The 51,244-nt window shown below is 58.1% G+C and carries 53 protein-coding genes and 2 pseudogenes; 26 read left to right on the plus strand and 29 right to left on the minus strand.

From position 1 onward, the window contains the following. Nucleotides 1–223: 223 nt before the first annotated feature. The 8 genes from MF270_RS24225 to MF270_RS24260 all read left to right on the plus strand — a co-directional run bounded on the left by MF270_RS24225 (nucleotide 224) and on the right by MF270_RS24260 (nucleotide 6,747). Complete coding sequence (locus MF270_RS24225; RefSeq protein ID WP_238368314.1) at nucleotides 224–1,471, plus strand: tyrosine-type recombinase/integrase; 1,248 nt, start codon at nucleotides 224–226, stop codon at nucleotides 1,469–1,471. Further along, on the plus strand, nucleotides 1,468–2,412 hold the full coding sequence (locus MF270_RS24230) for a tyrosine-type recombinase/integrase (RefSeq protein WP_238368315.1): 945 nt from the start codon (nucleotides 1,468–1,470) through the stop codon (nucleotides 2,410–2,412). The genes MF270_RS24225 and MF270_RS24230 overlap by 4 nt, the downstream gene beginning before the upstream one ends. Beyond that, the gene (locus MF270_RS24235) at nucleotides 2,409–3,407 is read left to right on the plus strand and encodes a tyrosine-type recombinase/integrase (RefSeq protein WP_238368316.1); all 999 of its coding nucleotides are present in this window, start codon (nucleotides 2,409–2,411) and stop codon (nucleotides 3,405–3,407) included. Before MF270_RS24230 ends, MF270_RS24235 begins: the two co-directional genes overlap by 4 nt. Before the next feature lie 65 nt (nucleotides 3,408–3,472). Further along, nucleotides 3,473–3,802: a zincin-like metallopeptidase domain-containing protein gene (locus MF270_RS28265; protein WP_336246058.1), complete on the plus strand. Its 330-nt coding sequence runs from the start codon at nucleotides 3,473–3,475 to the stop codon at nucleotides 3,800–3,802. A 577-nt stretch (nucleotides 3,803–4,379) separates the two neighbouring features. Then, nucleotides 4,380–4,547: a hypothetical protein gene (locus tag MF270_RS24245; RefSeq protein ID WP_238368317.1), complete on the plus strand. Its 168-nt coding sequence runs from the start codon at nucleotides 4,380–4,382 to the stop codon at nucleotides 4,545–4,547. A 45-nt stretch (nucleotides 4,548–4,592) separates the two neighbouring features. Beyond that, entirely contained in the window at nucleotides 4,593–4,898 is a 306-nt protein-coding gene (locus MF270_RS24250) for a helix-turn-helix transcriptional regulator (RefSeq protein ID WP_238368318.1), read from the plus strand. Continuing rightward, nucleotides 4,895–5,785 (plus strand): reverse transcriptase family protein, encoded by an 891-nt coding sequence (locus MF270_RS24255; protein ID WP_238368319.1) that lies wholly within the window; start codon nucleotides 4,895–4,897, stop codon nucleotides 5,783–5,785. Before MF270_RS24250 ends, MF270_RS24255 begins: the two co-directional genes overlap by 4 nt. Before the next feature lie 20 nt (nucleotides 5,786–5,805). Further along, entirely contained in the window at nucleotides 5,806–6,747 is a 942-nt protein-coding gene (locus tag MF270_RS24260; protein WP_238368320.1) for a toll/interleukin-1 receptor domain-containing protein, read from the plus strand. A gap of 49 nt (nucleotides 6,748–6,796) precedes the next feature. Here the strand turns inward: MF270_RS24260 and MF270_RS24265 are convergent, their stop codons facing one another. The 18 genes from MF270_RS24265 to MF270_RS24350 all read right to left on the minus strand — a co-directional run bounded on the left by MF270_RS24265 (nucleotide 6,797) and on the right by MF270_RS24350 (nucleotide 24,239). Further along, a complete protein-coding gene (locus MF270_RS24265; RefSeq protein ID WP_238368321.1) occupies nucleotides 6,797–7,270 on the minus strand; it encodes a hypothetical protein in 474 nt (157 codons plus the stop codon). A gap of 130 nt (nucleotides 7,271–7,400) precedes the next feature. Continuing rightward, nucleotides 7,401–9,938 (minus strand): DEAD/DEAH box helicase family protein, encoded by a 2,538-nt coding sequence (locus MF270_RS24270; RefSeq protein ID WP_238368322.1) that lies wholly within the window; start codon nucleotides 9,936–9,938, stop codon nucleotides 7,401–7,403. Next, a complete protein-coding gene (locus MF270_RS24275; RefSeq protein ID WP_238368323.1) occupies nucleotides 9,938–11,572 on the minus strand; it encodes an Eco57I restriction-modification methylase domain-containing protein in 1,635 nt (544 codons plus the stop codon). Before MF270_RS24275 ends, MF270_RS24270 begins: the two co-directional genes overlap by 1 nt. Then, nucleotides 11,569–12,219: an N-6 DNA methylase gene (locus tag MF270_RS24280; RefSeq protein ID WP_238368324.1), complete on the minus strand. Its 651-nt coding sequence runs from the start codon at nucleotides 12,217–12,219 to the stop codon at nucleotides 11,569–11,571. The genes MF270_RS24275 and MF270_RS24280 overlap by 4 nt, the downstream gene beginning before the upstream one ends. Nucleotides 12,220–12,309: 90 nt before the next feature. Next, the gene (gene brnA, locus MF270_RS24285; RefSeq protein WP_066009074.1) at nucleotides 12,310–12,525 is read right to left on the minus strand and encodes a type II toxin-antitoxin system BrnA family antitoxin; all 216 of its coding nucleotides are present in this window, start codon (nucleotides 12,523–12,525) and stop codon (nucleotides 12,310–12,312) included. After that, nucleotides 12,512–12,775 (minus strand): BrnT family toxin, encoded by a 264-nt coding sequence (locus MF270_RS24290; RefSeq protein WP_037931641.1) that lies wholly within the window; start codon nucleotides 12,773–12,775, stop codon nucleotides 12,512–12,514. The genes brnA and MF270_RS24290 overlap by 14 nt, the downstream gene beginning before the upstream one ends. An 80-nt stretch (nucleotides 12,776–12,855) precedes the next feature. Beyond that, nucleotides 12,856–13,107 (minus strand): WGR domain-containing protein, encoded by a 252-nt coding sequence (locus tag MF270_RS24295; protein WP_066009070.1) that lies wholly within the window; start codon nucleotides 13,105–13,107, stop codon nucleotides 12,856–12,858. 5 nt (nucleotides 13,108–13,112) lie between these two features. After that, complete coding sequence (locus MF270_RS24300; RefSeq protein WP_238368325.1) at nucleotides 13,113–13,742, minus strand: tyrosine-type recombinase/integrase; 630 nt, start codon at nucleotides 13,740–13,742, stop codon at nucleotides 13,113–13,115. A gap of 545 nt (nucleotides 13,743–14,287) precedes the next feature. Beyond that, on the minus strand, nucleotides 14,288–15,580 hold the full coding sequence (chrA, locus tag MF270_RS24305) for a chromate efflux transporter (protein ID WP_238368326.1): 1,293 nt from the start codon (nucleotides 15,578–15,580) through the stop codon (nucleotides 14,288–14,290). Nucleotides 15,581–15,583: 3 nt separating this feature from the next. Beyond that, the gene (locus tag MF270_RS24310; protein ID WP_043872397.1) at nucleotides 15,584–16,402 is read right to left on the minus strand and encodes a chromate resistance protein ChrB domain-containing protein; all 819 of its coding nucleotides are present in this window, start codon (nucleotides 16,400–16,402) and stop codon (nucleotides 15,584–15,586) included. Between the two features lie 252 nt (nucleotides 16,403–16,654). After that, a complete protein-coding gene (locus MF270_RS24315; RefSeq protein ID WP_238368327.1) occupies nucleotides 16,655–18,316 on the minus strand; it encodes an AIPR family protein in 1,662 nt (553 codons plus the stop codon). A gap of 172 nt (nucleotides 18,317–18,488) precedes the next feature. Continuing rightward, nucleotides 18,489–19,013 (minus strand): phosphoribosyltransferase, encoded by a 525-nt coding sequence (locus MF270_RS24320; protein WP_238368328.1) that lies wholly within the window; start codon nucleotides 19,011–19,013, stop codon nucleotides 18,489–18,491. Further along, nucleotides 18,997–19,683 (minus strand): DNA-processing protein DprA, encoded by a 687-nt coding sequence (locus MF270_RS24325; protein ID WP_238368329.1) that lies wholly within the window; start codon nucleotides 19,681–19,683, stop codon nucleotides 18,997–18,999. Before MF270_RS24325 ends, MF270_RS24320 begins: the two co-directional genes overlap by 17 nt. 106 nt (nucleotides 19,684–19,789) lie before the next feature. Continuing rightward, nucleotides 19,790–20,089, minus strand: a complete 300-nt coding sequence (locus MF270_RS24330) for a hypothetical protein (protein WP_238368330.1) — start codon at nucleotides 20,087–20,089, stop codon at nucleotides 19,790–19,792. Next, a complete protein-coding gene (gene parA / locus MF270_RS24335) occupies nucleotides 20,034–20,705 on the minus strand; it encodes a ParA family partition ATPase (protein ID WP_238368331.1) in 672 nt (223 codons plus the stop codon). The genes MF270_RS24330 and parA overlap by 56 nt, the downstream gene beginning before the upstream one ends. A 59-nt stretch (nucleotides 20,706–20,764) precedes the next feature. Then, the gene (locus MF270_RS24340; RefSeq protein WP_238368332.1) at nucleotides 20,765–21,793 is read right to left on the minus strand and encodes a replication initiator protein A; all 1,029 of its coding nucleotides are present in this window, start codon (nucleotides 21,791–21,793) and stop codon (nucleotides 20,765–20,767) included. A 317-nt stretch (nucleotides 21,794–22,110) separates the two neighbouring features. Beyond that, complete coding sequence (locus tag MF270_RS24345) at nucleotides 22,111–23,955, minus strand: type IV secretory system conjugative DNA transfer family protein (RefSeq protein WP_238368333.1); 1,845 nt, start codon at nucleotides 23,953–23,955, stop codon at nucleotides 22,111–22,113. Next, nucleotides 23,952–24,239 carry a hypothetical protein gene (locus tag MF270_RS24350; protein ID WP_238368334.1) on the minus strand — a complete coding sequence of 96 codons (288 nt, stop codon included), beginning with the start codon at nucleotides 24,237–24,239 and terminating at the stop codon, nucleotides 23,952–23,954. The genes MF270_RS24345 and MF270_RS24350 overlap by 4 nt, the downstream gene beginning before the upstream one ends. Before the next feature lie 234 nt (nucleotides 24,240–24,473). On the opposite strand from MF270_RS24350, the gene mobQ reads away from it, so the two are divergent. The 3 genes from mobQ to MF270_RS24365 all read left to right on the plus strand — a co-directional run bounded on the left by mobQ (nucleotide 24,474) and on the right by MF270_RS24365 (nucleotide 27,273). Then, nucleotides 24,474–25,757, plus strand: coding sequence for a MobQ family relaxase (mobQ, locus tag MF270_RS24355; protein ID WP_336246056.1), 1,284 nt, complete (start codon nucleotides 24,474–24,476; stop codon nucleotides 25,755–25,757). Next, nucleotides 25,754–26,176, plus strand: coding sequence for a hypothetical protein (locus MF270_RS24360; RefSeq protein WP_238368335.1), 423 nt, complete (start codon nucleotides 25,754–25,756; stop codon nucleotides 26,174–26,176). Before mobQ ends, MF270_RS24360 begins: the two co-directional genes overlap by 4 nt. A gap of 482 nt (nucleotides 26,177–26,658) precedes the next feature. Further along, entirely contained in the window at nucleotides 26,659–27,273 is a 615-nt protein-coding gene (locus tag MF270_RS24365) for a hypothetical protein (RefSeq protein ID WP_238368336.1), read from the plus strand. Here MF270_RS24365 and MF270_RS24370 read toward each other — a convergent pair. After that, nucleotides 27,270–28,247 carry a restriction endonuclease gene (locus MF270_RS24370; RefSeq protein WP_238368337.1) on the minus strand — a complete coding sequence of 326 codons (978 nt, stop codon included), beginning with the start codon at nucleotides 28,245–28,247 and terminating at the stop codon, nucleotides 27,270–27,272. The two genes, MF270_RS24365 and MF270_RS24370, sit on opposite strands and share 4 nt — an antisense overlap. Nucleotides 28,248–28,734: 487 nt before the next feature. On the opposite strand from MF270_RS24370, the gene MF270_RS24375 reads away from it, so the two are divergent. The 4 genes from MF270_RS24375 (at nucleotide 28,735) to MF270_RS24390 (ending at nucleotide 32,740) form a co-directional block, all read left to right on the plus strand. Beyond that, nucleotides 28,735–29,421 carry an ArdC family protein gene (locus MF270_RS24375; protein WP_238368338.1) on the plus strand — a complete coding sequence of 229 codons (687 nt, stop codon included), beginning with the start codon at nucleotides 28,735–28,737 and terminating at the stop codon, nucleotides 29,419–29,421. A gap of 135 nt (nucleotides 29,422–29,556) precedes the next feature. Next, a complete protein-coding gene (locus MF270_RS24380) occupies nucleotides 29,557–30,804 on the plus strand; it encodes a tyrosine-type recombinase/integrase (RefSeq protein WP_238368314.1) in 1,248 nt (415 codons plus the stop codon). Continuing rightward, nucleotides 30,801–31,745, plus strand: coding sequence for a tyrosine-type recombinase/integrase (locus MF270_RS24385; RefSeq protein WP_238368315.1), 945 nt, complete (start codon nucleotides 30,801–30,803; stop codon nucleotides 31,743–31,745). The genes MF270_RS24380 and MF270_RS24385 overlap by 4 nt, the downstream gene beginning before the upstream one ends. Then, nucleotides 31,742–32,740 (plus strand): tyrosine-type recombinase/integrase, encoded by a 999-nt coding sequence (locus MF270_RS24390; RefSeq protein WP_238368316.1) that lies wholly within the window; start codon nucleotides 31,742–31,744, stop codon nucleotides 32,738–32,740. Before MF270_RS24385 ends, MF270_RS24390 begins: the two co-directional genes overlap by 4 nt. 82 nt (nucleotides 32,741–32,822) lie before the next feature. Here MF270_RS24390 and MF270_RS24395 read toward each other — a convergent pair. Next, nucleotides 32,823–33,464: pseudogene (locus tag MF270_RS24395) on the minus strand (ArdC family protein); the annotation flags it as partial. Between the two features lie 39 nt (nucleotides 33,465–33,503). After that, nucleotides 33,504–33,989 (minus strand): hypothetical protein, encoded by a 486-nt coding sequence (locus tag MF270_RS24400; protein WP_197919452.1) that lies wholly within the window; start codon nucleotides 33,987–33,989, stop codon nucleotides 33,504–33,506. A gap of 445 nt (nucleotides 33,990–34,434) precedes the next feature. On the opposite strand from MF270_RS24400, the gene MF270_RS24405 reads away from it, so the two are divergent. Further along, a complete protein-coding gene (locus MF270_RS24405; RefSeq protein WP_152467386.1) occupies nucleotides 34,435–34,785 on the plus strand; it encodes an MbcA/ParS/Xre antitoxin family protein in 351 nt (116 codons plus the stop codon). Next, nucleotides 34,785–35,297 carry an RES family NAD+ phosphorylase gene (locus tag MF270_RS24410; protein WP_152467387.1) on the plus strand — a complete coding sequence of 171 codons (513 nt, stop codon included), beginning with the start codon at nucleotides 34,785–34,787 and terminating at the stop codon, nucleotides 35,295–35,297. Before MF270_RS24405 ends, MF270_RS24410 begins: the two co-directional genes overlap by 1 nt. A 103-nt stretch (nucleotides 35,298–35,400) precedes the next feature. Here MF270_RS24410 and MF270_RS24415 read toward each other — a convergent pair. The 5 genes and pseudogenes from MF270_RS24415 to MF270_RS24435 form a co-directional block, all read right to left on the minus strand. Next, nucleotides 35,401–36,484: pseudogene (locus MF270_RS24415) on the minus strand (IS3 family transposase); the annotation flags it as partial. 110 nt (nucleotides 36,485–36,594) lie between these two features. Continuing rightward, nucleotides 36,595–37,650 carry a plasmid replication protein RepC gene (repC, locus tag MF270_RS24420; RefSeq protein WP_152467388.1) on the minus strand — a complete coding sequence of 352 codons (1,056 nt, stop codon included), beginning with the start codon at nucleotides 37,648–37,650 and terminating at the stop codon, nucleotides 36,595–36,597. A 238-nt stretch (nucleotides 37,651–37,888) separates the two neighbouring features. Then, nucleotides 37,889–38,857, minus strand: a complete 969-nt coding sequence (repB, locus tag MF270_RS24425; protein WP_232237241.1) for a plasmid partitioning protein RepB — start codon at nucleotides 38,855–38,857, stop codon at nucleotides 37,889–37,891. Next, on the minus strand, nucleotides 38,857–40,056 hold the full coding sequence (repA, locus tag MF270_RS24430; protein WP_152467390.1) for a plasmid partitioning protein RepA: 1,200 nt from the start codon (nucleotides 40,054–40,056) through the stop codon (nucleotides 38,857–38,859). Before repA ends, repB begins: the two co-directional genes overlap by 1 nt. A 342-nt stretch (nucleotides 40,057–40,398) precedes the next feature. Next, the gene (locus tag MF270_RS24435; protein WP_152467450.1) at nucleotides 40,399–41,307 is read right to left on the minus strand and encodes a recombinase family protein; all 909 of its coding nucleotides are present in this window, start codon (nucleotides 41,305–41,307) and stop codon (nucleotides 40,399–40,401) included. Between the two features lie 226 nt (nucleotides 41,308–41,533). Between MF270_RS24435 and MF270_RS24440 the strand changes: the two genes are divergently transcribed. The 3 genes from MF270_RS24440 (at nucleotide 41,534) to MF270_RS24450 (ending at nucleotide 43,891) form a co-directional block, all read left to right on the plus strand. Continuing rightward, nucleotides 41,534–42,601 (plus strand): hypothetical protein, encoded by a 1,068-nt coding sequence (locus MF270_RS24440; RefSeq protein ID WP_076695219.1) that lies wholly within the window; start codon nucleotides 41,534–41,536, stop codon nucleotides 42,599–42,601. A gap of 297 nt (nucleotides 42,602–42,898) precedes the next feature. Further along, nucleotides 42,899–43,678, plus strand: coding sequence for an arsenic resistance protein (locus MF270_RS24445; RefSeq protein ID WP_231886354.1), 780 nt, complete (start codon nucleotides 42,899–42,901; stop codon nucleotides 43,676–43,678). A gap of 54 nt (nucleotides 43,679–43,732) precedes the next feature. Beyond that, nucleotides 43,733–43,891, plus strand: a complete 159-nt coding sequence (locus MF270_RS24450; protein WP_231886353.1) for a hypothetical protein — start codon at nucleotides 43,733–43,735, stop codon at nucleotides 43,889–43,891. Nucleotides 43,892–43,960: 69 nt separating this feature from the next. On the opposite strand, the gene MF270_RS24455 is transcribed toward MF270_RS24450, so the two are convergent. Continuing rightward, nucleotides 43,961–44,362, minus strand: coding sequence for a MerR family transcriptional regulator (locus tag MF270_RS24455; RefSeq protein ID WP_037953553.1), 402 nt, complete (start codon nucleotides 44,360–44,362; stop codon nucleotides 43,961–43,963). A gap of 96 nt (nucleotides 44,363–44,458) precedes the next feature. Between MF270_RS24455 and MF270_RS24460 the strand changes: the two genes are divergently transcribed. The 6 genes from MF270_RS24460 (at nucleotide 44,459) to MF270_RS24485 (ending at nucleotide 49,430) form a co-directional block, all read left to right on the plus strand. After that, nucleotides 44,459–44,866 carry a mercuric transporter MerT family protein gene (locus MF270_RS24460; RefSeq protein ID WP_009824452.1) on the plus strand — a complete coding sequence of 136 codons (408 nt, stop codon included), beginning with the start codon at nucleotides 44,459–44,461 and terminating at the stop codon, nucleotides 44,864–44,866. Between the two features lie 12 nt (nucleotides 44,867–44,878). Next, a complete protein-coding gene (locus tag MF270_RS24465) occupies nucleotides 44,879–45,184 on the plus strand; it encodes a heavy-metal-associated domain-containing protein (RefSeq protein WP_048535538.1) in 306 nt (101 codons plus the stop codon). 37 nt (nucleotides 45,185–45,221) lie between these two features. Continuing rightward, nucleotides 45,222–45,662, plus strand: a complete 441-nt coding sequence (gene merF / locus MF270_RS24470; protein WP_081285561.1) for a mercury resistance system transport protein MerF — start codon at nucleotides 45,222–45,224, stop codon at nucleotides 45,660–45,662. Next, nucleotides 45,646–46,995, plus strand: coding sequence for a dihydrolipoyl dehydrogenase family protein (locus MF270_RS24475; protein WP_050672455.1), 1,350 nt, complete (start codon nucleotides 45,646–45,648; stop codon nucleotides 46,993–46,995). Before merF ends, MF270_RS24475 begins: the two co-directional genes overlap by 17 nt. Before the next feature lie 58 nt (nucleotides 46,996–47,053). Beyond that, the gene (merA, locus tag MF270_RS24480) at nucleotides 47,054–48,505 is read left to right on the plus strand and encodes a mercury(II) reductase (RefSeq protein ID WP_076695217.1); all 1,452 of its coding nucleotides are present in this window, start codon (nucleotides 47,054–47,056) and stop codon (nucleotides 48,503–48,505) included. A gap of 322 nt (nucleotides 48,506–48,827) precedes the next feature. Next, a complete protein-coding gene (locus tag MF270_RS24485) occupies nucleotides 48,828–49,430 on the plus strand; it encodes a hypothetical protein (protein WP_231886352.1) in 603 nt (200 codons plus the stop codon). Nucleotides 49,431–49,473: 43 nt separating this feature from the next. Here MF270_RS24485 and MF270_RS24490 read toward each other — a convergent pair whose 3' ends face one another. Both MF270_RS24490 and MF270_RS24495 read right to left on the minus strand, forming a co-directional pair. Next, nucleotides 49,474–50,718 (minus strand): sialidase family protein, encoded by a 1,245-nt coding sequence (locus MF270_RS24490; RefSeq protein ID WP_050672453.1) that lies wholly within the window; start codon nucleotides 50,716–50,718, stop codon nucleotides 49,474–49,476. Nucleotides 50,719–50,887: 169 nt separating this feature from the next. Continuing rightward, nucleotides 50,888–51,226 (minus strand): multicopper oxidase domain-containing protein, encoded by a 339-nt coding sequence (locus MF270_RS24495; protein ID WP_336246057.1) that lies wholly within the window; start codon nucleotides 51,224–51,226, stop codon nucleotides 50,888–50,890. Nucleotides 51,227–51,244 lie beyond the last annotated feature (18 nt).

Genomic DNA, 51,244 nt, shown 5'->3' on the forward strand with positions numbered 1-51,244 from the left:
GACCCATAATGCCGATGTTCGGATTATGCCGCGTTTTTGCTGGCGATTGCTTTTTTCGTTGGGTTCCTCGCGTTTTCAGGCTGCATAAGACGGCGGCAGAGATCGTCCGTCTTTCAACCAGAGAGAGGTCGGTTTGGAAAACCGCCATGTGCACGTTTCGACAGCGCCAATCGCATCCGCCCTCTGCCATAAGCGCAACCTTCAACCAGTGAAGGAAATGCTTATGAAAAACGACGAAAAACCTGATCAGACAATCCGAACGCCGCAATATGCCGACAACCATGCGGAACGCTTCGGACGTCGGATCGAAGAGGAAGGATACAGTCTCCGTTCCGTTGCCAGCTACAAGGCCACAGCCGAGGTGCTCTGGGCCGCGATGTTGAAGGCGGACCTCGGGCCCGCTGACTTGACCAAAGATTGTATGGACCGACTGATGGTGCCGGTTATCGACACCGCTTCTGCGAAAGACAAAAAACATTGTCGATACCGCATCAATCGGTTCTGGGACTACTTGATTGAGAACGCGGGCGCACCGCAGCGTTCTGTGCCGCCCCTCGATATGTCACCAAGGGCTGTCCTGAAACGGGAATACGAAACCTACCTCCGCGTCCAGCGTGGCCTATCCGAGGACACCATCTACCACTGCTTGCGGTTTTATGACCGCTTCCTGACTGCCAAGTTCGGTGCCGGTCTGGGCGACCTCAACACCATCAAGCCCGACGACATCACGGGGTTCATACTTTGGTTGCGAAAGGAGCAAAACGCGCCGCGTGACAAGACAGGCCCGTCGCATCTTCGCAAACTCTTCCAGTTCCTGTTCTGGAGCGAAAAGACCGAGCGCAACCTGAGCAACGCCGTGCCAAAGGCGCGCCAACCCAAACCAACCGGCATTCCGCGGTATCTTGAGCCGGAAGAGGTCAATCGTCTCATCGAAGTGGTGCGCGGCCACAAGAAAACGGGTCGGCGCAACTATGCAATGCTGATGCTGATCGCCCGGCTCGGTCTTCGTGCGCCGGAAGTTACGGCAATAGAGCTGGACGACATCGATTGGCGCGCCGGCGAAATCCTGATCCGCGGCAAAAGGCAGTTGCAGGATCGGATGCCACTGCCGGCGGAGGTTGGCGAGGCGATTGTCGATTACATCAAGAATGAGCGCCGGGGGCCGGAACGCGCGCTGTTCGTCTCGGTGAAACCGCCGTTCAAGAGGTTCAAGGACGCCCAAATCCTGCGCTGGATATTGCGGGATGCCTACGATGCGACCGGCATCAGCCCGCCGCAAGCGTATATCGGCACGCACATTCTGCGACACAGCCTGGCCACCGATATGCTGCGAAAGGGCGCTTCACTAGCCGAGATCGGGGATGTGCTGCGTCACCGATCCGCGATGACCACGACCATCTATGCGCAATACGATGTGGATGCCCTGCGCTTGATCTCGCGCCCCTGGCCGACTTCGGGAGACGTGCAATGAAGACGCTATCTCAACGACTTGACGAATACCTGGCCCTGCGGCGCTCGATGGGCTTTGATCTTTCTTTCGACGAACGTGTCCTGCGCAAGTTCACGACTTATGGCGATGAAAACGGATTCGATCGGATCTCGACGCCCTTGTTCCTTGATTGGAAAGCGAACTACGGCAGCGCGGACAACAACACATGGTCTTGCCGCCTTGGAATGGTCCGCAGGTTCGCCTACTGGCTCGCGGAACACGATGATCGGACCGAAACCCCGTCCAGTCAGCTTGTCACAGGTCGCTACCGAAGACGGGTGCCGTACATTTACACGCCCAGGCAGATTGCAGACATTGTTGCGGAGGCAGGTCGGCTGCCGTCACCCTACGGCCTCCGAGCCGCATTGTGGCAGACCCTGTTCGGTCTGATCGCGGTGACAGGCATGCGCGTGAGCGAAGCTTTGTCTCTGGATCGGCAGGACGTCGATCTGAAACGCGGCTTGCTCACGCTCAGAAACACCAAAAATGGCAAGGACCGGCAGCTTCCCATCAACGGCGGCACCGTTGAGCGGCTTGCTCACTATGCCGGGTTGCGGGACCGGCTGGTCCCGCGTCAATCATCCCGGTTCTTCATCAAAGAGGATGGCGAACCGGCGGGAGATTGTGGGGCACGCTACAACTTCGCGCAGGTCGGCAGAAATATCGGCCTTCGGTCACCGCAAGCCTTCAACCGCCACGGCCATGGACCGCGCATCCATGATTTGCGGCACAGTTTTGCCGTCCACACCATCCTGGACTGGTTCCGCGATGGCCGGGACATCGAGGCCGAAATGTACAAGCTCAGCACCTATCTCGGCCATTCTGAGCCAAAGCACACATTCTGGTACATCGAGGCCGTGCCAGAATTGATGCAACTCGCTGCCGCGCGGGCTGAACAGCAGGTTCTGGAGGGCGCATCATGATCGCGACCTATCCCTTGCCCGTCTATGTGCAGCGGTTCTTCACCGAGCGGCTGTTAACCCAGATGCAGGCCAGCCCAAACACGATTGCCAGCTATCGCGACACCTTCCGGCTCTTGCTGAGATACGCCGAGGCGCAAACCAGGCTGCCGCCGACTGAGCTACATGTGGCTCATATTGACGCCGACATCATCGGGCAGTTCTTGACCTTCTGCGAGGAGAAACGCGGCAACAGCGCGCGAAGCCGAAACACGCGCCTCGCGGCCATTCGCTCGTTCTTCAAATATGTCGCGGGCTGTGAACCCCAGTTGCTGCATCATTGCCAGAAGGTGCTGGCGATGCCCTCCAAGCGGCACGAAAAACGTGTCGTGGACTTCCTGACCCGTGACGAAATGGAGGCCCTGCTGAAGGCGCCCGACCAATCGACCTGGTTTGGGCGGCGAGATCGGGTCCTGCTCCTCACAATGATCCAAACCGGCCTGCGTGTATCGGAGCTGATCGGCCTGCGCGTCAGGGATGTTGAACTCGGCACGGGGCCGCACCTGAGGTGCATGGGCAAAGGCCGCAAGGAACGCGCGACGCCACTTCGGGCAGATAGTCGGGATGCTGTGAAAGCCTGGCTTGCCCAGATTGACGCCGAACCCAACGATCCCCTGTTCGCGACAATCCGCAGAACGCCTTTGAGCCGCGATGCGGTTGAACGGATCGTTCGGAAACACGCGGCCGCGGCCGCCTCGACCAGTTCGACGTTCAGATTGAAACGCGTCACGCCGCATGTCTTGCGCCATACCGCCGCAATGCAGCTTCTGCAGAGCGGTGTTGACCGAACGATCATTGCGCTCTGGCTGGGCCATGAGTCGGTCGAGACGACACAGGTCTACATCCATGCCGATATCGAACTGAAGGAAAGAGCGATGGCGCTGACAAAGCCGGTCGACGGCACGGGCGGACGGTATCGACCGGGCGACGAACTGCTGGCATTCTTGGAGGCGCTCTGAACTATGCCGACACGCCGCGCCGGTCTTCCCACAGCGCAACAGGTTGTGCGGATCGGCGCGGCATAATCCGAACATCGGCATTATGGGCCTTATGCCGACATCGGCATAACGCCCACTGGACAGGGGCGGCAAAGCGGCTGGACCGTCTGGGCCGGTTCAATGATCGCAAGGCCTACGCGTTTGAGGAGCTGGTCGCGGAAATCGGAAACTGCATGCTTTGCGCGCAGATTGGCGTGGAGCCTGAATTCGACCAGAGCGCGGCCTATGTCGGAGGCTGGCTTGAGGCGATGAAGGAAGACAGCCGCACGATATTCCGGGCCGCATCCGAGGCGCAGAAGGCCGTGGACTACATCATGGCCCGCACCGCGCAGGCTGACCGGATGGCCGCCGAGTAACAACCCGCCCCGTCGAACGATCAAGGCCCCCGTCATCAGGCGGGGGCTTTTTGCGTTGAGGTATGATCCTGGCCGTGGACGGTTTCAGAGTGACCTGTCGGCGGGCAACCTGAAGGCCACCCGTCGACAGGCCCGGCGCTTCGCGCGGATGGGCATTTCATGCCCGGACATCTGAATTCATCTAAGTAATTTGTCGTATCGACAAAATCGCCTCGGAGAAGCGCTATTAAGCACGGGGGCAGACAGCCTCCACCCTGAAACAAGGTATAATAAAAAATCGCCTGTAGCGATCTTGTATCGCAGGATGGACATCCTATCTATGTCTCATCGGTATGCCGGGCTTCGGTCCGGTTCGGAATAAAATCGCTGTACTCAGGGTCGGTTCACCGATCCGTGGAGGGGTCCGTCCCCTCTGACGCCTACCCCCCAAGCGGCCCCTGTGGCGGCGGCGGGGCGGCGGCCCCCCGGGCGACCCCGGGGGGCCAGCATAAGGGATAAGGACGGTCTCTCCGTTCCTCGCGCTGGTGGCGACACCCTTCCGCAATCCTGCGGCAGGGCCAGCAGAGGAGGCCATAACATGGCTTACGACACCGACGAGATCAGCCAGCGTGGGACACGCGAGACAAAACGGAAGCGCAAGCCGACGTGGACATCTCGCCTGTTAAAGGGCGCATTCTGGGTAGCCTGGGGGATGGGGAAATTCTTTGACCTCATCGAATGGCTTTCCCGGTTGTCCGGCGACTAACCGCGCGACCCTTAATGTTCGCATTTAGCGAAAGGAGGACCGAGAATGCTAGGTGAAGCACTGAGATTGATCCGGGTCTTCCATGACCTGAAACAGAACGAATTGGCGGAACGTCTCGACATTTCCCAATCGCACCTTTCTGATATCGAACGATGCCGGAAGGCACCGAGCCAAGAAATCGTTGCAAGATATGCCGAAGAGTTCGATCTTCCTGTCAGCTCGATCTGGTTTTTCGATGAGAAACTGACAGAGGGTATGACGCCAGGCGCAATAGAAAAGGCGCGCGGGGTCGTCGCGGACAAGATTCTCGATTTTCTGCGAATGATCGAACGGAAGCGAGCGACATCATGACGAAGCGCCGCGACAAGTCCTATGCCCTCGATCAATGTGCTCTCTACCGATGCAACACACGTAAGAAACTGTTCAAGCTGTTGCAGACCAGTCCCGAGAAGTTTGCCGAGTTGAAGGCTGCACCCGATCTCTACAAGCCTCTACGCAAGAAGAAAAAAGACGGAACGTTCCGTCCTGTCCTTGCGCCACGGGGCGATCTGAAGCGTATCCAAAGGCGTATCGGAGAGCTGCTGCTACGGGTAAAAACCCCTGACTACCTGATGTCGCCTGTGCGTGGCCGTTCGAACATCGACAATGCTGCACGGCATCGCGGGGCAGCGGCGTTTCATCTTCTCGACATCGAGGATTTTTACCCGAGCTGCACGGCCAGCAAGGTAGCATGGTTCTTCGGCAAGTGTCTCGGGTGCCCTCCCGACGTCGTGAAGGTCCTTCTCGATCTCACAACGCTAAATGGGGTTCTTCCTGCCGGAAGCCCGGCCAGTCCATCGCTGGCCTTCTGGGCCTACGCTGACATGTGGGACGAGATCGATCAGCTGACCCGTGATGCCGAATGTCAGGTTAGCGTGTATGTCGATGACATAACGGTTTCTGGGCAAAGCGTTCCTGGTGTGCTGGTCCATGCGATCAAGGAGCGGCTTGCGCACCATGGTCACAGCTTCAAGGCCTCGAAAGAAATCGGTCAGATTAATGCGCCGGTCGTCGTCACGGGGGTCGTGGTGCGGGATCGAACGCTTCTCATGCCAAACGTCCAACACCTGGAGCGTCATAAGCTGAGGGCAGAGGTCGTGAAACTTCCTGAAGGATACGAGAAGGCTCAGAAGATGGCCTCTCTCATGGGGCGTGAAGGTACCGAGCGGCAAATCCTGGCGCGCAACGAGGTTCACTGATTTTCAATGATGGATTGTACATGACGACTGTTTTCTTTTCTTACTGCCATGCTGATGAAGCTCTGCGCGACCAGCTGGAACGCCAGCTCAAAATTCTCCAGCGTCAGGGTTTGATCGAGACGTGGCATGATCGCCGCATTGAGGCCGGACAGGAGTTCGCGGGTGAGATCGACGCGCACATTGAGGCGGATGAAATCATCCTGCTACTGGTAAGCCCGGATTTTCTGAACTCCGACTATTGCTACGAGGTGGAGATGACCCGTGCGCTGGAGCGGCACAATGCCGGAGAGGCGATTGTCATTCCGGTGATTTTGCGCGACTGCTTGTGGAAGGGTGCGCCTTTCGGCAAAATACTTGGCGTTCCGACAGACGGACGCCCTGTCACGCAATGGCCGGATATCGACCATGCATTTCGATTGGTTGCGGAAGCCGTTCAGGCGGCAGCAAAGCGCGTAGGTAGCCCGCAGGCGGCCAAGAGGTCGCCATCGCTGCCCGTCAACGGATCGGAACCGGATCAAGTGATCCGGTCAAGCAACCTGCGGGTGGCCAAGACGTTCACGGACCGTGATCATGATGCTTTCCAGACCGAGGCCTTCGATTACATGGCGAAGTACTTCGAGAACTCCTTGTCGGAACTGTCCTCGCGTAACGCGGAGGTCGACGGCACATTCCGCAGGCTCGACGCAAACCGGTTCAGTGCTGTCGTCTACCGCGATGGTCGGGCATTGAGCCGGTGTACGGTGTTTATGGGTGGTCAGCATTTTGGAGGAATCGCCTACAGCACGACCGAGAACGCTGCAACGAACGGTTTCAACGAGAACCTGACCGTAGAAGCTGACGAGCAAACCTTGTTTTTGCGAAGCATGGGGATGGCGCATTTTGGCCAAAACAAGGACCAGAAGTTGACGTTTGAGGGCGCGGCGGAAACTTACTGGCAGATGTTCATCAAACCACTTCAGTGACTGCTCCGCCTACGAATGTGCCGGGTTTCTTCTTTTCGCGAGGTTTCTATCAAAGCTGCGAAACCTGCTTAGAGGGGTGGCGGAAGATCACGGGAGCGAGGCCTGTCTCGGGATCGTTCTCGTTGAGGACGATTTTCCAGGACCTGAATACTGCTTCAATGGGTGACCTATTAGAAACGGTGCCGGTCAGTGGAAAGTTGACCTTGCTCTTCATGGGGCCTCGAGGCTGAGCCGCGCACAGGCCATAGACGCCGTTCCACATGACGATGTCGCCAATTTCAGGTGAGGCATAGCCTCCCATTTGGATATCGCCAGTTGGGTCGATCACCAGCTTCCAGTCTTGGCCATAGGAAAGGCAAAGGTTGGGCTTGTGCTCCATATAGTAAATGCTGAACAGGTCGCCATCTTGGTCATGCATTGTAGCGAAACCAAGGTCCTCATCGAGTTTGACAACAAGCATGGCTAATTCAGCCCCTCTGCCAAAGTTGCAGAGACCGATTTCTCCCACTTCGAAGTCGGCCATGGGCTTGAGAATTGCTGTAAATAGAACTTCCATAAGATCACCTAAACTGGCTGCATGTATGCAGCATTCCACACCCTGACATTAAGCCGATGATGGGTTCGCAAAAATAAAGACGTGACGACTATGCCCGTTATTCTCGGGCGACAACCGTGTTGTACAAGCCATAGCTCGACAGACCCTCGTGACTATCAATCCCAGTATAATTCAATGATGCATCTTCGTATCGGCGGAAGGCAAAGACCGCCTGATTCATTTGTTCGGTGTTGAACACCTTGAGCCGGACCAGGAGATGAAAATCCTGAACCGTCAGTCCGGTGACTGTCCTAAATAGATCGGGTTCAAGCTTTGTGATCACATCCTGAAGAGTGTTTTCGCGGAAGTCCGTCAGGTACATGAACGCAGGAATGCGGGTGGCGAACTTGATCAGCTTTTCTTGGACCAACTTTCGTGTCGACTTGTATTCCTTTTCTTCAGCGGTCAGCTCTTTCTTTTCTTTTGGGGTCAGGTCGCGGTCTTTGGCCTTTGCCTTCAGGTCTTTGACCTTCTCACTCTTGTTGATAATGGTCTCGATGACGTTGTCGCCAAGGGCGCGCCAGCCCTCGATGCGCTCAACAGCGGCCATCGCTTCAGGGTTATCCATGATCCGACGCAAAGTGTCGTTATCGACGTTGACCAGCAGTGCACTTTCCCATTTCCGGGCCAGCAGCGTTGCAGATGTTCCCGCCATTGCGATGTCGAGGATTCCGCCCGCGTCAACCTGGTACATGTTCGCGCCATCATAGGCGAGCACCGGCAGGAACGACACAAGCTCCTTCACGGCGTTCTCAGGGTTCGCCTCGTTTGGTGACAGGCCTATCCCGTATTCGGACAACTGTCGCAAGGCGCGGGTTGGCGCAAAGTCGAACACGAAGCACACTGGCTTCAGGATTTCTTCTTCATGCGGGTTGTCTCCGTTTGGGTTCTTGATGGACCAGGGAGATTGCACCCGGAAGGCCGCCTGAAAATATGTCTCGGGAGATTTCAGGTTGCGCAGCATGAGGATGGACGACCACTGCTTGACAGTGACGCCCGTGGTCAGCTTGCCGCATGACAGGGTTATGCTCTTGCTATCAAAACCGCTTCCGATCGCCCGACGCACGGGCGGCAGGGCTTCAAGCCCGATCCCGGCGCTCGCACCGGCGGCGCTGATGACCTTGTAATCATGCCAGAAAGTATTCTGGCGCTCGGTCAACAAGTTTTCCATTGCATGACAGGCGGCCACGTTCGGCAGGAACCAGAACGAATGTTGCAGGTAGGGCAAAAGCCGCACGTCAGAATAGGGGAACGGCGGGCGCGTTCCGGTCTTCAGGCTGTCTACTGTGCCTGGTGCATATTGTCCCCGGATGATGTCCAACCATTTCTGAACATCGCTCTTGTGCTTGAACTGCGCCTTGCTACCGGTCCCGGTGGCCGCGAAAAACTCGTTCAGATCAAACTCGTCGAACTCTCCGGCGCTGGCAATGGCAAGCAGCTCGTCGGGCATCTGATAGGTCAGAAGCCGCATCTGCGGCAGGGCACCGTAAGGATTCCATTGGTCCGGGTTTGCGGCAGCAAAGGCAGCTTTGGCGCGCTGCTCGTCGGTGTAGGTCCAGTTGAAAATCTGCTCTTCGATGAACTCGCCCGTGGACAGGGCCTTGAAAGGTGTCCCTGACAGATAGAGATAGGCCTCTGTCGTGATTGGCAGAAACTCGGTTTCAGGTTCCAGCGGCTCTTGTAGGTCCGCGATCCGGTCCTTCAGCTTTTTCGCATCCTCAAGCCGGGCTTCCTCGCGGGCGATCTCATCCTCTTCCCCTGCGAACAACTCTTTCGCCGTCTCGCGCCATGCGCCGAAATGGTATTCATCAAAGACCACAAGGTCCCAGTTTTCGGTGTGGAGCCATTCGTTCTTGGCCTTGATGTTTCCGCGTGCATCGCGGCCCAGAAGGTCCTGAAACGAGCCGAAATAGACTACCGGTTTGTTCCGGTCGATCTGTGTCGGGTCGCCGCCGGTCTTGACTGACAGATACTGCCAGCCGTCAAAATCTGCGTGGTTTTCCAGATCGCTTTGCCAGGCGTCTTCGACGGCTGGCTTGAAGGTTACCACCAGGACGCGTTTCGCCCCCATCTTCTTGGCGAGCTGATACGAGGTGAAGGTCTTGCCGAAGCGCATCTTGGCGTTCCACAAAAAGCGTGGAACGGCGTGCATGTCCTCTTCCCAGCGGGAATGATAGTAGGCATGGGTTTGCCTGACGGCCTCTGCCTGTTCCTGGCGCATGGGAAAGGTTTGATGGTGCGTGCCGCTGAACCGTAGGCCAGTGCGCAGCTCTGTCAGCACAGTCTGAACATCGGCCAGGGTGCAGCGCATCCATTCCAGGCTCGTGTTCTCGACCCCCTTACGGATCAGCGCAGCGCGCACCTCATGGTCGGTAAAGATGGTGCCATCCTCGCGCTCGGCAGGTTCGTCCAGCTCAATCCGGAAATTGGTAATCGCCGCCGTGCGCAGCTGTTCGGCCACCCGCCGCTGCACATCCCGCGTAGTCTGTCCGACCTTCAGCAGGCCTTCATGGGCCTCATCCGCGATGGAATAAGCGTAGATGCGCGGACGCGCTTCCGGCTTTGGGGAGAGGATGTCGTCGATAGTTTTCGACATCAATCCTCCGCCGGATTCTCGAACAGGTCCATGTCCATGGGCCGCACGATCTTTTCGACAAAGGCGATTTCGTCTTCGGTCAGACCGTATTTTTCATAGAGCATCTCGTCGGTCCACTGGCGATCCCAAGTCTGTCTGGGAACGAAAGTGTAGACTTTCCGCGTGACGTGTTGAGACGACTTATGCAAGAGCACCAAGAATCGCGCCAGGCGGCATGAAATGTAGCTCAGTGCGCTCTTGGCTTCGGTTTCGGTATCGAGCGGTCCCATTGAAAGATAGGTTTCCGAGGATACTGTGCCGGGGCCAGCGATGAACGGAGTGCTGATGATCCGGTGCGGATATGTATCGCGGTTTCCAGTGCCGGGCGCTGCATACCCTGCAAAGAGCTTCCACTTGTCGATCAGATGTGCGCCCCCTTCGACCTGTTCTCGCGAAACAAATCCAGTGCCACCATTCTGATAGATCAGAAGATCATTCGGCTTCTTTGTCTTGCGACCTTTAAAGAAGGTTCTGAACCCAAATACTCTGGCCGAACTGACCATCGTGTCAAAACGTCGGTCCTCTGGCAGCGCGAGCGTATCGGCTTGCCCCGTTTCAACCTGCATCACCTTTTTCAGGATGGAAACGCCTTCATTGAACCGAATGAAGATTTCCGCGCCCCTTTCCAAGAGTGGACGGGTGGCCTCGGAGACAGGCCAATCCTTGAAATTCGTCGAGATTTTGCACTCCCCAGGGTGATCTCTATCCCACAGAAAATAGCAGACGCCGCCCTTTAGACCGACGCCGGGAAAAACATCCGCCGCGCTCAGATAGTCGGTTATCGAACGCAAACGATTGTCAGACAGCATTGACTGCCTAAAATCGTCAAGCCCTTTGCCGCCTGCAAACCAGCGCGAGGGGATGACCATCGTAAGGTATCGTGGTTCAAGATTCTTGGCTTGCTCGACGAACTTCTGATAGATCGGAGCAGCGCTTGTCCCGTGACCGCCATCATCCAACTGATATGGCGGATTACCTATGATTACATCGAATTGCATTTCGCCTCCAAACAGCTCGGCGATCCGAGTCTTGATGTTGTCTGTATGTATGAACGCATACGCGTGGGATTCGCGGTCTTCGCCCCGGTCCAGAGTCGCTTTGCTGGCCCCGCAGTATTTGCACTTATCTTGCGTGGCCCAAGTGTGCTCTGTCCGCTCGAACCAGATATTCCCGACTTCACTGTTGAACCGACGCGTCACGGAGTGCTGCCCGTTGGCGAATTTCGAGCAATAAACGCTGCGCCGGGCCATCAAGCTTGTTAGCTGGGTGGTTCCAATGCCAAATACTTGCTGGGTCAGGATGTGGTCCACCCGCTCCTGAAGGTTCGGAATCTCGCTTTCCAACCCCATGATCAGGCGCTTTGTAATTTCTCGCAGGAACACCCCTGACTTTGTGAAGGGATCAAGAAATTTGACAGTCTGGTCAGCCCAGATATCCGCGCCATCATGATCGGCCGCCCAAGAGGCGGACACGGTGTCCAGCATCTGGCTGGCAAACACCGGCGGAGTGAACACCTCGTCGTTCGACAGGTTTGCGATACAGGTCAGGACATCCGGGTTGCGCCCACGTAGGGCAAAGCCCTCTTCAACATTCATGCGGCCTCCTGCGGGTTGCCGCCCCGTGCAGCCAGATCACGAACGGTCATCGGCGGATACGTTCTGGTCGGCGTGAAAATCTCATGCTTGCCCAAGTGAGAGAACAAGGTTCCTTCGGCGCTGAAGGCCGACGAGCCCGTCAGTACGTCCAGCCGGAAATCCCGCCGTTGGAACTTGCCCTTGCCCAGATACCCCCATTCAGAAAAGGTGATCGGCGCGCCGTCATACCCCTTCATCGACAGGGCATCACCCTGGATCAGGTTCAGTGACAGCACATGGGAGGCGGCCCCATACAGATCATCGCTTTCGTCGATCCGCAGGTAATCGGCCAGCACTTCGAGCATGTTGGCGCGGCATTCGATAATGTTGTCTTCCAAAATCTCGATGCCGTAAGCGCACATGAGGCCGAGAAGTGCGTATTGCCGCTTTTCAAATTCGGATTTCCCGAATTTCAATTCGACTGCGCACAACTTCCGCTTCAGCACCTTTACAAGGAAATTGCCGCTGCCACAGGCAGGTTCCAGAAACCGCGAGTCGATCCGCTCCGACTCTTCTTTCACCAGATCAAGCATAGCATCCACCATCCATTCCGGGGTGAATACTTCGCCATGATCGGCTACGCGTTTTTTCGACTTGATCAGGCTCATGGTTTATTCATGTCAGCAGGCAATGCTTTATCCAAGGGCGTATTGATTTATTTGGCGAAATGCCCGCGCACCCCCGCGCCAGAATGCCCCTCATTCTAGACGCTCAGCGATCCACATCTTGATCAGTGCCTGACGGGTGATGCCGAGCTTCTGGGCCTGCCGGTCCAGGCCTGCGACGACCCAGGTCGGGAAATCCACGTTCACCCGCTTCGCCTCGACATTGAGGCGGCGCGCCTTTGTCCAATCGACATGGGCGGACATGTCTTCGCCCGCGTCGAAGCGTTCGTCGAATTCAGTCGCCTTCATAGTGGTCAATCTCCTGCTTGCGAGCGCGGCGCACGGAGATGATCCGCACCCGGTCGCTCCGGTATGTGTAGACAGCCGTCCAGTGTCTGGCCCCGATCATGCCAACCGCCAGAAAGCGTGGCTCATCCGTGACGTTGGCGGGGGCCTCGATCAGATAGGGATCATCCCAGAGGGCCTGGGCCTCATCAAAGTCGATCCCGTGCTTTTCACGGTTCGCGGCGCTTTTGTCGGGGTCATACTCGAACTTCATGAAGGGCAATATATGTTGAAAATGGTATAATTACTATACTTTTCAGCCGATCGAGAAGCTTGTGCGAGTCCGTCACGCTATCACCTGAACATCGCCAGTTGCTGGGGCTCCACCCAGTAGCCTCGCTGACGCTTGGAGGCTTCCAGTGTGACCAGAGCCGCAACGGCCTGGTTCTCGTCCTCGAACCAATCCATCCGAACCTGACCGCCCTGCCCTATGCGGCCCCATTCGCGGTACAGCGTCCATTCGCCGAACAGGTTCGGCATGACCGCCATCCGGTAGAACCGGGCCATTTTCTGCGCAGGCTGGCGTTTCTCAAGATAGGTCTGCATGGCTGTCACAGGTGATACTTGCGCGCAATTTCGAGGGCTTCAGCCTGTTCGGTTCCGATGTATTCCTTGGTGCTTTCAATACTGGCATGGCCGAGCAGCAGCTGGGCCGCGCGCAGGTTGCCAGTCTGCTGGTAGATATGGGTCGGGAAGGTCCGGCGCAGCGAATGCAGGCCGTAGAGGCTGGGATCGAGGCGAGCCTTCTCCAGCCAGACCCGGAACAGCCGCCAGAGCTGACTTTCACTGAGATGGGACTGAGACCAGCGTACCCCTTGCCCTGTAAACAGCCAGCCGTGCAACGGCTTTTCTGAAGCTGCGAGGTAGGCGCGCAGGCTGTCGCGCGTGCCCGAGGACAGGCGCGCCTGGACCGGGCGCGTATTGCGCGTCTCGGTCTTCTTCTGCCGGATTTCGACGATCTCGCGCACCCCTGCCGGGGTGGCCACATCCGAAACCCGCAGGCGCACCAGGTCAGACCCCCGGAAGCTCGTATCGAGAGCGACGTTGAACAGCGCCAGATCGCGCAAGGCGCGCTCTTGGCGCAGGATCAGCCGGATCAGTGCCACCTGGTCGGGCGTGAGGGGTGGCTTCTTGCCCACAACACGGCCCTTGTTCCAGGTGGTCTCGGAGGTGGCTGACATGGGCAAATCCTTGCAAGGTTATATGGATATATTACCCATAAACCTTGCATGATGGAAGTGGCGTATTGCGAGATACTGCACTTTCCCCATGTTTTGTTGGGTTTTTGGTTTGGGTCCTCATGCAAGCTTCTAATAAAAAGCTCGCATGAAGGTGTCGATGCCGACCTTCGCTGCATGATGTACCAATGACTGCATCGCGGATTGCTGCCTTTCACCAACTGTTAATGCACGTCCGCTTTGCCTTAGGCCCCATCGGAGGGTTTGCTTGCTTCGCAATCAATGATCCAAGATCGGCTGTCGGCGATCCCGCCCGCCGGGAGGCCGCGATCTTGGTCTCGACCTCATTCAACGTTCGGATGGACCCACCATAGGTGTCCTCGTAGTAGCGCTCCAGGAGTTCAGGCGTGAAGCCCTCAATCTTGTGCGCCTTGAACGGAAGTCCCCTCACAAAGTGCTCTTGGGTCGGTCCGTGCGCGGGCTTGGGAGTGTCTGTCATCTCATGTCCTTTCAGTAGGTCGAAAATCTGGTGGGAAAAGGTGGGGGGCTCACAGAAAAAGTCTCAGAGCGGCCCCCAGTAACGCGGCAACGAGCAAAATCCTGATAATCCCCCAGTGCAGCCGGAACGCTAGAAAGCAGCTGAGCAGAAACAGCGCTACGGCGAGCCATTCGATTGTGGCGAGGTCCGGTCGCCACAAGGTCACAGGGCCCAGGGTCTCGCGGCTCACATTGGTGAACAACACGTGCAGCGCAAACCAGAGCGAAAGATTGAGGATGACACCGACGACCGCCGCAGTGATCGCCTTGAGCGCGCCTTTCAGCCTCGGTTGGTTCGAAATCCATTCGATGTAGGGCGCACCGGCAAATATCCATAGGAAACAGGGCGCGAACGTCACCCAAAGCGCCACCACGGCGGCGCTGAGGCCAAGCAGAAGTCCGCCTTCCTTGAACCCGGCGAGGAAGCCGACGAACTGCGTTACGAGGATGAGCGGGCCTGGCGTGGTCTCCGCCAGTCCGAGCGCGTCGACCATTTCGCCTGCCGTCAGCCAGCCGAACTGAACAACGACATCCTGCGCCATATAGGCGAGAACCGCATATGCCCCGCCGAAGGTCACGACGGCGAGTGTGGAAAAAAACCTGCCTACCTCGACAAGAAGGTCCGGCGCGCCCAGCCAACCGAGGGCCAGCAATGGCAGAAGCCAGATCGCCATCCAGGTAGCAATTGTCAGGCCCGTCTTGCCTACCGAGACATGCGCCATGTCCACGGTTTGCCGATCCATGTCTGCGGTTCCCATGAACCAGCCGAACAGGCCCGCCATGAGAACGATCAACGGATAGGGGATCGATAGGAAGAATATCCCGACAAACGCCAGAGCGGCGATCACCCAATGCACTTTCTGCGACAGCGCTTTCTTGGCGACCCGCAACAATGCCTCGACGACGATCACCAGGACGGCGGCTTTGATGCCGTAAAACAGCGCCTCGACCAGTGGCACATTGCCATAGATGCTGTAGATCGCAGCAAGTGCCATGATCACGGCCGCGCCGGGAACGACAAAGAGCAACCCGGCGATAAGGCCGCCAATTGTGCCGTGAAGCCGCCACCCGGCATATGTGGCCAGTTGCATCGCCTCCGGACCGGGCAGCAGGATGCAAAAGCTCAACGCATTCAGGAATTGCTGCTCGGAGAGCCAGCTACGGTCTTCGACGACCTCCTTATGCATCAGTGCGATCTGGGCGGCAGGACCGCCGAAGGACAAGATTCCGATTTTCCACCACACGCGGGTCGCGTCGGAGAGAGACGGAGCCAGGTCCGTCTGGACATCATTCATACTGCTCATGACTCAAGCCTTTGTCGAAGCAGCAGGCCAGTCATGCCCTTCGCTCGTCGCGTCACGCGCCCATCGGTAAAAGGCATCGTAAAGCAGCATACCCGCGTCTAGTTGTTCCAGATCATCGCGGAACATGCGTGACAGACCCAAAGATGCTGCCAGAAGGCCAGCAGCCTCCGGTGCCAGATCATGTCTGTTGGTGTCGGCCCCGCGCACGATCACGGCCAATCTCTCAAGCGCCTCATGGCCGATGCCGAACTCCTCGATCATGGTATCGAACGTGCAGGTTTCGCCGCGATGGCTCCAAAACACATCCTCGATGTCGAATGGGGTCGCATTGAAGCGCTCAGCCACGTTGCCCACCTGTGAGGCGGCAACAAACAGGATTTGTGCCTTTGGGTCGATAAAACGACGAATGAGCCAAGGACAGGCAATCCGGTCGATTTTTGGACGATGGCGCGTCACCCACACTGTGCGACCCAACGCGTCAAGCGGCGGCAGTTTGTCCGTTATCACCAACGGGAGCTTCGCGTCTCTCCATGCGAATTGCCCGCCTTCAAGGACTTCTGCATTAACTCCTGAAGCGCGCAGCAAGGCCGCAGCTCCCTGACTAATCTTGAGGCCCTTTTGACAATAGACCACCACTGACCGGTCTTTGAGCGTTTCGGCCAGATCAACGACAGAATTGAACGGGTGGCGGTAAGCTCCGGGAATGAGTCTTGGATCATCGTCGAAATCTTCATCGATGCGCACATCGAGAAGGGTTGGACAATAGGGAGTCCCAATCAGACGGGCCAGAGCAGATACGGGGATTTCATTGTACGACGCCATAAAGCATCCTCCATGCAAAGAGCGAGAACTGGAAGGATGCAAGATTGGGCTGGCGCCTCACGGGGTTCTTGCGGACCCCTGAATTACTTTTCTAGATGCCATCGCTTCAAGTGTCAAACCCAAGAGCCGCCGTTGGCTGCATCGCAGAAATCCCGAAGTAAGGGCTCAAAACGGGATTTCGCTGCGTTGTCCATGAAAGTCTGCTGTCATGGCTATGCAAGCTTTTATCAAAAAGCTTGCATGATGTTACTCTTACGATACGGCCAGTAGGTCGAAAAAGTCGCTCTGCTTGGCGCTAATTTCGCCGAGAATGCGCTCCTTGGTTCGAGGACTGCGGAACATTTGGTAATGCGCTACCGCCTTTTGCTGGCTACAAGCGGCGGCCACTCTGCGGATAGCCTCTTCAACAAGCGCGCGTGCTTCATCGCCAGTCGGAAGCTGCGCTTGCTGCGATTTCACGTGTAGCAACTTGCAGGCGAAGAGCACATACCAATGACCATAAACTAGGTATTGATGCTCATGTCCGGTTTCTGGTGACGCCGCGAACTCGGCTTGATAATTGTTCCGCATCTCTTCGATGTTCTCATAAATCTCGTAGAGCCGGATCAACTCATCAATACTTTGTCTGTTACCGAAAATATGATGGAAGCGTGAATCGAAAATCGAATCCGACTCCGTCTTTGCCTTGTCCGGCTCTCGCAGCTCAAAAGAAAGGATTATCTGGCCAAGCTTCAGGGCGTCGATTCTCTTCTCTTCTGGTTTATCGGAATGCATGTTTCTCTTCCGCTCGAAGAAATAACCGCGTTCCTTGAACGCCAGTTCCAGCTTCTTCAGCGTCGCGTGGTTCGACATGAGGTCGCGGCTCTGAATTCGCGCCTGACTGTTGGTCGCAACCGCCACTCTTTCAGCGATGTCCGCTCGATCTGTTGCGTACATACGAACCATTACGACAACATCGGAAAGTGCCGCTGGATTTGTTCGCGCGGCTTCGACAAGGGAATGAGACGTTTGCGCTCCGTTAACTATCTGAAAATCCTTGAAAACAAGCTTGGGGTTGGTGTGGCCCTTGTTGTACGAAAAGCTCTTGCAGGTGATCGTCACCCCGTTGTTTAGATACCAAAAAAGGTAGCTGTCGCCGGAAGTGGCCGTCGAAATGATATCCTGATTGTAACCACCTTTCGCACCTAGAAAAACGCGCAGGTTGTCGTCAAACAAATGACGTTTGATCGTCTCTCCGTCGTCAGCGGTGATCAAGTCCACAAAGGACTGAGCATCGACCGATGCGATGGCCCCCCGTACATCACCATCGGAGCGCTCTAGAATTTCTCTGCTTATCACCTGAAGCTGACCATCTTCGGCATCGCGCCCCTCAATGGCCATGGCCTGCACAACGTCGTACCCACTGTAGAACTCAAACGAAACCGACGAATGGGATGCTTTGACGCTGTCAGCGATACCTTGAGCAGACGTCGAAAACCCTGCCCCGTTCGAGCAGAATATCACCTTGTAGCGGCAAATCTTTCCCTTGTCGTGCAGCTCCCAAATACGGCGAACTGCCTCCTGCAGTTGGAAGTTTCCGTTGCCCGCGAGACTATCCGACTTGTCGAATAGCTCATTCACAAACAACGAAATCTTCAGTACTTCCGCGTCATTGATGGTCTTGTGGCAAGTGCCTTGGCTTTCTCTGTACTTGGACTGGAAAAGAAAGACCTCAGCGCTGCTTTCACCTTCGACGATGTGTATGGCGTCCACGCCCTTGTCGTCAGGGCCGTCTGTGATGATCTCTTGCAACTGGTCTTCATGACCAGGGAATATCTGATCAAGGACGATCGCCAAGAAGCCTACCGTCTTTCTCTGAAACTGATGCCGGTCGCACGCTTTCGCAACACGAGCATCAATGATATCCCAGTCCATCTTTGAAATTGGCTTCATAACCTGATCTCCGCGTCTGTCTTTGCTCCATGCACAAACCCACATTTGTGCTTTTATGGGTCTCGGTGCGTCTTGCCTGATGAATAGCCAACGACGGTGCCAATGGCCGGATCGACGATCTTCTCGATATCGCCTTGCAAGCCTTGGGTGCGGATCATCGCAAAGATACGGATTCCGCATCCGGGCAAGCAGCTCGCAGGAGTTCCGCGCAGGCGAAGCTTGTTCGCCCCATGGTAAGCACGTCATCCACGATGGTGATCTTGTCCGGCACAAAGAACGGCTTCTCCGCTTCGATGCTTTCCATGTGAACCGGAACAAGCGGCCTTTCCGCCGCCGGTGAATTTGAAGAACGCGGCACCGCCTTCGTTCTTTTCAGATAGGTTTGAACATCCTTGCCGAACCCATGCTCGTGCAACACGTCGCAGATGACCTTGGCAGGCCAGAGCGCCCCATCCGGGAGCGGTGCAGAGCGCGGCACCGGCACAAGGGTTACATCCGGCCCCAGGAACGGTAGCAGGATGTCTGCCTTAGGGTCTTGGAGGTGTGGGATGGCCGAGGCGATGATATCAACCCGGCCCCGTTTGATAGCGCCACATGCTTTCCGTGATGTCACCGATAGCTCAGAGCTCCCCCGAGGGGAATAATTGGCGAAAGTGCCGTACTCATAGCTCGAAGGCACGAACGCCCCCGGCAGTGTAATTTGGGATATCAAGCAGGATATCGGGCAGGTCTTCGCGGCGGAGTACTTGCGCCCCGTACTCGATAAGCTGTTTTGGCCAGGTCAGGTTCGGATTAGTGGCGACGTTCTCAAGCAGGTAAAGGTCCCGGCCAAGCCGGATGGCTTCCCATCCCTGGTGGCGCGTCCCACTCTTTTCGCTCGCCTCGATAACGATGGTCGCATCGCAGATGAGTGCCATCGTCCGGTTGCGGCGTGGAAAATTCTCGCCCTTGCCCGGATAGCCTTCGGGAAACTGTGAAATCGCCAGATGATTTAGCTTGATCTCTTCGAGAAGCCCCGCATTTTTGGCCGGATACGCCTTGGACAAAGGGGTTCCAAGCACCGCAATGGTGCGCCCGCCCTCTTCAATCGCTGTCCGGTGCGCAACCGTGTCGATCCCCTCGGCCAAGCCGCTGACCACGATGATGCCCTGCCCTACCAGAGCGCGGGTGACAGCCTGCGCTCGCCTAATACCGTCCGGGGTGGCTTTCCGGGAACCAACAATAGCCACGCGTGAGCCTTCGGTCAGGAGCGACGTATCACCCGCCGTGTACAACACGTCCGGTGCGTTCTTTTCCTCGACCGGGCCTAACGGCCCAAGGGCTTCTCTCGTTCTTAGCTCTGCGTGCATTCTCATCTTGCGGCAATGCCTCTTACACCATCGCCTTCCCCCTTGTTTTTATAACACAGATCACGTCTGCGCAACGCCATCCACAAACCCACATTTGTGCTTTTGTTCATTTGCGGGTTATCCCTGCCTCGTCTTCCAGCTCTTGCGTGCGCGCCTCAATGTAAGCTTGCAGCTCCCCGACCATCTTCCGATCCGTCGCGCTACAGGCCGTCTTGAACCGTGTGTGCATGCTCGCCGGAAGGTCGAGGCTTAGGCGCTTTGTCGGCTCGTCCGGCACAGACTTGGCCACAGGCTTTGCCACCTGTGTTGTGTCATGCCCTGCCCCGCCCCGCTCGAACGCGAGGATTTGATCATCCGTTGGCTGCTGCTTCGGTTTTGGAGCCGCTGAAAATGTCTTCTTCGACATACCGTTCAATCTCTTTTGTTAGGTGTTCGATCTCGCGAGCCGCGTTGCTATCGCCAGCCCACTCGAAAATCGTTTGCCCCATGGTCATGCCTTCTGCGAAGGCAACACGCTGTTCGACCTCACTTGCCAGGATAGGCAGGCCCGACTCAGCGGCCATGTTGCGAATATCCCTCCCGATGACAGTTTTCCCTATTTTGCGGGAAACCACAAACCCACATTTGAGGGATGGCTTGAATTCCTGCGCCTCCTTGACTTGGCGCACCGTCAAATCAGAGGCCCAAGTCGAGAGGCCGGAGGGCTCAATTGGCAACGCCACGAAGTCCGACGCCACGATACAGGACCGGGCAATCTCTTCCGCGTGCGGCGGGCCGTCGATGATGGTGTGAGTATAGTCTTGGGCAAGCTTGAGCGCATCCCGCGCCATGTTTGCCCGCGCCATGCTAACAACCTGGAAGGGGGCGTCTTCGCGCAGGCTCGCCCAAGTGGTAGCGGAGCCTTGCTTGTCCGCGTCGATCAGTAGCACCCGGTGGCCTTGGCGTGCCAGACAGCCCGCCACGTTCACCGATAGGGTGGTTTTGCCGACGCCGCCTTTTTGGTTCAGGAAAGATATGATCATGAGTCCACCTCACCACATTCGTGGGAAAGCGTAAAGCCACAAACCCACATTTGTGCGTTTTAATTCTGGTATGCGCCTCGCTTATTGCAGAAGGCCAGAAAGTGCTTATCCGCATCCTTCACGTCGATAGCCTTGTCATGCACCCATGACCGCCACTCGTTTTCCAGCACGTAGACGTCCCACCCGGGCGCAAGACGCCGCGCCTCATCATGTGTGTCTGGTTTTCTGAACCGCAACGCCAGGAAGGAGGGGGCGACCACCGCCTCAGCCCCCTTGGGGCGAAAGACAACATTATCGCTTTCGATGCTCATGGTGTAGTCGGGGAGATGGTCGTGCACCGCGTCATCCTCGATGATCTTCGAAATCAATCGCCTGAATTCTTTCGTGGTTGAGCCTGACCCGCACTTGTCGCGCAAGAGTTCGAGCCCACACTTCCACTTGGGTTGTGCGCCGCAATGCTTACGGGCCAGTTCATAGAGCCGCCGTTCAAGCGGTTTTCGGAGGAAAAAATACTGCTTGTTCAATGTCAGAACATGATTGTTCTCGATGGCATCAAACACCCAATCCGACAGTGTGATCTCGACATCCTGCATCCGACCGTCACGTGTCTCCCGAACGATTTCCGCGGACTCGATCAGGCCGAACACCTTAAAATATTCCTTGCCACCTTGGCGGATATTCGTCTCGATCTGCGTGCCTTGCAGACGCCGCAGCGCATCCTTCAAGAGCTGGTAGCCTTGGCCCGAGGTCTGACGGTTCGTCGCCACCAGCAAATCATGAGCCTTGAACCGCATCGACCGGTTGACTTTGCGGCCTTCATTGAGTGCAGCCATGCACTGACTGATACAGTAGATCAGCACGTCACGGTCATGGACTGTGGCCAGCCCGTAGCGTGACGGTGAAACCTCAATCGAATTATCACCATTCTGGTAGCGTCGCGGCTTCATGTCCGGCTTGGTCGAGAGGGTAAACACTGGATGTTCCATCGAGGCCATGTCGCCCTTCGGTACCGCGTCCACAATGTCGCAAACGAACAGGTCTTTTTGCGGATGCCGGTCCGGCAGGAGCGGGGAGCGTGCATTCGTCATTTCACACACCCTCTGCTCAGCTCACGATTCGTCATTTCACACACCATGGCTCACTATCGTCATTTCACACACCGATCGTCAAGAGTCGTCATTTCACACACCAACAGCCTGTGGATAACTTTTCTAAGCCATCGTCATTTCACACACCCAGATTCGTCATTTCACACACCAAACTTCGTCATTTCACACACCGCCCTTCTGGGAAAAATTATTTGTTTCAAGGTGTTATTGGCCGTTTTCCAAGGTGTAACTCTATTATAACTCTATTTAACTCCCTCAGAACGCGAAGCCTTTAACAAAATTCCAACGCCCAACTTTCAATTCAGCGGGTTCTGATCGAACCTTCCACGGTAAGCCTTGCTCTTGAAATACAGGTTCTGCTTCGCCCTGAGGGGATTTCGGTTGCCAACCAATAACAACAGCTCATCCGCCTTCATGCCGGTGATCTGCTCTGCGGTCATGAGCTTTTGACGCTGCTCCGAGTAGGAAAAGTCCCGACCTTCGTTCGGAGCCTTTCCCTCCCGGATTTGCTGAGAATAGACAGTACTTTCACCAAGGTGGCGCGCTGCCCATTCGGCGGTTTCGATATCGTTGAGGTTGAAGACGCGCTTGGTGATGCAGGACCCGAAGATCGAGCGGGCATCTTCACGACCATAGGCTTTCTCGACCTGTCCCGTGTCCTGGGTCACGAAGAGCGCTTCGATCCCTGCGCCAGCCGCCACGTTGGCAATGTTGATGATCTGCTCCATCCGGCCCATCCGCACAAATTCATCGAGGACGAGAAGGACAGGGGCCTTGACCTTGCGCCGCCCGTCCTGGCGCACGACCGTTCCCAGAACGAGGTTGATGAACAGGCGCATGAAGACGGCCTGCTTGTCCACCTGGTCCAGCGGGACGGCGATGAACAGATCGACCCTGTCATCGAGAAGGTCTTCCATGCGGAAGCTAGACCTTTCGAGGAACCGGCGCATGTTTTCCGACTGCATCCACTCGAAGGCCTTTGAGATTGCCGTCTGAATCGATCCGCGTTCCCGATCCCCGGCGCGCAGGATCGTTCCTGCGGTCTGGGCCGGGCGGTGGCCGACAAGATCGCCGTTTTCCGCCCAGGCCTGAAGGGTCGCATCAAGGTCCGCTGCCAGAAGCAGGTCGGCCACGGCGATCAGGTTGCGCCGTTCCGGCTCTTCCTGTGTGACGATCACTTCGATCGCCGCCGCGACCAGCTGACGAGCCATTTCCGAGAAATGCGCGCCGTCGCCGTCTTCGGGTTTCACCAAGCCATCTGCGACCACGCTCACATCGCGGGCCAGTTCCTGGGGGCGGATGTAGTCGAGAGGGTTAAACTGATCGCTGGGGTCTTCGATGATCCCGAACGGATTGAGTACCGCGACCTTGCGCCCGAGCTCAGCTCGCTGGCGGCGAGTGACCGCGAAGTTCTCGCCCTTGATGTCCAGGACAACGACCGGCCCCTGGTGATCGAGGATCGCGGGGATCACGGCGCTGACGCCCTTGCCGCCCCGCGTCCCGGAGACGACGAGATGGTGACCGCCACGCCAGAGCTTGTCATCCGCTTTTTGATAGCGCAGGAGTTTGCCGTTGTGCAGGGCGAGGGGCAGGCCGGTCTTGTTGCGCGCCAGATGGGCAATGTCGCGCGGGTCCATCCAGCCCGCCTGCCAGGGACCGGTGCGGGATTTTCGGTTGCGGCCAATGCGCGGGTTGAAAATCGCCGCCAGCGGGAGGCTGACAGCCAGCGCGATGCCGAAGGCTCCGAGCGCGAATGAGATCGCCATGGCTTGCTGTTGAGGTTCAGAATACCGCGCCAGCCCCCTGAGGCTTTCCCAGATCGCCCGTGGAAATGGCCAGCCCGCGCCCAACCAGGTCTGGAAGGTGGCCTGCATGCCGGTGAGCGCGCCCCTGAGGGGCGTCAGGGCGGCGAGGGCGGCTATGCACAGGCAAACCCATGCGAGGAGCTTCAGGGCCGTCCTGTGGCGCTCTGCGGCAGTCCCGAGGGTGTCGAGGATCATCGCCAAGGCGATGATCGGGACCGCATAGCTGGTCATCGGATAAATCGCGACCATTTGGGGCGCAAGGATCACGGCAGCAGCGGCCAGGATCACAGCGCCGATCATGATCACCCAGTGGCGGGCTTCCAGAACAAAACTCATGACCGGTCCTCTCGGGTGTCAGGAAACAGACTCTGCCAGAGCCCCCGGTCGTGGTCCCGCTGGGTGAGGCGCTCTGGCAGGTCGCGCCGAACCAGCTCTTGCAGCGCAGGTTCGGCGCTCAAACGGTCGAAGATCAAATTGCCCAGAAGCCATTTGATGCGGTCTTCGTCTTTCTTTTGCGAGAGACGACGCCGGGCATCGAGCGTTGCGATCTGAGCGTCGAGTTGCGCTTTCTTCTCAGTCAGCTCTTCGAGGCGAATGTCGGTCGGGCGTCTTTGGGGCATGGGGCAACCTCAGGAATAATCGGGGCCAATGTAGCGTCTGAAAGATATGTTGAAAAGAAACAAATGCGCGCTTATACGTCGTTGCACGACGTGCGCTTGCTCTGCGGCTCAACGGGCGGGGATGAATAGCAGTCGTGTAAAGGCGGCGATGCCGCCTGACGAGGGTTTCACCCTCGCACTTCCGACCAGCGCAACCAGGCGCTGGACCCTGTTTTGAAGAGAGGCGTGAGAGCTGTGGCGATCTATCATCTCAGCGCAAAAGTGATCAGCCGGGCAGGGGGCCGGTCGTCTGTCGCAGCCGCCGCCTACCGGACGGCTGGGCGGCTGCGGGATGACCGGCAAGGGTTGGAGCATGACTACAGCCGCAAGGGTGGCGTCGTGCATGCCGAGATCATGGCCCCCGAAAATGCACCCGACTGGATGCGCGATCGCGACCAACTCTGGAACGCGGTCGAGGCGGTCGAGAAGCGGCGTGATGCGCAGCTTGCCCGCGAGATCGAGGTTGCCCTTCCCCGCGAGCTTGATCGGGGCGCGCGGTTGGAGCTGTTGCGCGGCTTCGTTCAGCGCGAGTTTGTCGATCGCGGCATGATCGCGGATGTGGCCGTTCACGAGGGCAAAGCCCGTGACGGCCAGTCGCAGCCCCATGCGCATGTCATGCTGACCATGCGTGAGCTCACGGGCGACGGGTTCGGCAAGAAGGATCGCAGCTGGAATGCGCCGGACCTGCTTATGGGCTGGCGGGAAGCCTGGGCGCGGGAGGCAAATGGCGCACTTGAGCGGGCAGGGCGGTCGGAACGGATCGACCACCGGTCCCTTGATGTTCAGCGCGCTGAGGCGGAACGGCAGGCCGAGCGCGCACGCGGTGATCGTCAGGACGAACTGGCGCTTGAGCGTGAGAAGAAGGTGATTGAACTGAGCCGGGAGCCAGAGCCCAAAATTGGGCCATCGGCCAATGCTCAGGAGAAGCGCGGTATTGCCACCGAGCGCGGCGATGCCTTCCGCGCGGCGCAGGACCGCAATGCGCAGCGTCAGGACCTGGGTTGGCGGCAGCTGGAATTGCGGCTGGAACTGATGGAACGGGGACGCGCGTTCATTGCCACCGCACGCGAGCGGCTGGATCAGCTTTGGGGCCGCGCTGAAGCGGCGATGTCACGGATCAGGGAGAGGGTTATGGGAGAGATTGAAAGGCCGCAGGTTGGCGCAGAGCGGGGTGATCTGGACCCGCGCCGGGCGGCGGTATTGGGCCGCGACGTCGCGCGCCCAGAGGTGCAAGCGCCGGATGTCGGGCGGGAGCGCGTTGCGCCCAACGATCCGGATCGGGATCGTCGGGACGCCGTGCTTGGGCGGCAGCGTGACGCCGGGCAGGAGCGTGGTGCGGCGGCGGCAGAGCGGGATATTGCCGCCCGTGACGGCGAAGACCGTGATCAGGGGCGGCGGGAGTCCATCCTCGGGCGCGGGCGTGATACGGGGCAGGAGCGTGGGCAAGGTCGCGATCGCGACAGAGACAGGGAACGGTGACCGAAGTCAGCGGAGAGGAGCCGGATATGAAAAAATGGTGCGTAGTTCTGGACGCCGCGAAAGCTCCGACCTGCGGTGACTGGATTGCCGTGAGCGGGCTTTGCCCAGGCGAGGAGGAAACAGCACGGTTCCTCTTCCTGGACGGGACGCAAGCAGACGGTTTCACTTTTCTGGAGGCTTCACAGGATCAGCTGGACAGCTCTCACGATGGCGAGAAGATTCCGTGGCTGCACTTTCCAGACTGCATGGAGATCGTCGGGGTGGAACGTCAGGAATGGCGTCCGCCGAGCTGGCCACACGACAAGGCGTTGTGGCGTTTGACCGTGGTGAGCCTGCCGTCGAATATCGAGTTCGAGAGAAGGCTCCTTGATGGCCAAGAAAGCAGGCGTGGCATCCTGAGCAGGCTCGGGCTGAAGTAGGGCGGGCGTGTAGCGATTTAGAGCAGGGAAAGCGACAGTGCGACGTGGTGGTGATGAGGCTTGATTTGCAGGGTCCCCCCCTCGGGCACCCCCATACCACGACACCGCGATACCGCGAGACCGCATTACCCGACACCCCGATACCGTCAGAAGCCAAGACTTACCTTTTATCACAACATGGTACAGCGTATTCACTGGCATGTTTGTGCCAACTCAAAGTTTGAGTGAGCATGATATAAACCTACCTGATCTAGGAGATTGACAGATTTCGGTCTTACTCAAGCCAAGATTCTGAAACTTGGCATTCGACTCGGCGCGCTTAATGTGTCAAGTTTATTCCATCGTGAAGGCAGAGTGAGCTAGCTGCGGGTCCAAACCCAGCCGAACCACTAAAGCGACAGGCCAACGGGGTGTCTGTGCGATGCCGCTAGCGAAGGGTCCGGGGTCCACACCCGGACCCGTCTACTTATAAGGGCGAGTTGATGGCAGGTCGTAAGCAAAGTGATATTCTGAAGAAGCAGTTGGAAATTCGGGCTAAACTTTGGCCGGAAGTAAATCCTAAGATGCTTTGGAGCATGGATAGCGACGGCTGGGTTGCCGTGCCGCGCCTCATGCCTTTGATGATGAGCATAATGGATGATTTGTCTGGCAAGGGGTATCCTGTCAGTCGCACTTATCTCGAAATGTGGGCGCGTCTGCGAGACGAGCAGTTCCTTACCCTGAATCGCCCCGAGGAGATGGCGTTTCATGCGGGGTTCGAGGGTCAGCGTGCGCTGCGCACCTGGAAGGACCGCGTGCAGCGCCTTGCCAATCTTGGGTTCATTGGCTTGAAGCCAGGTCCGCTAGGCGACTCGTCCTATGCAGTGTTCTTCAACCCCTATCATGTTGTGAAGCGTGCGTATCTGGACGGCAATGTTCAGGAGCGGAAATGGCAGGCGTTAGTCGTCAGGGCAAATGAAGTCCGTTCGTTCGATCTGGATGAACTTGATGACGATGGCAAACTCATCCCTGATGCGGAGGAGGAAGACGCCAAGCCCGCCGCCAAGCCGAGGGCAAAGCGTAGGCCCCGAACCAATCGAGTCACGAAGACGAGCTAGAAGGGTATCTCGTCGTCCACGTCACCAGATGAAGTTGTTGATGACAGCGCTCCTTTAGGAAGCGGCAGATTTGTGACTATGAAAAGGTTGAGTATGTCTTCCCTATCGATGAACATGATCTGCGACCGCTTCGCCGCATCGAGTTTGTTCCCAAGCCAGTTACGGGCCGCTTTGGTTATTTCGCCCCCTGCAACGATGAAGGCATGATCGACCAGCACGCGCCGATTAAGTTCAGGGTCAAATATCTCATGCCCAAGCATCATGCTTACCTGATTGTGGATCTCGGCAACGTTTCTGGTGCTGACGCCAGATGCATCCAGTTTACCCTTCTTGGCTTGGAGACCAAAGTACAGGACGTGGAGCGTCGGTAAGGTAAACTTCATCCACACGTCCTTGCCGTATTCAAGCGCCTTGTCTTTGTGACCGGCATTGGTGATGCGATGGAACCCGAGTTGACGAAACAGCGGTAACAACACCTCCTCGATCAACTCGTCCTCCGAGCTCTTGTCGAGGTATACGGTGAGCTGGTCCTTTCGCTCTATCTCAGCGGGCGTCAGTGGTCGGTGCGGGTTTGCCATCTCCGCCACGGTGTTCGTCGCCACGTGCTTTAGCTGACCGATGCCCCTCTCATCGTAGAACGCTTCCCACCCTTCGCTCCGCAGCACCAGGTTGAGGGCCGCCAGTGCTTGGCTGCGGCTATCGTCACCCTCCTGCGCTTCGCTCTTGTCCAGCACATTGCGAATGATGCGGAGAAATGCGTCAGGAGGGGCGCTTGGGCTTGCGTGCGGTTGCGCAAGCACCTCCTCTAACCGCTCAGCTACCCATGCCCATCGGGTTGACCCGTCATGGACATACGGCAGGTCGCAATCGTTGAAGAACTCGCTAATAAAACTGCTCGATCGGTACGGAAAGTCATCCACGTTTCCGCACACTATGTCAGCCAGCGCTCGAAGGTTTCGGCTCTTCCATTTCATAGCTAGAACTTATCGTGAACATCAATAGCAGGCAAGGGACGGACACGGTCGTCTCCATGCTGCGGTTGGCATCACCAGCAGCTTTGGCTGAAATTGTGTGATCCCGGCACTTTTGCCGGTCTCGCTTTGAGCGATAGACAGGGCAGGGGATCGACGGGCTGACGCCCGCTCACCCCAACCCTGACATTTTCCAAATCCTGTTGATCCGCCTGCCATCCTGGCGGGTCCGAGAAAACCGGCAAGCGCCGCCTGTGGCGTCGGTTCCGGTCGAGAATTCCGGTTCCTCCCACGCGCAGGCGCGCGGTTCCCTCCCAAATTCACGCCCTTCACCCGGTTGTCACGGCCCCACCAGGCCGCAGGACGGGCTTTGCCCTTACCTGCTCTGCCGTTCGGAATGCATGGGCATTCCAAACAACAGAACAGGAAGGCCCGCCCATTGGCGGAAAGGGAAACAGACCCCGACCGCATCACGCGAGGAGGGTCACAAATGACCAAAGAGAAATTCGACGTTTACACCCATGTCACCAATCAGATTGTCGCGCAGATCGAGGCGGGAACGCCGCCGTGGCGCAAGCCGTGGACCGGTGGCGGGGTATCGGTCAGTTTGCCGGAACGGTTCAACGGTGAAGCCTATCGGGGCATCAACATCCTGATGCTTTGGGCGACAGCGATGACCAAGGACTACAGCTCAGCCCGCTGGATGACGTTCAATCAGGCCAAGCAGTTGGGGGGCCATGTCCGCAAGGGCGAGAAATCCGCTACCGTTGTGAAATACGGCACTGTCGAGCGCGAGGACGAGAACGGCGAGGAGCGCCAGATTCCCTATGCCAGGGCCTACCGCGTGTTCAACGCCGACCAGATCGAGGGGTTGCCGCCCGAATTCTACATCCAGCCCGATCCGCCCCGTGATCTGGGCACCGTGGCCGACCCTGCGTTTGAAGCATTCTTTGCAGCAAGTGGCGCACAGATCGACAGCACCAAAGAGCCGCGCGCCTACTACAACATCAAGACGGACCGCATCCACATGCCGCCGATCGCGACTTTTCATCGGGCCGCAGGATATTATGGCACCTTGGCGCATGAGCTGACCCATAATGCCGATGTTCGGATTATGCCGCGTTTTTGCTGGCGATTGCTTTTTTCGTTGGGTTCCTCGCGTTTTCAGGCTGCATAAGACGGCGGCAGAGATCGTCCGTCTTTCAACCAGAGAGAGGTCGGTTTGGAAAACCGCCATGTGCACGTTTCGACAGCGCCAATCGCATCCGCCCTCTGCCATAAGCGCAACCTTCAACCAGTGAAGGAAATGCTTATGAAAAACGACGAAAAACCTGATCAGACAATCCGAACGCCGCAATATGCCGACAACCATGCGGAACGCTTCGGACGTCGGATCGAAGAGGAAGGATACAGTCTCCGTTCCGTTGCCAGCTACAAGGCCACAGCCGAGGTGCTCTGGGCCGCGATGTTGAAGGCGGACCTCGGGCCCGCTGACTTGACCAAAGATTGTATGGACCGACTGATGGTGCCGGTTATCGACACCGCTTCTGCGAAAGACAAAAAACATTGTCGATACCGCATCAATCGGTTCTGGGACTACTTGATTGAGAACGCGGGCGCACCGCAGCGTTCTGTGCCGCCCCTCGATATGTCACCAAGGGCTGTCCTGAAACGGGAATACGAAACCTACCTCCGCGTCCAGCGTGGCCTATCCGAGGACACCATCTACCACTGCTTGCGGTTTTATGACCGCTTCCTGACTGCCAAGTTCGGTGCCGGTCTGGGCGACCTCAACACCATCAAGCCCGACGACATCACGGGGTTCATACTTTGGTTGCGAAAGGAGCAAAACGCGCCGCGTGACAAGACAGGCCCGTCGCATCTTCGCAAACTCTTCCAGTTCCTGTTCTGGAGCGAAAAGACCGAGCGCAACCTGAGCAACGCCGTGCCAAAGGCGCGCCAACCCAAACCAACCGGCATTCCGCGGTATCTTGAGCCGGAAGAGGTCAATCGTCTCATCGAAGTGGTGCGCGGCCACAAGAAAACGGGTCGGCGCAACTATGCAATGCTGATGCTGATCGCCCGGCTCGGTCTTCGTGCGCCGGAAGTTACGGCAATAGAGCTGGACGACATCGATTGGCGCGCCGGCGAAATCCTGATCCGCGGCAAAAGGCAGTTGCAGGATCGGATGCCACTGCCGGCGGAGGTTGGCGAGGCGATTGTCGATTACATCAAGAATGAGCGCCGGGGGCCGGAACGCGCGCTGTTCGTCTCGGTGAAACCGCCGTTCAAGAGGTTCAAGGACGCCCAAATCCTGCGCTGGATATTGCGGGATGCCTACGATGCGACCGGCATCAGCCCGCCGCAAGCGTATATCGGCACGCACATTCTGCGACACAGCCTGGCCACCGATATGCTGCGAAAGGGCGCTTCACTAGCCGAGATCGGGGATGTGCTGCGTCACCGATCCGCGATGACCACGACCATCTATGCGCAATACGATGTGGATGCCCTGCGCTTGATCTCGCGCCCCTGGCCGACTTCGGGAGACGTGCAATGAAGACGCTATCTCAACGACTTGACGAATACCTGGCCCTGCGGCGCTCGATGGGCTTTGATCTTTCTTTCGACGAACGTGTCCTGCGCAAGTTCACGACTTATGGCGATGAAAACGGATTCGATCGGATCTCGACGCCCTTGTTCCTTGATTGGAAAGCGAACTACGGCAGCGCGGACAACAACACATGGTCTTGCCGCCTTGGAATGGTCCGCAGGTTCGCCTACTGGCTCGCGGAACACGATGATCGGACCGAAACCCCGTCCAGTCAGCTTGTCACAGGTCGCTACCGAAGACGGGTGCCGTACATTTACACGCCCAGGCAGATTGCAGACATTGTTGCGGAGGCAGGTCGGCTGCCGTCACCCTACGGCCTCCGAGCCGCATTGTGGCAGACCCTGTTCGGTCTGATCGCGGTGACAGGCATGCGCGTGAGCGAAGCTTTGTCTCTGGATCGGCAGGACGTCGATCTGAAACGCGGCTTGCTCACGCTCAGAAACACCAAAAATGGCAAGGACCGGCAGCTTCCCATCAACGGCGGCACCGTTGAGCGGCTTGCTCACTATGCCGGGTTGCGGGACCGGCTGGTCCCGCGTCAATCATCCCGGTTCTTCATCAAAGAGGATGGCGAACCGGCGGGAGATTGTGGGGCACGCTACAACTTCGCGCAGGTCGGCAGAAATATCGGCCTTCGGTCACCGCAAGCCTTCAACCGCCACGGCCATGGACCGCGCATCCATGATTTGCGGCACAGTTTTGCCGTCCACACCATCCTGGACTGGTTCCGCGATGGCCGGGACATCGAGGCCGAAATGTACAAGCTCAGCACCTATCTCGGCCATTCTGAGCCAAAGCACACATTCTGGTACATCGAGGCCGTGCCAGAATTGATGCAACTCGCTGCCGCGCGGGCTGAACAGCAGGTTCTGGAGGGCGCATCATGATCGCGACCTATCCCTTGCCCGTCTATGTGCAGCGGTTCTTCACCGAGCGGCTGTTAACCCAGATGCAGGCCAGCCCAAACACGATTGCCAGCTATCGCGACACCTTCCGGCTCTTGCTGAGATACGCCGAGGCGCAAACCAGGCTGCCGCCGACTGAGCTACATGTGGCTCATATTGACGCCGACATCATCGGGCAGTTCTTGACCTTCTGCGAGGAGAAACGCGGCAACAGCGCGCGAAGCCGAAACACGCGCCTCGCGGCCATTCGCTCGTTCTTCAAATATGTCGCGGGCTGTGAACCCCAGTTGCTGCATCATTGCCAGAAGGTGCTGGCGATGCCCTCCAAGCGGCACGAAAAACGTGTCGTGGACTTCCTGACCCGTGACGAAATGGAGGCCCTGCTGAAGGCGCCCGACCAATCGACCTGGTTTGGGCGGCGAGATCGGGTCCTGCTCCTCACAATGATCCAAACCGGCCTGCGTGTATCGGAGCTGATCGGCCTGCGCGTCAGGGATGTTGAACTCGGCACGGGGCCGCACCTGAGGTGCATGGGCAAAGGCCGCAAGGAACGCGCGACGCCACTTCGGGCAGATAGTCGGGATGCTGTGAAAGCCTGGCTTGCCCAGATTGACGCCGAACCCAACGATCCCCTGTTCGCGACAATCCGCAGAACGCCTTTGAGCCGCGATGCGGTTGAACGGATCGTTCGGAAACACGCGGCCGCGGCCGCCTCGACCAGTTCGACGTTCAGATTGAAACGCGTCACGCCGCATGTCTTGCGCCATACCGCCGCAATGCAGCTTCTGCAGAGCGGTGTTGACCGAACGATCATTGCGCTCTGGCTGGGCCATGAGTCGGTCGAGACGACACAGGTCTACATCCATGCCGATATCGAACTGAAGGAAAGAGCGATGGCGCTGACAAAGCCGGTCGACGGCACGGGCGGACGGTATCGACCGGGCGACGAACTGCTGGCATTCTTGGAGGCGCTCTGAACTATGCCGACACGCCGCGCCGGTCTTCCCACAGCGCAACAGGTTGTGCGGATCGGCGCGGCATAATCCGAACATCGGCATTATGGGCCAACTCATGGGCCCAGACCCCGTAGAAGTTCCGCGGGTTCTCAAACCGCGTGATGGACGGCATGTAGACCTTGTCCACGGGCGGCAAATAGTACGCTTCCGTGCCCGTGAAGACGGTCGTGATGTCGATAGCGTCGAAAAACGCCTGCATGTGCGGGATGGGTTCAGCGGGCGGATGCTCGGGCGCGGGCTCCGGGTCCGGATAGAAGCTCTCGGGCAAGCCCTCGATCTGACAGGCATTGAACACGCGGTAGGATTTCTGGAAGCGGAAGACGCGGGCCTCCTCGGAGTGATCATTGCTCTCCCCCTGATCATCCTCGCCGTCGGCGTCTTTCCGGCTTTGACCATAATAGACGACGACAGAGGACTTCTCGCCCTTGCGCACCTTCGCGTCCAACGCATTGGCCTGCGGCAGCGTCATCCAGAAGGGCGAGCTATGGCCCGCCATGACGGTGCGCATGGTCAGCAGGAAGTTGTTGACCCCTTGGTAGGGCTCACCGCCCACGCGCAGGGGGCGTGAGCTGCCGCCTGCCGTCCAGGGCTTGCGCCACGGCAGAACGCCGCGCTCGATGATGCGGATGATTTCGTTCGTGATGACCTCGGAGGCATCAAATTTGGGCGTGCGGGATCGGGCCATGGCTGGCCTCCTTTCGTGTGTGGGTGAGATGTTTGGGGATCAGATTTTCTGACTGGGCCGCGGATCGTTGGCGACCTTCGCGCCAAGCGCTTCGACCATGTCGATGTAGGTGGTCAGCGAGACAGACTGGCCGGCACCTGAGTGGTCAGCGTCGACCGATCCGCCTCGCACCACCCGCGGCAGGTTCGCGAAGGCAATAACATCGGTGACGGGTCGGATATCGATGAAGGGCGTCCCGAGTGCGACCGCAAGAGCGGCCAAGGGAAATCGTTCGGTCGGCGCGAAACTCGACACGGTGGTCCAACCGAGATGGATGAACGTCCCACCCTCCCCGCAGATCACGTGCGCGTTTGGCAATGACGCCGCCTGCCTGAGATAGCCGAGATCGCGGAGAACGGCTTTCCGCTCGAGCTTCCGTGCCAGCCCTGTCTGACCGGCTCGGCGCAGCTCTCTATGCCGCCACCAAGAGGCAGCGGTCGCGCGCAACACGCGCAAGACACCTGTTTGCATGGGAATGCCCTTCATCCGGAAAAACAGACCGGAACCCGGCCCGGACCCATCTGAGGGACCCCAAAGGCCCTCATCCGTCAGTCACAAAACCCGAAGAACACTTTCTCTTTCCAACCGCCAACTGGACCGCGGAAACTGACAAGGGTCCGACACCACCGCGGTTCCCAAGGGCTTCATACAGTCAGTGCCGGTTGGGGTCCAAGATCGGCAAGGAATATCGGCAACCCCAGCCCGGACGCGGCAATCGTCGCCCTATTATCAATGACTTATCTGATTTTCTCGATCGGCAAAAATCGCGCCTGCTGCGACTTTTCGGGCCCAAAAATCTGGATGTCCGACGTTCAGAGCAATCCCGCGTTACGGATTAGCTTGGGAAACGAAGGTGCTGCACCCCCTGCCACCTTGCAATTCAGCAATAATGTCGCTATATACCGTCATTATCACTGTAGGGGCATAGATCATGCACATCACGAACTTTGCAGAAGCTGGGCAATTCGAACCGCGCAAGATCGCCGCAGCCTTGCGCACTTCGGCTGAGGAAATCGCATTGACCGTTGGCTTGGGCAAAGATGCGTTGCAGAGGCGAACCCGCATCGGTTCGGACAAGACGCAGCGTCGCCTGCGCGAGTTGGTTGAGGTGCTGAACAAAGTCGAACCGCGCTTCGGCTCAGAACTGATGGCCTATGCATGGTACCGGTCAGAGCCCCTGCCCGGCTTTGATGGCCGGACAGCCATGCAGCTGGTGCAGGAAGGCAAAGCTCAGCAAGTTCTGGAATACATCGATGCGGTCGATGCGGGCGTCTTTGCCTGATGCCGCTGAAAGATGGGCGCTACACAGGGCCACTCTATCGCGCCCTGAACCCGGTCTATGCGCGTGAACCTCTCTCCGGACGAGGCGCTGAACTCTATGGAGGGCGCTTCAACGCCAAGGGCACCCCTACGCTCTACACCTCGCTGGATCCCGCGACCGCTCTTAGAGAAGCCAACCAGGTCGGCAGCCTGCAACCCACGATCCTGGTGTCCTACAAGGCCGACCTTGGGCCTATTTTCGATACCCGCCATCAGGACGGACTTGACCGGTATGGCGCGACCGAGGCGATGCTTGCCGACCCTGTATGGCGCATGAAGATGCTCGATGGCCAATTGGTGCCGACACAGGAGTTAGCACGCGCCCTCAATGCGGATGGGTTTGCAGGGCTTCTGATCCAGAGTTTTGCCAAGGGCGCGTCATCATCGGACTTCAACATCGTTTTGTGGGGCTGGGCTGGCAAAAACGGTTCTTTGGAAGTTGTGGATGACGAAGAACGGCTGTCACGCATGTGAGTTGTGAGACTTGGTGCCGGATCTGTCCACCGCGGTGGACATCGGCCGGTCGGAGAAACACGGAATGACCGCGCAGAAGCGCCCTATTGGAATTTGGCTCGGTAGCTATGATGCGTGTGGAAAGACCGCGGGTCATCCTGCCGTTACCCATGTTGGGCCGTTCGTGGTTGTAAGACCAGAGCCACTCCGTGGCAATCTGCTGAACCGCCTCAATGCTTTCGAAAATGTAAAGGTCCAGCCATTCGTGCCGGACCGTCCGGTTGTAGCGCTCGACATAGGCATTCTGCTGGGGCTTGCCGGGTTGGATATAAGACAGGGTGATGCCCTTGTTCTCAGCCCATTCCATGAGGGTGCCGCTGATGTATTCCGGGCCCTTATCGAAACAAATTGTTCCAAGAGCACCGCGCCATTCGATGATCTGGTTCAGCGCCCGCACGACCCGCTCAGCAGGCAGCGAGAAGTCGATCTCGATGCCCAAGCCCTCGCGGTTGAAATCATCCAGGACATTCAACAGCGAAAACTGGCGACCGTCGCCGAGGCGATCCGCCATGAAGTCCATCGACCACACCTCGTTCGGTGCGTCCGGCACAGCCAGCTCATCAGGTTTGTCCCGCTTCATCCGTTTGCGCAGCTTGATCCTGCGGTTCAGTTCCAACTCGCGGTAGATCCGATACACCCGCTTGTGGTTCCAGCCATGCCCCTAGACGTTGCGCAGGTAGAGAAAGCACAGACCGAAGCCCCAGCTCTTCTTCGCTGCTGTCAGCCCCAATAGCAGATCCGCGATTTGCTCGTTCTCATCGTCTAGGTTGGGGCTGTACCGATAGCAGGTCTCACTGACGTCGAACGCCCGGCACGCCAGCGCAATGCTGACCCCCTTCATCGCCACCGCTTTCACGGCCAACTCTCGGCGCTGAGCTCGCCGTCTCATTTTTTCCAAGCGCCTCCTTCAGGAGGTCATTCTGCATGCTGACGTCGGCATACATGCGCTTCAGGCGTCGGTTCTCCTCGGCCATCGCCTTCATCTCGCTAATCAGGCTGGCGTCCATGCCGCCGTACTTCGCCCGCCATTTGTACAGCGTGGCGCTGCTCATGCCATGTTCCCGGCACAGTTCGGCGGCAGGCACAACGCCCTCCATCTGGCGCAGCACGCCCATGATCTGCGCCTCGGTGAATCGTGTCTTCTTCATCGGAATCTCCTCGTTCATCCTGCCGAGAAAATTTTTCTTCCGCATCTCCTTTAGATCGGTGGGTATTACCATTGGACTAGTTGCCGGTCAGACGTCCACCGCGGTGGACACTAGGCGGTTTGCATAGCAGTTTTGGATAGACGCTTGATCAAAGCCATTGGATCAAACTGGTCTTGACGTTGGCCCAAGGTAATACTGTGAAAATACGCTCCAAAGTCCCTGATACGTTTTCCAAGTTGTAGCATGATGAAGATCGCGCATGACGCTTTCTGAGCTCCGACTGCATTCTTGGCTTTTTCGAATGTATCTGGGTGAATCCCCATCATGGGTGCAAGTGTTCGAGCATGGTTTTCAATTTCCAACCAGTTTCTAAGTCTCTCTGTGGAGAACGACGTCGCTTGATCGCAAACTGAGGTTAGCAAGTCTGGTTTCAGAGCTTCATTGCCTATGTTGCTATCTAAATCTTTTTTTTCTTCTTCAGACTTAGATTGGTGCCGGACAGTTTGTCCGTCATTGGCGGGCAATTCTACAGTTTCTGGTGGGTCATCTGGGGTATGTAAACTCTGGCATTCTCTGTCTGTGTCTGCGAGTAGCGCGTGGTATTCAGGAAGGCTCAGCTTCCTGCGTAGAGCTCTCCGTGCGTGGCTGATGAATGTGTTGCTGGGATCATGCTCTTCCAAGTGGGCGAGTTTTGTGAGGATCTGTTTGCGGGCAAATATCCGATCCCGCCGGTTATTTTCCATCTCATGTGCTATGGCGATAAGCTCGTTCGCACGTTGGAGGAGGGGGGTTAGAGATAGTCCATAACTGATGCATTCCCCGCTGGACGAGCGAACGCGGTAGCGCTTTCGGTTCGAGCTGTCATTGCGCTTGATGAAACCGAGTTCAACGAAACGGTTGATGTGTCTGCGAAGGGTCCGTTCGTCGATACCGCCGACGCGCTGGCAAATCGAGTCGTTGGACGCGAAAACCGTTTCCCCATGGCCGGGCTTCAAGAAACTGAGCATGGCTTGAAGTGTTTGGATATGGCCAGGACGCAGACCGAATACGCTACGTGCATCTCTCAGTGCCCTGAAGATGGTCCAGATGTCGGTTTCAGCCGCAGAAATTGAGCCGCAAGATGCATCAGCACCATCGGTTCTGATCGATAGTTTTGTAAATGCCATGGTTTGTTCACGACGACCGTTCGGCCCACAACTTCCCTGTCTCTTCCCAAGATTTCGCTCAGGAAAAGGCAATAAAAATCCGTCCACCGAATCGGTGACTCTTGACCAGTTTGCTGGAGGTTGCTACATCATGAGTGCTAATCGAATGATGAGGGCTCTCCAGGGGAAACTTTGGGGGGCTCTTTTCTTTCTGGTCTTCGCTTTTCTCCTCTGCTCGCGTTACTCGGTGTGGCTTGGGTTAGGACCCAGAGCCGCTCTCATTCCGCCACTGTTTGAAGAGCTGCAAAAGCGTTGCCTCCGCGCGCTCTTCGAACCATCGGCCGAATTCTGGGTTGTCCTTCTTGGCGATCTTGATGGCGATCGTTTTCTGATCGACTGTCAGTGTTCCCACGGAGCTACCGTCCCCGTCTTTGACGACGGACGTTAGGCTGCGGTTGGCTTGCTTCTTGTCGCTACGCGCCTTGTTCGAGCAAGCCGAGTAGACTGCCTGAAACTTCTCCGCGCTTGGAGTGTCGTCGGGCAGGGCGGCAATTGCCTCTTTGGCCGTGTTCACCAGATCTATCTTTTTTGAGAACGCGGCCAGGTCACCCCACTGCCGTCGTCCGATGCCATGTGCCGGCCCGATCAGCTGTACAAGCCCTTCTGGCAGTTGCTCTATGACGACGCGATGGTTGGATACGCCCTGCCGTGTCAAGCCTAGAGCATCCTGAATAACGTTTGGCTTGTAACCTGATTCCTGCATCTCTTTGATAAAAAGAGATTTCTCGATGAAAGACGGGTCTAGTCGGAGGTTGTTCTCTTGGCCCTGTGCGATCAGAGATGCGTCGTCATCCAAGGTTCGAACGATCGCCTTGACCGTTCCGCCGACCATGCGGATCGCTGCAAGTCTGCGTCGGCCGTAGATGATACGGTATCTGTCCGGTTGGGCCGATGGACGGACCATAATTGGCACTTGTTGCCCATGCTTGCGAATGCTTTCGGCCAACTCATCAATACTGGAATCCTCCAGTACCAACCGATCGCGCAGACCATCCATGTCAATCTGATCGGGCTCGATGTCCCGAATGGAATTCGCGGTAATCTCGCGCAAAGAGTCGCGCAATCCGCCAACAGATCCTGGCAGTTTTGCCGCTTTTGGCGGGGTAGGGGAGGGGGCCGCGCTCTGCTTCTCGTCCTTTGGAGGCTGATTGAAGATATTTCGGGCCATCAGCGACGCCCCCATGCCATTTGGATTGTTTGTTCCAACTCATCGCCAACGCCGTTCACGCTGGTCAGAGCGCGATCAATCGTTTTCCTGATGAACTGGCTCGGATCAACTTCGTAGACGGTTTGCTGGGTCATGCCGGCGTCCGAGATTGCTGTAGACTTCAGCATTGGCTCAGTCATGACCTGACCGGCCAAGATCGATCTCAGGTAGCCCGCCATTTGCGTCTGAGGCCCGTCCGAAGGCTCGTATCTCGTTATCAAGAACTTAACGAAGTCCCAGGTAACGCGCCGGCCAATGGCTTCTTCGACAGCCTTCACCGTTTCCGAAGCAAGCTTGAGGAACTGGCTCATAGAAGCAATGTCGAGCATGCCTGGTACCACCGTTACCAGGAGCCCCGTCGAGGCTGCCAACGCCGTTAGGGTAAGAAAACCAAGTTGAGGTGGACAGTCGATCAGAACGATGTCGTAATTCGCCTCTACTTCCTCAAGCGCTAAGGCGAGACGCTCCGCAAATATGGGCTGCACCCGGCGGGCGAGGGCGTTTGCCGTCTCAGTTTCGTATTCCGAGAGCATTAGGCCCGCTGGGACCATATCGAGCTTATGGAAGTAAGTTTTTTGGATAACGGCCGAGAGCGGAACTTGTTCCTCATATCTCAGGGCATCATAGATTGTGCCGCCTTCAGCGAACTCGAGCTCAGGCCGAAAGCCGAAAAAGGTGGTCAAACTTGCCTGCGGATCGAGATCCAAGACCAACACTCGGTAACCTCGCAAAGCATACCGTTGTGCAAGATGGATCGTTGCTGTTGTTTTTGATGATCCGCCTTTGAAATTGACGACAGATATCACCTGGAGACGATCGCCGTCACGTCGACCAGGGCGGTAGCTTTCTGCGTTCTTTCCGGTGCGCCCCAGAATGTCGCGCAGCTTATCGATCTCCTGGGCTGTGTAGAACCGGTGTCCGCGGTTGTCTGTTTGAACTTCCGGGAAGCTGCCGTCCTTGTGCCGGTTGCGCAGGTTAGATGTGCTCACGCGCAGGAGGCTGGCAACTTCGGTAGAACTGAAACGGCGCAGGGACTTTCGTTCTTCGGGCTCGAAAGCGATCTTCATCTGGCGATCCAAAGATTCAGCCAGATTGTCGGCAAATGCTCCGATGTCGGAAGAGCCTATGCCTTGCGCGTATCCAACGTTACGATCATCCATGTCCTGCCGCCCACTCTCGGCCTCTGTTGAGGCTCTTGGTCATTCTGACGGTGTACAGCGCGTCTGACGCGTTTTGCCGTCAGAACGGGAATGCCACGATCAAGTGAGTCCGGCAAGAAGAATCTAGATGTAGTGTGAAAGTTATCCACAGCACCAATACGTACAGTCACATCAAGATAACCGCAAGTTGTTGATTTTACGGCAATAAGTCCACAAGACCGTGCTTCAAGCCGCTCATGAGGATTGTTTGGACGGTATTGGCTAAACCCATGCAACCAATGGCACAATTGACCTTCTGACAGTGTTTGGAGCGATAGATTCAGCTGTTTGAGCCTCTGCTAGTTACAGTTGGGAGTGAGCCGATTCTGATGAAATTAGGCCAAGCCGCTCCGCGCGTTCGAGCAACATTTTGACCGAAGACGGCTGCCAGCTGGTACGACCTCGAGGGGTCCGTTCGCGCATCGATTCCAGCCGGTCGCAGATCGCCTGCAGCGTGATTTCGGGGTCCGCGCCTTTGATCGCTGCGACGATGGCCGGCAGGCGGTCATTGGTTTCGCGGCGTCCGGCGCGGCCAAGCACCTCGGCAGGAAGGAAACCGTCTCTGACATAGGCCTTCACAGCGCGGAGCAGTCGGCTTTGTGTCCAATGGCGATCTGGGGACAGTCGGCCATTGATGATCCGCAGCAGGTCTTCCCAGGCCATATCCGGCCGCAAGCGGCGCACATGGGGCACCCAATCCTGCGCGGTCTCGTTGAGGCGCTCCATATAGCCGTCCTGTCGCGCAAGCCGCACCTTGCGCAGCGCGGCGGGATCCTTGGCGCGTAGCCCAGGATTGCCACCAACGCGCCCTTTGGCGCGCGCAGAGGCAAGCCCGGCCTTGGTGCGTTCGCGGATCAGAGCGCGCTCGAACTCGGCCGCGGCACCCAGAACCTGCAGCGTGAACTTGCCTTGCGGGGATGCGGTGTCGATGGGATCCTGCAGGGAGCGGAAGAAGGCGCCCTTGGCCTCCAGACGTTCGATCACCTCCAGCAAGTGCGACAGAGACCGCGCAAGCCGGTCGATCCGCACAACGACCAGCGTATCGCCGCTCTGGACGCGTTCGAGCACGCGTGCCAGCACCGGTCGCGCGCGATTGCCGCCCGAGGCGTGCTCTTCAAAGATCTCGACGCAACCCGCAGTTTGCAGGGCCTCAGACTGGGGCAGGGGGGTCTGATCCTCTGTGGAAACACGGGCGTAGCCTATCAGGGGCATGAAATCGGGCCGTTTGCAATTTAAGGTATCGCTAATAAACGACCGTTTGTAAGCGAATGCAAGTGCCGGCTCTGTGGGGCTGTTCAGTCCAAAGCCCTTGGTTCCCTTACGCTGAGCGCGATCAGCGAGCTCTCGCAGACCATTGCGCGCACGTGCTATATAAAGTGTGCAGGCGCACCCTGACAAAACCCTTGGGTAAAATGCCAAAATGCCATATTTTGCACATATGGAGCCTCAAGCATGTATAAAGTATAATATTTTTGATGATCCTCTTGAGGATGCGGAGGAGCTTGAAGAGACTTCTGAGGACGACCTGTGGTTCTTGCCCGGTCCGATGGAAGAGGAGCCGCATTATCTGCCGCCCGGACCTAGGGCCGAAGTGCGTGAGACCGCTGTTCTTGACGATTGGCGACGTGCCGAGGCGGGCCATGCTGCCCGCCTTGCCCGTGTGGCCGGCCGGATCGGGGCGCTAGACGACCGTCTGAAGCGTGGCCCGGAAGGCTGGCGGCACAGGCTTGCGTTGATCGAGGCGGCAGACCTCAGCTGGTTTGCAGGCGACCGAATTGGCCCGGATCGGCTGGCGCTCTGGATATCCATGCGCTTGTCCGGCGTGCAGGACGACACCGCAGCGCTTGCGCGTGTCGGATGGGCGGTGCGGCGTCTTACAGGCGGTCCCGGCCCAGACGTGGACCTGTCCGCCTTCCTCGATCGCCGTGACCCCGAGAACATGGTGGATGAAGCCGAGCCCTTCGCGGATCGCGCGGGCGGGTGGCTTGACCTGATGGCGCAAGCCGCCGACCTGCACCCGATCACGCGTGCCTGCATGGGGTTTCACCTCTGGAGCCTCGCGGGCCTCGGACAGCAGAGCAACCGAATGGAAGCGGCGGTCACGGCGTCGCGCATTGCCGCGCATGAGGGCGAGGGGGCAATATTCGCACCCCTGGCCATGGGTGGGGCGGGGGCGCTGCGCGCCGGCGGCCCCCCGGCTGAACGTTTGGCGCGCTGGCTCGAGAAAATGGAAACGGCCTGCCTGACCGCGATGCGGCACCTCGACGATATCGAGACATGGTCGGCGCTGGCGGAAGCCGAGATGACCCCACTCTCGGGCAAGACGCCGCCAGCCCTGCGCGGAGTGCTGACCGAATGGCCCCTGGTCTCTGCCCCTATGGCCGAGGCCCTGACCGGAGCCAGCCGCGCCGCTGTCCAGCGCAACCTCGCCTGGATGGAAGCGCGGGATCTGGTCCGCGAGCTAACAGGGCAAGGACGGTTCCGAATGTGGCGCGCCACAAACTGATTGTCGAAGCGATCTGTGCGCGCCGATGTTGCGTCTATCCGCAGCACGGCTGAAACGGTGAGGAGCACCGTTTTGCAGATGCTCGAGGTCAAAGAGTTCGGCTGATCGGCTGAGACAATTCGGCTATCGCCACGTCCCCAACTACCATGAAAGCATTGTCGACTGGGTCGTGACCGGTCTGCGGGTATAAACCGGACAGACCATACAACGCTCCAAGCGACGAACGAGCCGTTGTCGCAATGGCCTGTCCAGTGATGTCTTCTTGAAAATCGCCTTCGGAAAGAGCAGGGGCAGGACATGAAGCTGCAAAATCTCGAACGCCATCAAGCCTGGATCTACCTCGCTGCCATCCTTTCCGGTCTGGTCTTGGGCTCGCTCGCCCCCGGTATCTCGGGGGTGTTCGAGGCGCTGCTTTGGCCGGTGTTGGGGCTTATGCTTTTCACTACCTTCGCTCAGATGCCGCTAGCGCACCTGCCGCGCGCGACGCGCGACCGGCGTTTCATCGGCACCATGTTGATCGGCAATTTCGTCCTGGTGCCGCTGCTGGTCTGGGGGCTGATCGCGTTCCTGCCTGACGATCCTGCGCTTCGGCTCGGGGTGCTTGTCGTGCTGCTGGTGCCCTGCACCGACTGGTTCATCACATTCACCCATCTCGGTCGCGGCGATGCGGTGCGTGCCGCGTCCGCGACACCGATCCTCCTCGCGGTTCAGTTCGCCTGTCTGCCGCTCTTCCTTTGGCTTTTTCTCGGCGAGGCATTCTTTGAGCTTCTCGCCGCCGACCGCATTGCCGCCGTCTTTGCGGCGCTTGTCCTGCTGCCGCTCACAGCGGCTTTCCTGCTGGAGCGTTGGGCAGAGGCGCGCCCGGAGCGGGCCGCGATCGTAAATCGCCTCGCCTGGCTGCCGGTTCCGCTTCTGGCTGTCGTGGTGTTCCTGATCGCGGCCTCGCAAGTCGACGCGGTACGGGATGCGCTGCCGGTTTTGGCGCAGGTGGCGGGCGCCTACGTCGCCTACCTCGTCGCCGCAGCACTTCTCGGTGCGGCGACCGGGCGGGCGGCCGGATTGTCCACTAGCGGGTGACGAACGGTCATCTTCTCGCTCTGAACCCGCAACTCCTTCGTCGTACTTCCGCTGGTGCTGGTGCTTGGACCGGAGTGGAACGTGGCGGCCGTGGTCATCGTCTTCCAGTCGCTCGTCGAGCTCTTCGGCATGGTCGCCTATCTGTGGATCGTGCCGCGCTATCTGGTCCCCGAACATGCGGCGACCACGCAGGACTCCGCGGGGAACGAATGATCGCAAACAACGGCGCTGGCACCATTGTCCGCTTGGCTGACATGCATGGGCGTCCTCAACTATGGCCCTTCAGGTCACCTCCGTCAGCGCGTCGATCACAGGGCATTCAGGGACATCGTCACCGGTGCATTGCGCCACGGTGGAAGACAGCACGCGTTCGATGCGTTTGAGATCGTCGATCTTGGCGCGGACCGAGGCGAGATGCGAATTTGCCAGACCCTGCACCTCGCCGCAGGTCTGGGCACCGCCATCGACCAAGGCGAGCAGATCGCGGACTTCGTCGAGCGTGAACCCAAGCTCGCGCGCGCGCATGATGAAGCACAAGCGCGCGACATGCCGATCATCGTAGACGCGATAGTTTTTGCTGGAGCGCGGCGGCTCGGGCATAACGCCGATGTTCTCGTAGTAGCGAATGGTCTCGAGATTGCAGCCGGTCAGCCTGGCCAGATCTCCGCGCCTGAGGACCTTCACCGATCTGTGACGATTTTTCACGTTTGACCCTCTTGAGCCTGTACCTGCTACAGACCCTAGATTGAGATCATCACTGAGGCAAGGATGATTCGAACCATGACTGAAACCACATCCGCCGACCGGCAGACGGCAATGGACGAAACAGGGGCTGCCGACAAAAAGGCATGGACGACAACCTGGCTCGGCGCGCTTGGCGCGCTGGCGATGACCTCATGCTGCATCCTGCCGCTGGTGCTGGTCAGCTTCGGCGTTACCGGCGTTTTCATTGCGCAGCTGGGCGTTCTCTACCAGTACAAATGGATCACCTTCGCGCTGAGTGCCGCCTGCATCGGCTATGGATTCTACAAGGCCTACCGTCCGATCCCGACTGAGGCCTGCGCGGATGGCACCTGCGCGCGCCCCATGAACCGGAAACTCATGCGATCCATTCTTTGGATTGCCACCGCCATCGTCACCGTCGCGATGATCTTTCCCTATCTCACCCCATACCTTCTGTCCTACTGAAAGGCCGAACCCATGAAGTCACTCCATCTTGCCCTTGCGGTCGTTGGCACTCTCGCAGCTTCCCCCGCCAGCGCCGCCGAACAGCGCATCAATATCGGGGTAGGCGAACTGACATGCCCGACCTGCTCCTACACGGTGGCGGCGGCCATGCGGGGCGTTCCCTCGGTCGAGATCATCGACTTCATGGAAGGAGAGGAATTCGGCACCGGCACCTACATCGTCGCCTTTGATGACGAGGCCGCCGATCAGGACATGATCGTCGAAGCAATCCGCGCCACCGGCTATTCGGCGGACATCGTCGAGTCCGGCGATTTCTGATCGCATTCACCGACCCGCACTCGGAGCTGGAGACAGCATGACAGACATGAACAATAACAATGAACCCACGACCCTTTTGCGGCGCGGCCTCATCGGCAGCGTATTTGCGGCGATCTGTTGCTTCACGCCGTTCCTGGTGCTGATCGTCGCCGGGGTCGGACTTTCTGCCGTTGTTGGTTGGCTCGACTACGCGCTTTTCCCGATGCTCTTCGCCTCGCTGAGTGCGGTTGCATATGCCCTGTGGCAGCAAGCCGGCAGACCAGGGCACAGTCCGAAAGCCCTTCTCATCGGCTTGGCGGTTGTTCTTTCGGCTCTGCTGTTCTGGCTGGAGTTCCGCTTTGCTCTGCGGATCTCGGTTGCCGCCGCTTTGGCGGTGGCGGGATATGCGCTCTGGCTCAGAAAATCAGGCAGTTCAGCAGTGAGCCGGATCAAGAGAAACTGGCACAAGGAAAGGAACAGGTATGACCAAGACCTATGACCTCATCGTGATCGGCGGCGGCACCGCTGGAAATGGCGTCGCCCGGATGGCCGCGGATGCAGGCTGGAGCGTCGCCAGCATCGACAGCGAACCCCATGGCGGCACCTGCGCCCTGCGCGGCTGCGACCCCAAGAAAATGCTGGTCGCGGTCACCGAGGGTGTCGAATGGGCCGAAAACATGGAAGGCAAGGGGCTGGAGGCGCAACCTTCGGTCAACTGGCCCGACATGATCGCCTTCAAGCGCAGCTTCACCGAAGCTATGCCACCGCGCATCGAAGCCGGGTTGGAAAAAGCGGGGATCGACGTCTTGCATGGGCTGGCACGGTTCACCGGCCCCAATACGATCGAGTTGAACGGCGAGACCCTGACCGCGAAGCATTTTCATATCGCCACCGGCGCGCGGCCGATGACGCTGAACATCCCGGGCGAAGAGCATCTGACCACCAGCACCGAATTCCTGGAACTGCCTGAGCGACCGAACCGCATCGCCTTTGTCGGCGGCGGCTTCATCGCCATGGAATTCGCCCATATTGTCAAGCGGGCGGGCGCGCGCGAAGTGACAGTGCTGGAGATGATGGACCGCCCCTTGGGTCCTTTCGATCCCGACTTGGTCGCAATGCTGGTTGAGGCAACCGAAGAGCTCGGCGTCGATCTCCGCACCAAGGCGAAGGTGGCGAAGATCGAAAAGCAGGGCGACGAATTCACCGTCACGGTGGAAACTCCCGACGGCACCGAAACGATCACTTGCGATCTGGTGGTGCATGGCACGGGCCGGGTGCCCAATATCGATCGCCTTAACCTTGAGGCCGCCGGCGTCGAATACTCACGCCGTGGCATCAAGGTGAGCGACGCGATGCGCACCACCAATCCGGCGATCTTCGCCGCGGGCGACTGCGCTGCCAGTGGGCCCAAGCTGACCCCGGTGTCCGCCTTCGAAGGGCGTGTGGCAGGCAAGAACCTGCTGGCTGGAGAAGACGAGCGTACCGTGGATTATCCGCCGATCCCGTCGGTAGTCTTCACCCTCCCGATGGTGGCCACCGTGGGCTTGTCGGAAGCGGTGGCCAGGGAACAGGGGCTGAAGTTCGACACCCATTTCGAAAAGACAGGGGACTGGTATTCGTCGCTGCGCGTCGGCGCGAAACATACCGGATTCAAGGTTCTTGTCGAAGAGGGCAGCGGACAGATCCTCGGCGCGCATCTGATCGGGCCGGGCTCCGAGGAGCAGATCAATCTTTTCGCCATGGCCATGGGTGCCGGGCAGACCGCCAACCAGATCAAGGCCATGATTTTCGCCTATCCGAGCTATGCCTCCGACATCGGTTCGATGGTGTGATTCAAAATTATTGATCGGGGCCGTGTCGCGATACCGATCGCAAGCTAAGGAAGAACCAATGGACCAAACTGTAACGAAAGACGATTGCTGCACTGCCAGTGAAACCCGCGATGACAACTACGATCTCATTGTCGTTGGTGCCGGCTCGGCCGGGTTTTCTGCCTCGATCACGGCAGCCGATGCCGGAAAGCGCGTGGCGCTTATCGGGCACGGCACCACCGGCGGCACCTGTGTGAATGTCGGCTGCGTGCCGTCCAAGGCGATGATCCGCGCCGCAGAGGCGGTGCATGGCGGCGCGTCGGCCGCCCGGTTCCCGGGCGTCGAGCCCTGTGATCATGCGGTGGATTGGGGTGCCGTAGTGCAAGGCACCACCGATCTGGTCGAGGAGATGCGGCACAAGAAATATATAGACCTGCTGCCCGCCTATAAAAGCGTTACCTATATCGAGGATGGCCCGGCGCGATTGGTCGAGGGTGGCGTCGCTGTTGGAGGACGGGTGATATCCGCCCCGCGCGTCCTGATCGCCACCGGCTCGCGCCCCCACCTGCCAGCGATCGAGGGGATCGACACAGTGGAGCCCCTCGATTCCACCGATCTATTGACTTTGCCTGACCGGCCCGAAAGCATCTTGGTGCTGGGCGGCGGCTATATCGGCTGCGAGCTGGCGCAAATGGCTTCAAGGCTGGGGGTGAAGGTCACGCTAGTGACCCGCTCGCGCCTCCTGCCGGGCGCCGAACCGGAGGTGGCCCAGGCGCTGACGCAAGCGCTGAAGGCCGAAGACATCGCGGTCGAGACCGGTCTTGCTTACGTCTCGGTCGCGAAAGCTGCGGGCGGCGTCAATCTGACTGTCGAACGGGGTGGCAAGACCGAGGATCTGACCGCCGAACGGCTGGTTGTGACCACCGGCCGGATCGCCAATTCCGAGAACCTTGGATTGGAAGAGCTTGGCATCGAGACCGACGCACGCGGCTCTATCAAGGTCGGTCAGGACATGGCGACCACGCGTGCCGGCGTCTGGGCCGCGGGCGATGTCACTGACCGTGACCAGTTCGTCTACATGGCGGCCTATGGTGCCAAGGTGGCGATCAACAATGCCCTTGGATTGGAGCAGATGCGCTATGACAACGCGGCGATGCCGTGGGTCGTGTTTACCGACCCGCAAGTGGCCGGCGTCGGCCTTTCGGAGGTTGAGGCCAAGGCGGCGGGGCACAAGGTCAAAACCAGTGTGATCACGCTCGACAACGTGCCCCGCGCCGTCGCTGCACGCGATACCCGCGGAGTGATTAAGCTGGTGGCCGACGCGAAGACCGACCGCCTGCTGGGCGGTCAGATCGCAGCACCGGAGGGGTCGGACACGATTCAGACACTGGCAATGGCGCTTATATTCGGCATGACCGCACGGGCGCTCGGAGAGACGATCTTTCCTTATTTGACCACGGTCGAAGGGCTGAAACTCGCCGCACAAACCTTCGACAAGGATGTAGCCAAACTCAGCTGCTGCGCGGGGTGAAAAGACGAGAAATTCCGGCGACACCGACTCATAAGCAGCGCTCATTGTGAACCAGCGCGTACAAAGCCACAAAGTGCTTGTGGCGGTCAGCATTCTCTCGGCATGGAGGCTGACGGCGGTAACGGATAATCACATATTAGAGCCAGCAGTGCACATCCCACGTTCTGTCATTAGGTTGGTTATTGTGGCGGGGTTCATAAACAGACCGATCTCATCAAGATGGAAAGTGATCGGGAGTTGCCGAGAACGTCGCTGGGTCAACAATTGGTCATTACATTAGCCCTGTCTATTTGATCGCCCGCAATACAAAGAAAGAATCGCCATGAATACAGTTGATACTGATTCTCGCACAACAGGTTCACTACCCGCATTCAACGCCCGAACTTTAGGGTTAATGTTCGTCGCAGGTTTCTTTGCGACCGTCGCGTTCGATCTGTTGGGTCAGATCATCAGCCCGGGCTTGGGCTTTTCGCGGTTGTCACCGCACGGGCTAGCGAGGAGCTTACTCGGCAGCCTTGGTCTGCCGAACGGTGATTTCGCAGGATATTTCGTACATTTTTATCTTGTTGGCCTGATTGGCTATCCCGTCGGTTGGTTGTTCGTCTTTAGACCAATTTGGCACCGTATCGCGGGGCAGACGAACTGGTTTTTGCCCTCGGCGATTTATGGGTTCGGCCTGTGGGTGTTCGCCATCGGGGGCACTACTTCTGTCGCAGATCTTCCCTTCTTTCTGAATTTCACCGGCATTGCCTGGGTAGCGCTGGTGGGTCATATGCTCGGGACCGGGATCATGAAAAAGCGTGGCACGCTACAATTTCCGGGCCAGAGACCAGTCACTATGGATGAGAAATCACCGTCATTTGCCGGTAGCCCTATTGCAGGAAATGCAATTCTTGTTGACGGTGATCGTTGGACCCACTCCTGATGTGAGCCAAGCGAAAGAACCATCAGCTTTCGTCCGGAAACCTTCAATAGGAAGCGAAAACCGTGCGTATAGTCGAACTCGGTTCCGGATCATCCGAGTTGCTGGGCTGTGTCCACGACAGGTAAACCCCTTCATTCGTTCGCGCCGTGCGCGGGAAGTTGACCGAACCTGCGCCGTTGTTTCGCGCAATCAGTTGCAGGTCCTTACACTGCTGACCGGTTGTGATCTGGCAAGCAAGGATCACCTCGCTCTCATTTGCCCATTCGACCCACGTCACGAACGCAGTCTGAGGGTCCAGCATGAGAATATCGACCCGACCGGCGGGAATCCCGAGGCTGACTTTCGCCGGATCGCCAAAATTTCTGCCACCATCGGAAGAGAACGCAACCTTGACTTCCGGCTTGTCATTTGCAGCCGTGAACCAGGCCACGGCGGCTGTTTGACCGGCGGTCGCGATGGCGGGGCCATTGACCGGGCAGCCGGAGATTTCCCAGCCGTCATTGTGGACGTTTGTTGGTTCTGACCACATGCCGCCTTGGTGTCTTACGACAGATATATCCCTGATTTCCGCATCTGTTCTGTCGCGGTATGCGACAAGGACGGTGCCATCGTCCAGCGATGCGGCGGACGTCTGGCAGCATGAACAGGTCTGCGCATCGACAAGAACATCATCGGTTCGCGTACCTTCGGGCGTGATCCGGGTTGCGCGCAACTGCATTGCATCCGGGTAGTTGCTGGCTGCGCTGGTGAAAAGCGGCTTGTCATATGCGCGTCCGTCAAGCCAGACAGACATCAAGGAACCGTCTTCGAGCGGCTGGAGCGTGACAAAACCGTGTTGGCTAACCGACCGATCATCATGTGGCGTTATCGGTGCGCTCCATGTCAGGCCCTCATCCGGCGAAAGAGAGATCTTGACGTCATAGGCATAGTCGTTTTTGGAATTTTCCCACAGCCAGTGAGCCGCAAAGGTACCGTCATCAAGCGCAACAACGGACGGAAAATCGGCCCAGTTCACGAAGAGTTCGTCGGACACGGTAACAGTGCGGGCCGCGCTCCATTCTGCGTCTTCAAGGACCGACAATTTTACCGCAAACCCGGCAGGGTGTGGTTCGGTCCAACCCAGCAGGACCCGATCATCCTGCAGTGCGAACAGGGTGGGTTCCTGCGCATTGTTCCCGACCGGTGGGTCTAGGTCGGCGAACTCCAATGGCTCGGCAAGGACCATGCCCGCCGTCATGCCCATGAACAGATGGGCCACAATCACGCCAGAATGGATTTTTGATGGCATTGCGCACCTTTCCGATTATCAGACCAGCGTCATTCACAACCTGAGCATAGGCAAATTTTGGCGAGTGCCATGTAAACTTTTGTATGACGGGCCTGTGCTTGTTGTTAAGAGCGATATCCCGTTGTGGCACAGCTTCGCGTCAACGGTTGGCGCAACCACCGCTCCGACCTCAGCTGACTTGCATCCAGGTCGCCATGCCATCAGCCTGATGGCTCAGCATATGGCAGTGCAGCATCCACGCGCCGGGATTGTCGAGTACGCACACAATCGTCATCGTCTCGCCCGGCGCTACGAGGGTCGTGTCGCGAAGGTGGGTTCGCGCACCATTCTGATCGGTTTCCCAGAAATGGTGGCCATGCAGGTGGATACCGTGCGGAAAAGCAGTGTCGTTCACCATCCGCACCTGCACTGCTTCATCACGTCTTGCCGAAATCAGCGGTTTGTTCGGCTGAATAGCCCCATGGTTCGTGGACGCCTTCTTCCCTAATTTTTGAGGCAAGGAGGCCACGATGGGCAAAGGCAACTA

Origin of the sequence: Mesobacterium pallidum (assembly GCF_019966535.1) — a bacterium.
GTDB classification, from domain to species: Bacteria; Pseudomonadota; Alphaproteobacteria; order Rhodobacterales; family Rhodobacteraceae; genus Mesobacterium; species Mesobacterium pallidum.

Excerpts from the sequence above, each read along its gene's own strand:
- MF270_RS24380 (WP_238368314.1), top strand. The coding sequence starts at position 29,557 with ATGAAAAACGACGAAAAACCTGATCAGACAATCCGAACGCCGCAATAT.
- MF270_RS24390 (WP_238368316.1), top strand. The coding sequence starts at position 31,742 with ATGATCGCGACCTATCCCTTGCCCGTCTATGTGCAGCGGTTCTTCACC.
- MF270_RS24440 (WP_076695219.1), top strand. The coding sequence starts at position 41,534 with ATGGAGCCTCAAGCATGTATAAAGTATAATATTTTTGATGATCCTCTT.
- MF270_RS24375 (WP_238368338.1), top strand. The coding sequence starts at position 28,735 with ATGACCAAAGAGAAATTCGACGTTTACACCCATGTCACCAATCAGATT.
- MF270_RS24255 (WP_238368319.1), top strand. The coding sequence starts at position 4,895 with ATGACGAAGCGCCGCGACAAGTCCTATGCCCTCGATCAATGTGCTCTC.
- MF270_RS24325 (WP_238368329.1), bottom strand. The coding sequence starts at position 19,683 with ATGCACGCAGAGCTAAGAACGAGAGAAGCCCTTGGGCCGTTAGGCCCG.
- merA (WP_076695217.1), top strand. The coding sequence starts at position 47,054 with ATGGACCAAACTGTAACGAAAGACGATTGCTGCACTGCCAGTGAAACC.
- parA (WP_238368331.1), bottom strand. The coding sequence starts at position 20,705 with ATGATCATATCTTTCCTGAACCAAAAAGGCGGCGTCGGCAAAACCACC.
- MF270_RS24310 (WP_043872397.1), bottom strand. The coding sequence starts at position 16,402 with ATGGCGTCGTACAATGAAATCCCCGTATCTGCTCTGGCCCGTCTGATT.
- MF270_RS24445 (WP_231886354.1), top strand. The coding sequence starts at position 42,899 with ATGAAGCTGCAAAATCTCGAACGCCATCAAGCCTGGATCTACCTCGCT.
- MF270_RS24245 (WP_238368317.1), top strand. The coding sequence starts at position 4,380 with ATGGCTTACGACACCGACGAGATCAGCCAGCGTGGGACACGCGAGACA.
- MF270_RS24235 (WP_238368316.1), top strand. The coding sequence starts at position 2,409 with ATGATCGCGACCTATCCCTTGCCCGTCTATGTGCAGCGGTTCTTCACC.
- MF270_RS24465 (WP_048535538.1), top strand. The coding sequence starts at position 44,879 with ATGAAGTCACTCCATCTTGCCCTTGCGGTCGTTGGCACTCTCGCAGCT.
- MF270_RS24405 (WP_152467386.1), top strand. The coding sequence starts at position 34,435 with ATGCACATCACGAACTTTGCAGAAGCTGGGCAATTCGAACCGCGCAAG.
- MF270_RS24330 (WP_238368330.1), bottom strand. The coding sequence starts at position 20,089 with ATGTCGAAGAAGACATTTTCAGCGGCTCCAAAACCGAAGCAGCAGCCA.
- brnA (WP_066009074.1), bottom strand. The coding sequence starts at position 12,525 with ATGAAGGCGACTGAATTCGACGAACGCTTCGACGCGGGCGAAGACATG.
- MF270_RS24370 (WP_238368337.1), bottom strand. The coding sequence starts at position 28,247 with ATGAAATGGAAGAGCCGAAACCTTCGAGCGCTGGCTGACATAGTGTGC.
- MF270_RS24315 (WP_238368327.1), bottom strand. The coding sequence starts at position 18,316 with ATGGACTGGGATATCATTGATGCTCGTGTTGCGAAAGCGTGCGACCGG.
- MF270_RS24435 (WP_152467450.1), bottom strand. The coding sequence starts at position 41,307 with ATGCCCCTGATAGGCTACGCCCGTGTTTCCACAGAGGATCAGACCCCC.
- MF270_RS24295 (WP_066009070.1), bottom strand. The coding sequence starts at position 13,107 with ATGCAGACCTATCTTGAGAAACGCCAGCCTGCGCAGAAAATGGCCCGG.
- MF270_RS24280 (WP_238368324.1), bottom strand. The coding sequence starts at position 12,219 with ATGAGCCTGATCAAGTCGAAAAAACGCGTAGCCGATCATGGCGAAGTA.
- MF270_RS24350 (WP_238368334.1), bottom strand. The coding sequence starts at position 24,239 with ATGCCCCAAAGACGCCCGACCGACATTCGCCTCGAAGAGCTGACTGAG.
- MF270_RS24230 (WP_238368315.1), top strand. The coding sequence starts at position 1,468 with ATGAAGACGCTATCTCAACGACTTGACGAATACCTGGCCCTGCGGCGC.
- MF270_RS24485 (WP_231886352.1), top strand. The coding sequence starts at position 48,828 with ATGAATACAGTTGATACTGATTCTCGCACAACAGGTTCACTACCCGCA.
- repC (WP_152467388.1), bottom strand. The coding sequence starts at position 37,650 with ATGGCATTTACAAAACTATCGATCAGAACCGATGGTGCTGATGCATCT.
- MF270_RS24340 (WP_238368332.1), bottom strand. The coding sequence starts at position 21,793 with ATGACGAATGCACGCTCCCCGCTCCTGCCGGACCGGCATCCGCAAAAA.
- chrA (WP_238368326.1), bottom strand. The coding sequence starts at position 15,580 with ATGAGCAGTATGAATGATGTCCAGACGGACCTGGCTCCGTCTCTCTCC.
- MF270_RS24225 (WP_238368314.1), top strand. The coding sequence starts at position 224 with ATGAAAAACGACGAAAAACCTGATCAGACAATCCGAACGCCGCAATAT.
- MF270_RS24270 (WP_238368322.1), bottom strand. The coding sequence starts at position 9,938 with ATGTCGAAAACTATCGACGACATCCTCTCCCCAAAGCCGGAAGCGCGT.
- MF270_RS24460 (WP_009824452.1), top strand. The coding sequence starts at position 44,459 with ATGACTGAAACCACATCCGCCGACCGGCAGACGGCAATGGACGAAACA.
- repA (WP_152467390.1), bottom strand. The coding sequence starts at position 40,056 with ATGGATGATCGTAACGTTGGATACGCGCAAGGCATAGGCTCTTCCGAC.
- MF270_RS24475 (WP_050672455.1), top strand. The coding sequence starts at position 45,646 with ATGACCAAGACCTATGACCTCATCGTGATCGGCGGCGGCACCGCTGGA.
- MF270_RS24265 (WP_238368321.1), bottom strand. The coding sequence starts at position 7,270 with ATGGCCGACTTCGAAGTGGGAGAAATCGGTCTCTGCAACTTTGGCAGA.
- MF270_RS24300 (WP_238368325.1), bottom strand. The coding sequence starts at position 13,742 with ATGTCAGCCACCTCCGAGACCACCTGGAACAAGGGCCGTGTTGTGGGC.
- MF270_RS24400 (WP_197919452.1), bottom strand. The coding sequence starts at position 33,989 with ATGAAGGGCATTCCCATGCAAACAGGTGTCTTGCGCGTGTTGCGCGCG.
- MF270_RS24250 (WP_238368318.1), top strand. The coding sequence starts at position 4,593 with ATGCTAGGTGAAGCACTGAGATTGATCCGGGTCTTCCATGACCTGAAA.
- MF270_RS24365 (WP_238368336.1), top strand. The coding sequence starts at position 26,659 with ATGGCAGGTCGTAAGCAAAGTGATATTCTGAAGAAGCAGTTGGAAATT.
- MF270_RS24275 (WP_238368323.1), bottom strand. The coding sequence starts at position 11,572 with ATGAATGTTGAAGAGGGCTTTGCCCTACGTGGGCGCAACCCGGATGTC.
- merF (WP_081285561.1), top strand. The coding sequence starts at position 45,222 with ATGACAGACATGAACAATAACAATGAACCCACGACCCTTTTGCGGCGC.
- MF270_RS24490 (WP_050672453.1), bottom strand. The coding sequence starts at position 50,718 with ATGCCATCAAAAATCCATTCTGGCGTGATTGTGGCCCATCTGTTCATG.
- MF270_RS24260 (WP_238368320.1), top strand. The coding sequence starts at position 5,806 with ATGACGACTGTTTTCTTTTCTTACTGCCATGCTGATGAAGCTCTGCGC.
- MF270_RS24290 (WP_037931641.1), bottom strand. The coding sequence starts at position 12,775 with ATGAAGTTCGAGTATGACCCCGACAAAAGCGCCGCGAACCGTGAAAAG.
- MF270_RS24385 (WP_238368315.1), top strand. The coding sequence starts at position 30,801 with ATGAAGACGCTATCTCAACGACTTGACGAATACCTGGCCCTGCGGCGC.
- MF270_RS24345 (WP_238368333.1), bottom strand. The coding sequence starts at position 23,955 with ATGAGTTTTGTTCTGGAAGCCCGCCACTGGGTGATCATGATCGGCGCT.
- repB (WP_232237241.1), bottom strand. The coding sequence starts at position 38,857 with ATGGCCCGAAATATCTTCAATCAGCCTCCAAAGGACGAGAAGCAGAGC.
- MF270_RS24410 (WP_152467387.1), top strand. The coding sequence starts at position 34,785 with ATGCCGCTGAAAGATGGGCGCTACACAGGGCCACTCTATCGCGCCCTG.